A 46,085-nucleotide genomic window follows, 5' to 3' on the forward strand; every position below is an offset into this window, starting at 1 on the left:
TGCATCATCTTCATCGACGAGATCGACGCGGTCGGCCGCCATCGCGGCGCCGGCCTGGGCGGCGGCAACGATGAGCGCGAGCAGACCCTCAACCAGCTGCTGGTCGAGATGGACGGCTTCGAGGCCAACGAGGGCGTGATCCTGGTCGCCGCGACCAACCGGCCCGACGTGCTGGACCCGGCGCTGCTGCGCCCGGGCCGCTTCGACCGCCAGGTCGTGGTGCCGAACCCGGACGTGCTGGGCCGCGAGAAGATCCTGCGCGTGCACATGCGCAAGGTGCCGCTCGCCCCCGACGTCGACGCCAAGGTCATCGCCCGCGGCACCCCGGGCTTCTCCGGCGCCGACCTCGCCAACCTGGTCAACGAGGCGGCTCTGCTGGCGGCGCGCTCCGGCAAGCGCTACGTCACCCAGAACGACTTCGAGATGGCCAAGGACAAGGTCCTGATGGGCGCCGAGCGGCGCTCCATGGTGATGACCGAGGAAGAGAAGGAGCTGACCGCCTATCATGAGGCGGGGCACGCCCTGGTCGGCCTCTACATCGAGGGCAACGACCCGCTGCACAAGGTCACCATCATCCCGCGCGGCCGCGCCCTGGGCGTGACCATGAACCTGCCCGAGCGCGACCGCTACGGCTTCAAGAAGTCCGAGATCCACGCCAAGCTGGCAATGATGTTCGGCGGCCGCGTCGCCGAGGAGCTGATCTACGGCCGCGAGCACATCACCACCGGCGCCGGCAACGACATCCAGCAGGCGACCAACCTCGCCCGCCGCATGGTCACCGAGTGGGGCATGAGCGAGAAGCTCGGCCCGCTGCGCTACGACGAGAACCAGGACGAGATCTTCCTCGGCCATTCCGTGGCGCGGACCCAGAACCTCTCCGAGGCGACGGCGCAGATGATCGACGAGGAGATCCGCCGGATCATCGAGGAGGCCGAGGGCACCGCCAAGTCGGTGCTGAGCGAGCACCTGGACGAGCTGCACCGGCTGTGCAAGGGCCTGCTCGAGTACGAGACCCTCAACGCCGACGAGGTGCGGCTGCTGATCAAGGGCCAGACGCTCGACCGGCGCGAGAAGGAGATGGGCTCGACCTCGAGCGGCGGCGGTCGCCGCTCCTCGGTGCCGAGCTCCGGCACGCCCAAGGGCAAGGATAGCCCCGGCGGCATCGGGCCGGAGCCCGAGCCCGCGAGCTGAGCCGGCCCCTCCTCTACCGGCGATCCGACAGGCAAGCCGCTCCACCCCCGGGTGGGGCGGCTTTTCCTTTGCGCTCCGGCAGCGCCGTGGCGCGATCGCGGCCGCGCGAGGACTTGTCGGCGGCCGGGGAGAGCGCTACCCCTCTGCGGCCATGACCACGCCGCTCTACCTCGAACCCCTCGAGCCGACGCCGCGCCGCCTGCCCGGCGGCCGCGCCCTGGCCGGCCAGGGCCTGCACTTCGCCCGCGTCGAGGTCGGCCGCTGGGACGGCGGCTCGCCCGAGCGCCAGCCCTGCGCGCTCGAGGCGTTGCCGCAGGCCGCCGGCCCCCTGCTCGAAGTGCTGAGCGCGCCCCGCCCGCCCTTCGCCGGCCTCGCCCTGGACCGGCCCTCGGTGATGGGTATCGTCAACGTCACCCCCGACTCCTTCTCCGACGGCGGCGACCTCTTCGATCCCGAGCAGGCGATCGCGAGCGGCCTGGAGATGTGGCGCGCCGGCGCCGCCTTCGTCGACGTCGGCGGCGAATCGACGCGCCCGGGCGCCGCGCCGATCGGCCTCGAGGAGGAGATCCGGCGGGTGCGCCCGGTCGTGGCGGCGCTGGCGGCAGCCGGCGTGCGCGTCTCGATCGACACGCGCCATGCCGCGGTCATGGCCGCGGCCGCCGAGGCCGGTGCGGCTGCGATCAACGACGTGACCGCGCTGACCCACGACCCGGACGCCCTGGCGGTCGCCGCCGCCAGCGGCCTGCCGGTCGTCCTGATGCACATGCGCGGCACGCCGGAGACCATGCAGCAGGACCCGCGCTATGCGGACGTCGCCTTCGAGGTCTTCGACTACCTGGCGGAGCGCGTCGCGGCCTGCGAGGCGGCGGGAATCGCGCGCAGCCGTCTCTGCGTCGACCCCGGCATCGGCTTCGGCAAGACGGTGGCGCACAACTGCAGCCTGATCGCGCGGCTGGCGCTGTTCCACGGGCTCGGCTGCCCGCTGCTGCTCGGCGCCAGCCGCAAGGCCTTCATCGGCCGCCTGTCGGCGGGGGAGCCGGCCAAGCGGCGCCTGCCCGGCTCCCTGGCGGTCGCCCTGGCCGGGGCCGCGCGCGGCGCGCAGATCCTGCGCGTCCACGATGTGGCGGAGACGCTGCAGGCCCTGGCCGTGCAACGCGCGCTCGACGAGGCCTCGGCCCATTGAGCCGCGGCTTCTGCTATAGCTCTGGCGCAGCCCTCTTCGGAAACGGACCATGACACGCAAGCTCTTCGGCACCGACGGCATCCGCGGCAAGTCCAACGTCGCGCCGATCGACGCCCAGACCGCCCTTTCGGTCGCCATGGCCGCGGGCGCCCTGTTCCGCCGCGAGGTCGGCCACCGTCCGCTGGTGGTCATCGGCAAGGACACGCGGCTGTCCGGCTACCTGCTGGAGCCGGCGGTGACCGCCGGCTTCATCGCCGTCGGCCTCGACGTCGTGCTGCTCGGCCCGCTGCCGACGCCGGCCGTCGGCGTGCTGACCCGCAGCCTGCGCGCCGATCTCGGCGTCGTCATCTCGGCCTCCCACAACCCCTTCGACGACAACGGCATCAAGCTGTTCGGCCCGGACGGCTTCAAGCTCTCGGACGCGGTCGAGGCGGAGATCGAGGCACGCATCGACGGCGGCCACGACGGCGACCTGGTGACCGCGGCGAAGCTGGGTCGGGCGCGCCGCCTCGACGACGCCCCCGGCCGCTACATCGAATTCGTCAAGTCGAGCTTCCCGCGCCAGCTGCGCCTGGACGGGCTGAAGGTCGTGGTCGACTGCGCCCAGGGCGCCGCCTACCGGGTCGCGCCGGCGGTGCTGTTCGAGCTCGGCGCCGAGGTGGTGCCGATCAGCGTCGCCCCCGACGGCCTCAATATCAACCGCGACTGCGGCGCGACCGCGCCCGAGGCGATGTGCCGGGCGGTGCTCGAGCAGGGTGCCGACCTGGGGCTGGCCCTCGACGGCGACGCCGACCGCGTGATCCTGGCCGACGAGAAGGGCCTGCCGATCGACGGCGACCAGGTCATGGGCCTGATCGCCGCCTCCTGGCTGGCGCGCGGCGAGCTCAAGGGCGAGAGCGTGATCGGCACGGTGATGTGCAACCTCGGCCTGGAGCGCCACCTGAACGAGATGGGCATCGGCCTGTTCCGGACCCCGGTCGGCGACCGCTACGTCGTCGAGCGGATGCGCGCGACCGGCTGCAACCTGGGCGGCGAACCCTCGGGCCATGTCGTGATGAGCGACTACTCGACGACCGGCGACGGGCTGATCGCGGCGCTGCAGGTGCTGGCCGTGCTGGTCGCCTCCGGGCGGCCGGCCAGCGAGGTCTGCCGCGTCTTCGAGCCGCTGCCGCAGCTGCTGCGCAACGTCCGCTTCGGGCTCGGCAGACCCCTGGAACAGGACAGCGTCAAGGCCGCGATCGCCGCCGGCGAAAGCCGCCTGGCCGGGCGCGGCCGGCTGCTGATCCGCAAGTCCGGCACGGAGCCGGTGATCCGGGTCATGGCCGAGGGCGAGGACGAGACGCTGATCGTCGAGGTCGTCGAGGAGATCGCGCGCTCGATCGAGGAAGCCGCCCGATGAGCGCACCGCCGGACCGGTTCCGGGGACGCGTGCTGATCGTCGCCGGCTCCGATTCGGGCGGCGGCGCCGGCATCCAGGCCGACATCAAGACCGTCACCGCACTCGGCGGCTACGCGACGACCGCGATCACGGCGCTGACCGCGCAGAACACCCTGGGCGTCGAGGCCGTGTTCGGCGTCGACCCCGCCTTCATCCGACGGCAGATGGCCGTCGTGCTCGACGACCTGGGCGCCGACGCGATCAAGACCGGCATGCTGCATACGGCGCCGGTCATCGAGGCGGTCGCCGCCGAGCTGGCGGCGCGCGGCCGCGGCATCCCGCTGGTGGTCGATCCGGTGATGGTGGCCGAGAGCGGCGCGACGCTGCTCGATCCGGCCGCGGTCGGCGCGCTCAACCGGGACCTGCTGGTGCGCGCGACACTGCTGACGCCGAACCTGCCGGAGGCCGAGAAGCTGACCGGCATGGCCATCGCCGACCTGGAGGCGATGCGCGAGGCGGCGGCCATGTTGCGCACGCTGGGCCCGGAGGCGGTGCTGCTCAAAGGCGGGCACCTGGCCGGCGAGACGATCCACGACGTGCTGGCGACCGAGGCGGGGCTGGAGGTCTTCACCGGCAGCCGCCTGGCCGCGCTGGGCAGCCACGGCACCGGTTGCACCCTGGCTTCGGCCATCGCCTGCGGACTGGCCCAGGGCCTCGGCCTGCGCGACGCCGTCGCCCGCGCGCGCGCCTACCTGCGCGAGGCGATCCGTACCGCGCCGGGCTTCGGCCGCGGCCACGGGCCGGTCAACCACGGCCACACCGTAGGGGCGTTCCCGGTCCCCGAGGAATCGCGCTCCGGCTGAACAGCCCTCAGCCGGTGCCGAGCGGGGCGACGGCGGCTGGTTCGCCCGGGCGCGCGCCGCGCCAGCCGAAGAAGGACTGGTCGAGCAGCTCGGCCAGCAGCTCCGGCTTCTCCTGCGGGTCGGACCAGCCCGGGTCGTCGCTTGTCTCGGCGGTCGAGGAGATGATGAAGCGCGGCTCGCCCTCCTCCGCCCGCAGCGGCAGGCGCAGCACCTCGACGATCGCCTCGCGGCCCGAGGGATACTGGTCGCGGACCCGCGCGACATGGCCGCAGGGCTCGTCGAGGATGCGGTTCAGCGCCGCCCTCAGCGTCGCCCGCGAGCCGGAATGCAGCAGGTCGAGCACGTTGTTGCCGGTCGGGTTGACGCCGACCCGGCGGACCACGGCCGTGCCGGCCAGTCGGATGTGGAAGTCGTCCGGGGCGCGGCGCTCGTAGAGCACCAGGTCGGGCAGCAGGCGCGGCATCTCCGCCGGGTCGATCGCCGACTTCCAGGGCATGCACCCACCCTCGAGCTTGCCGAGCCAGTAGGCCAGGAACTGGCCGTTGGTCTCGAGCAGGTTCGCGGTCAGGGCTGTCGAGGGCTGCAGCATCTCTCTGGCTCCGGGGCCGGGGCGGACAGGATGGGCGGTCGAGCCCAGCATCGGCCTCGAAAGGCCGACTGCCGGATACTGGCGTGCAAGGGTTAACAAGCCAACACGCTATGAGGGCCGACCGCCCGGCCTGCTCAGGCGGCTTCGGCCAAGGCGGCGTGGGCGGAGAGGACCGACAGGCACGCGCCGGCGACCTCGCGGCCCTTGCCTTCCAGGTGCTCCAGGAAGAAGCGCCGCTGCACCTCGGTCTCCTGGAACTGGTGCGGCGTCAGCACCGCCGAGAGCACCGGCACCCCGCTGTCGAGCTGTACGCGCATCAGCCCTTCCAGCACCGTCGCCGCGACGAACTCGTGGCGGTAGACGCCGCCGTCGACGACGAAGGCGGCACCGACCACGGCGGCGAAGCGGCCGCTCGCCACCAGCCGGCGGGCCAGCAGCGGGATCTCGAAGGCACCGGGCACGGCGAAGGGCTCGACCGCGACAGGGTCGCCGCCGAGCCGGGCGATCTCGCGCAGGAAGCCCTCGTGGCAGGCGTCGACGAGGTCGGCGTGCCAGCGCGCCTTGACGAAGGCGATGCGCGGACCCTCGCCGACGGCGGCAAGGCCGGTAGTGGTGGTGGCGGTAGGGGAGACCTGATTCATCGCTTTCTCCTTCGAAAGGGGCGAATCAGGGCGTAACGAATCGACGCGGCCGCAACCGGTGCCTACCGGCGCGACCCGCCTTTCCGTTCTCTTCCATCCGGACTGTGACCGTCGGCTTCGGAGTCGCACCGAATCTGCTGACCTCCCACGGACCGGAGCCCGAGGAGCGCTCGCGGGCTTCGGCCGCCGGACCCCGAGGCCCCGCTGCCGTCACCGCCGGTGGGGACTTCCACCCCGCCCCGAGAACGCGTCCCGCCGCACGGCGGAACGGCATCCTTCTACAGCTCGGCGCAAGCGCCTGTCGATGCCTCTGTGGCGAAGGGCCGGGATCACGCGAGCCCGTCGAAGCTCGCGCGTGGTGCTTCCTCGACCAGCGCCGCCAGGCGGTCGAGCGCCTCGGTCAGCGCGGCGCGGCTGTCCGGGGGCCCGAGGCAGACGCGCACGGCCGGCACCTCGAAGCGGCGCTGCACGGCGAAGGGCTGGGAGGGCGTGACGGCGACGCCGCGGCGCTGGGCGGCCTGCACGAACTCCTCGGCGCGCCACCGCTCGGGCAGGGTCAGCCAGGCGAAGAGCGCGCCCGGCGGACAGGCGACCTGCAGTCCCCGGAAGCGCTCGAGGGCGAGCTGCCGCCGGGCTTCCGATTCCACGCGGATGGCGTCGCGGATCCGCACCGCCGCGCCGGAGCGGATCCAGCGCGCGGCGATCTCGGCCTGGAAGGGCGAGCCCTTGCTGCCGAGCGTGAAGACCGCGCCGCGCACCGCCTCGGTGCGCGCCGGCGGCGGCACCAGGAAGCCCAGGCGCAGACCCGGCGCCAAGGCCTTCGACAGGCTGGTGACGTGGTAGGTCAGCTCGGGCAGCAGCGCCGAGAAGGGCAGCGGCACGTCGTTGCCGAGCAGGCGGAAGAGGTCGTCCTCGATGACCGGCAGGCGGTGGCGCAGGGCGACCTCGGCCAGCGCCTCGCGGCGCGCCAGGCTCATCGTCCCCGTCGTCGGGTTCTGCATGGTCGGCACCAGGTAGAGCGCCGCCGCGCCGTGGGCTCGCACCGCGGCCTCGACGCCCTCGGGCAGCGGCCCGTCAGCGTCGACCGGCAGGGGCTCGAGCCGGAGGCCGAGCAGCCGCGCGATCGGCTGGATGCCGGGGTAGGTCAGCGGCTCGACCAGGACCCGCTCGCCGGGCCGGCAGAGCGAGAGCAGCGCCGCCATGACCCCGTGATGGGCGCCGTTGGTGATGATGATGCGCGCCGGATCGGCCTCCCAGCCGATCGCCGAGAGCCAAGTCGCGGCAGCCTCGCGGTGCGCGGGGTAGCCCTCGTTCGGCGGGTAGGCGAGGAAGCGCTCCAGGCTGGCGTCCCCGGCCATCGCCGAGCGCCTCGGCGAGCTCGGCGGCGGCCGGCACCGGCGGCGGCGCCGCGAAATGGAGGTCGTAGGCGTTCGGCGCCTGCTCGAGCGGAATGTGGGCGCCGACCCGGTAGCGGGCGGCGGCCCGGGGATCGCGCACGTAGGTGCCGCGGCCGACCTCGCCGACCACCAGTCCGCGCCGCTCCGCCTCCCGGTAGGCCCGCGTTACGGTGCCGACCGTAACCTTGAGGTCCCAGGCCAGGTCACGATGCGTCGGCAGCTTGGCTCCCGACGGCAGCCGGCCGCTCGAGATGTCGGTCGCCAGGGCTTCGGCGATCGCCAGGTAGCGGGGCCCGCGCTCCGGGAGATTGGGGGTCCAACTTGTCATGGGCACAATAATGACATTGACGCCATATTGTCTCAAGCAATATCCGGATAGAGGCGAGAGGGGCCGACCGGGACAATGGCGTGACCTGCCGTCCGGCCGCGCCCCGATCCCTTGCCAAAGGAACCGAGAGATGAGCACTCGCAGCCTGCCTTCGGACCTCGCCGGCCGCCGTGCCGGTGCCCGCGCCGGCCCGCGCTTGTCGGCCAGCCAGGCCGTTCCAGCCCTGGTCCAGCTGCTGCTTCTATGGCAGGAAAGGAGCAATCAGCGGCTGCGCCTGCGCGAGCTCGACGACCACATGCTCAAGGACCTGGGCATCAGCCGTGACCAGGCCTGGCGCGAGAGCGAGAAGCCCTTCTGGCGTCTCTAGGGCGCCCCCGACCCTGCCGAATTGTACGGGAGACAATCGATGCGCCTGCCCCTCTACCAGCTCGACGCCTTCGCCGACCGGCCCTTCACCGGGAATCCGGCGGCGGTGGTGCCGCTGAGCGGCTGGCTGCCGGACCCGACGCTGCAGGCGATCGCGCTGGAGAACAACCTGGCGGAGACCGCCTTCCTCGTGCGGCGCGAGCCGGCCGGGGCGGACTTGGTGGAGTACGACCTGCGCTGGTTCACCCCGGCGATCGAGGTCGACCTCTGCGGCCACGCGACGCTGGCGAGTGCCGCCGCCGTGCAGCGCTGGCTGGCGCCGGGCGCGCGCACGATCCGCTTTCACACCCACTCCGGGGCCTTGACCGTCTCCGGCGACAGCCTGAGCGGCGAGGGCCTGCTGACCATGGACTTCCCGGCGCAGCCGCCGCGCCCGGTCGGGACCGCCGAGGCCGCCGCCGTCGCTGCGGCGCTGGGACAGGAGCCGGAGGCGGTGCTGGCGGCCGGCAAGGCCCTGGCCGTGCTGGCCGACGAGGCGGCGGTGCTGGCCGCCGCGCCGGACCTGGCACGGGTCGCCGCGCTGCCCTTCGACGGCCTGATCGTCACGGCGCCCGGGCACGACCACGACTTCGTCTCGCGCTACTTCGCGCCGCATGCCGGCATCGACGAGGATCCCGTGACCGGTTCGGCGCACTGCGTGCTCACGCCCTACTGGGCCGAGCGGCTCGGCAGAAGCCGACTGTCGGCGCGGCAGGTCTCGGCGCGCGGCGGCGACCTGCGGCTCGAGCTGAAGGGCGAGCGGGTCGCGATCGGCGGCCGGGTCGCGCCCTACCTGGAAGGCACCATCGAGGTGCCCGAGGCCTGATCTGCCGGGTGCTGCCTTCGCGGCTGCACAAGCGCCGGGAAATGCACTAGAAAAGCGGCCATGACCGCGCCTGCCGCCGCTCTTGCGATCGAGCCCGCACGCTTTCCCGAGGACGGCGAGGCGCTGCGCCGTCCGCGCTCGCCCCGGCTGGACCAGGAGACTTCGTGACGCCAGAAGATACGCCGCTCGCCGCCCGCCCCGCGCCGGCCCCAGCGGCCGGCACCCGCCATCTCGACGACTTCGCGGTGGGCGAGCGCTTCGTCAGCCGCGGCGCCACCCTGACCGAGGCGCAGATCCTCGACTTCGCCTGGCAGTGGGATCCGCAGCCCTTCCACCTCGACGCCGAGGCGGCGGCCGACTGGGGCTTCGGCGGCCTGATCGCCAGCGGCTTCCAGACGCTGCTGGTCGGCTTCCGGCTGTTCTATCAGGAGAACGTCTGGAACGCGGCCTCCCTGGGCTCGCCCGGCCTCGACGAGATCCGCTTCCTCAGGCCGGTGCGCCCGGGCGACACGATCCACACCGAGGCCGAGGTCCTGGAGGTGCGGCCCTCGCGCAGCAAGGTCGACCGCGGCTCGCTGCGCATGCGTTACGAGGTGGTCAACCAGGCGGGCGAGCCGGTGCTCAGCTTCGTCGCCATCCAGATCCTGCGCCGACGCGTCGAGGGTGCCTGATGGCCGAGGCGATCTACCTGCTGCGCCACGGCGAGACGGTCTGGAACCGCGACCGCCGCATCCAGGGCCAGCTCGACGCGCCCCTGACGCGCCTGGGCACGGAGCAGGCCTGGGCCATGGGCGAGACGCTGCGCGAACTGCTCCAGGACAGGCCGCCGGCCGCCCTCCAGGTCTCCACGCTCGGCCGCTGCCGGCAATCGGCGGCGCTGGTCTGCGAGGCGGCCGGCCTGGACTTCGCCGCGGCGGACTTCCGGCCCGAGCTGATGGAGCTGCACTACGGCGCCTGGCAGGGCCAGCGCAAGCCCGACTTGCGGCGCGCGCAGCCGGAGCTCTGGGCCCGGCGTGAGAGCGAGCGCTGGACCTTCGCTCCCGAGGGCGGCGAGAGCTACGCCCAGGCTTCGCGGCGCATCGCCGACTGGCTCGAGCGGCTGAAGCGGCAGGAGGGCACGGTGGTCGCGGTGCTGCACGGCGGCACCTCGATCCTGGCGCGCGGCCTCTACGCGGGCCTGGCGCCGGCCGGACTGCTGGCCCAGGACTTTCCCCAGAACGCCTTCTACCGCCTGGCCGCGGGCACCGTGACGCGCTTCGACACCGGCCTCTGACCCGCCCCGGGCGCGCGCCTAGAGAGGCCAGAACAGCAGGATCATCGGCAGGCCGACCAGCAGGATCAGCAGGTCGAGCGGCAGACCCATGCGCCAGTAGTCGTAGAAGCGGTAACCGCCGGGGCCCATGACCAGCAGGTTCGACTGGTGGCCGATCGGCGTCAGGTAGGTCGAGGAGGCGCCGATCGCGACGGCCATCAGAAAGGGGTCGACGTTGGCGCCCAAGCCGTGCGCCACGGTGACGCCGATCGGCGCCATCAGCACGGCGGTCGCGGCGTTGTTCATGATGTCCGAGAGCAACATCGTGACGATCATCAGCATACCGAGCACGACCCAGGCCGGCGCCTGGTCGCCGAGATGCAGCAGCGGCAGCGCGATGATGCCGGAGCCGCCGGTGGTCTCCAGCGCCATGCCGACGGGGATCAGCGCGCCGAGCAGGATGATGACCGGCCACTCGACCGACTCGTAGAGCTCCCGCAGATGCACGTCGCCGACCGCCAGGGTGCAGAGGGCGGCGATCATGAAGGCGATCTGCGGCGGCAGCAGGCCGGCGACCACGGTGCCGATGGCGAGCAGGAAGATCAGCGGCGACCAGATCGAGCCGCCGCGCCGGCGCAGCTGCAGGTCGCGCCCGGCCAGCGGCAGGCAGCCGAGCGCCGCCAGCACGTCGGGCAGGGCCTCGCGCTCGCCCTGGAGCAGCAGCACGTCGCCGGCAGTGAAGCGGACTTGGCCAAGCCGCTCGTGCTGCTCCTCGCCCTGGCGCGCGACCGCCAGCAGGTTGAGCCCGAAGCGGGTGTGCAGGTGCATGGAGTGCGCCGTGCGCCCTTCCAGGCGCGAGCCGGGCACGATCACCGCCTCGACCAGTCCGACGCGCTCGGAGCGCAGGTCGGCGGCCGAGATGTCGGCGGCCCCGACCAGCTGCAGCTCGGCCTTCGCGAGCACCAGCTGCAGCGCGTCGGAATCGGCCTCGATGATCAGGATGTCGCCGGCCTGCAGGCGGATGAAGCCCGAGGGCGCCAGAATCCGGTCGTCGTTGCGCACCAGCGCGACCACCTGCACGTCGGCCTGGGCCAGGGTCTCGATGTCGATGAGGCGACGGCCGACATAGGCCGAATTGGAGGGCAGGCGGACCTCCGTGACGTAGTCCTCGATGGCGACCAGGGGCTTGACCGCGGTCGAGCCCTGCTCCTGGCGCTGGGGCAGCAGGCGCCAGCCGACCAGGGCCACGAAGACGACGCCGACCAGCGCGACGCTCAGCCCGACCGGCGCGAAGTCGAACATGCCGAAGGGCTCGCCGGTCTCCTGGGCGCGGAAGGAGGCGATGACGATGTTCGGCGGCGTGCCGATCAGCGTGGTCAGGCCGCCGAGCAGCGAGGCGAAGGAGATCGGCATCAGCACCTCGCTCGCCGGCCGTCGGGCCTCCCCGGCGACGGCGAGCGCGACCGGCAGCATCAGCGCCAGGGCGCCGACGTTGTTCATGAAGGCCGAGAAGATCGCGGTGACGCCGGCCAGTCCCAGCACCTGGACCGTCGGGCGGGCGCCGAGGCTGCCGAGCAGCCGCGCCGCCATGTCGACCAGGGCGCTGTTCCTGAGCGAGCGGGTCAGGATCAGGATCGCCGCCACCGTGATCACCGCCGGATGGCCGAAGCCCTCGAAGGCCCGCTCGCCCGGCACCACGCCGACCACGACCGCGGCCAGCAGCGCGATCATGGCCACCAGGTCGTAGCGCAGCCGGCCCCAGGCGAAGAGCAGCAGGGCTGCGCCCAGGATGGCGAAGAGCAGGATCTGCTCCGTGTTCATCGGCGGCTCTGGCGTCCCTGTCTGGCGGCCGTCGGCGCCCTGCGTTCGGGCGTCGTGCGGGGCGCGGGTTCTGCCCTGGCGGCGGGCACCCGCTTCGCGCGACACTCTACCCGGCCGGTACCCCCCGGCACCAGCGCCAGGGGCAGCGATTCACATTGGATCCCCGGGCTCGCGCCGGGGGGCCGTCCGTTGACGCACTGCAGCATGGTGCCTAGTATCCGCCGCACTTTAGCTCCGGAACGACTACTACAGGCGAAGGAACGACTCTGCCATGACGTCCGCCGCGAAGCCGGCCGCCCGCCCGGCCAACCCGAACTTCTCCTCGGGCCCCTGCGCCAAACGCCCCGGCTGGTCGCCGGCCGTTCTCGCCGAGGCTCCGGTCGGCCGCTCGCACCGCGCCGCCGTCGGCAAGGCCCGTCTCGCCGAGGTCATCGAGCGCTCGGCGCGCCTCCTCGGGCTGCCGCAGGGCTGGCGCCTGGGCATCGTCCCCGCCTCCGACACCGGCGCCCTGGAGATGGCGCTCTGGTCGCTGCTCGGCCCCCGCGGCGTCGAGGTCCTGGCCTGGGAGTCCTTCGGCGCCGGCTGGGCGACCGACGTGCTGAAGCAGCTCAAGATGACCGACGCGCGCCTGCTCGAGGCGCCCTACGGCGCGCTGCCCGACCTCTCGGCGGTCGACTGGGACTGCGACGTCGTCTTCACCTGGAACGGCACGACCTCGGGTGTCTGCCTGCCCGACGCCGACTGGATCTCGGCCGGGCGTACCGGCCTGGCGATCTGCGACGCGACCTCGGCGGCCTTCGCCATGCCGCTCGACTTCGACAAGCTCGATGTCGTGACCTGGTCCTGGCAGAAGGTGCTGGGCGGCGAGGCGGCCCACGGCATGCTGGCGCTCGGACCGCGCGCCGTCGAGCGGCTGGAGAGCCACACGCCCGCCTGGCCGCTGCCGAAGATCTTCCGCATGACCAAGGGCGGCAAGCTGAACGAGGGCATCTTCAAGGGCGAGACCATCAACACGCCCTCGATGCTCTGCGTCGAGGACGCCCTCGACGGCCTGCGCTGGGCCGAGTCGGCCGGCGGGCTCGAGGCCCTGATCGGCCGCTCGCGCGCCAACCTGGCGGCGGTCGAGCGCTGGGTCGAGGCCTCCGACTGGGCCGGCTTCCTGGCCCAGCGGCCCGACACCCGCTCCTCGACCTCGATCTGCCTGGCGGTCATCGACCCCTGGTTCGCCGGCCAGACCGAGGCGGCGCAACGCGGCCTGGTCAAGGCGCTGGTCGGGCGGCTCGAGGCCGAGGGCGTCGCCTACGACATCGGCGCCTACCGCGACGCCCCGCCCGGCCTGCGCATCTGGGGCGGCGCCACGGTCGAGACCGCCGACATCGAGGCCCTGCTGCCCTGGCTCGACTGGGCCTACGGCGCGATCAAGGCCGAGTCGCGCGCCGCCGCCTGAAGACGGCGGACCTTCCGAGCACCACCTCGACCCCAACGCCTCCCACGCACGCCTCCCACAGCGGGAAGAAAGAGTCCGATGCCGAAGGTCCTGATCGCCGACAACCTGAGTCCCCTCGCCGTCGAGGTCTTCGAGCAACGCGGCATCGAGGCCGTGGTCCGGACCGGCCTCAAGCCGGAGGACCTGGTTGCCGCCGCCGCCGGCTACGACGGCATCGCCGTGCGCTCCGCCTCCAAGATCACCGCCGAGGTGCTGGAGGCCGGCTCCAAGGGCGCCCTGCGCATCGTCGGGCGCGCCGGCATCGGCGTCGACAACATCGACGTGCCGGCGGCGACCCGCCTCGGCGTCGTCGTGATGAACACGCCGGGCGGCAACTCGGTGACCACGGCCGAGCACGCCATCTCCCTGATGCTGGCGCTCTGCCGCCAGATCCCCGCCGCCGATCTCTCGACCCAGGCCGGCAAGTGGGAGAAGTCCCGGTTCATGGGCGTCGAGCTGACCGGCAAGACCCTGGGCGTGGTCGGCTGCGGCAACATCGGCGCGATCGTCGCCGACCGGGCGCTCGGCCTGCGCATGAAGGTCGTCGTCTACGATCCCTTCCTGTCGCAGGACCGCGCCGACGACCTGGGCGTCGAGAAGCTCGAGCTCGACGAGCTGCTGGCGCGCGCCGACATCGTCACGCTGCACGTGCCGCTGACCGACCAGACCCGCGGCATCCTCGACAAGGCGGCCCTGGCCAAGTGCCGCAAGGGCGTGCGCATCGTCAACTGCGCGCGCGGCGGCCTGGTCGTCGAGGCCGACCTCAAGGAGGCCCTGGAGTCGGGGCAGGTCGCCGGCGCCGCGCTCGACGTCTTCGAGCAGGAGCCGGCCCGCGAGAACCCCCTGTTCGGCACGCCGAACCTGGTCTGCACGCCGCACCTCGGCGCCTCCACCGCCGAGGCCCAGGAGAAGGTCGCGGTCCAGGTCGCCGAGCAGATGGCCGACTACCTGGTCTCGGGCGCCGTCTCCAATGCGGTGAACATGCCCTCGATGACGGCCGAGGACGCCAAGCGCCTGGGCCCCTACATGACGCTGGCGGAGCAGCTCGGCTCCTTCGCCGGACAGCTGACGCGCAGCGGCCTGAAGGGCGTCCGCATCGAGTACGAGGGCCAGGTCGCCGAGCTCAACACCAGGCCGCTGACCCAGATCGCCCTGGTCGGGCTGCTGCGCCCGATGCTCGACCAGGTCAACATGGTCAACGCCCAGGAGCTGGCGCGCCAGCGCGACATCGACGTCGCCCAGACCAAGCACGAGCGCGACTGCGACTACCAGACGCTGATGCGGGTGACGGTGATCACCGAGCGCCAGGAGCGCAGCGTCGCCGGCACGCTGTTCGGCGGCACCAAGCCGCGCCTGGTCAACGTCAAGGGCATCGAGCTCGAGGCCCAGCTCGGCGCGCACATGCTCTACACGACCAACCACGACCGGCCGGGCGCGATCGCCGACCTGTCGCGCACCCTGGCCGACGCCGGCATCAACGTCGCCACCTTCAACCTGGGCCGCGACGACCGCGGCGGCGAGGCGATCGCGCTGATCGAGCTCGACGAGCCGCTGCCGCCCCCTGTGCTCGAGCGCGTGCGCGCCCTGCCGCAGATCAAGCAGGCCGAGCTGCTGAGCTTCTGAGGGGCGGCGCCGCGCTTCCACGCTTCGTGGTTCGACAGGCTCACCATGAAGCGACTCCGGGGCCGGCACAGGCTTCGGGTCGCGCTTCATGAGAGCAAGGCTACAGGTCGCGCTTCATGGTGAGCGCTTCACCCTGAGCTTGTCGAAGGGCGAACCACGAAGCGCGAGTTGCACAGGCCCCGCCACGCCCCCTGCCCTCCGGAAGCGTTCCCGGCCAAGAGCAGGCTTCTGGTCGCGCTTCATGGTGAGCTTGTCGAACCACGAAGCGCGAGTTGCGCGAGCGCAGCAGCGGGACTCCGCCGATCGGCGACACGCCAAGGTCGCGCCCGGTCGTTGACCGCGGCGGCCGGCGTGCTATTCGGGCCGGCGACGTTCCTTGCCGAAGGAGAGCCCGCCCGTGAGCAGTGTCCTCGACCTGGTGCCCGACCGCCTCGACCTCGCGGCGCTGCGCGCCTTCTGGCGGGCGCCGGGAGCGATCGCCCTGTCCGAGGCGGCACGCCGGCGCATCGGCGCCGCCCAGGGCGTGCTCGAAGGCGCGGTGCGGGCCTCGGAGGCGCCCGGGGCGGCATCGATCTACGGCATCACCACAGGCTTCGGCGAGAACGCCAAGTACGCCATTGCCCCTGACGCGCGGCGCGCCCTGCAGCGCAAGCTGGTGGTGTCCCACGCCACCGGCACCGGGCCCGACCTGCCCGACGCCGTGGTCCGCCTGGCCCTGCTGCTCAAGGCGCACGGCCTCAGCCGCGGGTTCTCGGGCGTGCGGCCGGAGGTCGTCGAGACCCTGATCGCACTCGCCGGCGGCGACGCCCTGCCGGTGGTGCCGGCCTGGGGCTCGATGGGCGCCTCGGGCGACCTGGCGCCGCTCGCCCACATCGGGCTGGTCGTGCTCGGCGAGCCGGGCGGCCGTTTCCGCCACGCCGGCGCGGTCCATCCCGCGGAGCGCCTGGAGGCCGTGACCGGCATCGCGCCGCTCGCCGACCTCGCGCCCAAGGAGGGCCTGGCGCTGATCAACGGCACGGAGGTCGCGACGGCGCTCGGCCTGGTCGCGCTGTTCGAGGCCGAGAACGCGCTCGCCGCGGCGCTCGTCGCCGGCGCGCTGACCCTCGACGCCGCCTTCGGCAATCCCGACGCCTTTTCGGCGCTGATCAACGAGCGGGCGCGACGCCAGCACGGCCAGGCCGAGGTCGCACGCCTGCTGCGCGGGCTGCTCGAGGGCAGCGGGCGCACCCCGGTCGCCCTGCGCGTCCAGGACCCCTACTCGCTGCGCTGCCAGCCGCAGGTCGTCGGCGCCGCGCTCGACACCCTGCGCTTCGCCGCCACCCTGCTCGAGCGCGAGGCCGGCAGCACGACCGACAATCCGGTGCTCGACCCCGAGGCCGACCCCGAGGATCCGGACAGCCGCCCGCTGATCAGCGGCGGCAACTTCCACGCCGAGCCGGTCGCCTTCGCCGCCGACGCCATGGCCCTCGCGGTCAGCGAGATCGCCTCGATGGCCGAGCGCCGCGTCGCCTTCCTGATCGACTCCAGCAAGTCCGGCTTCCCGCCCTTCCTGGCGGCCGGCATCCCCGGCCTCGATTCCGGGCTGATGAACGCCCAGGTCACCGCCGCCGCCCTGGTCTGCCAGCTGCGCGTGCGCGCCGCCCCGGCCAGCGTCCAGTCGCTGCCGACCTCGGCCGACCAGGAGGACCACGTCTCGATGGGCACCTTCGGCGCCTGGCGCCTGCTCGAGATGGTCGACTGCCTGCGCCGGGTCGTGGCGGTCGAGCTGCTCGCCGCCCTCCAGGCCAGCTACTTCGCGCCCCGCGGCCTGCCCGAGGGCCTCGACGGGCGCGCGCTCGTGCTGGCCGGTCCGCTCGCCGAGGCCAAGGCGGCCATACTCGCGCGCCTGCCGGCACCGGCCTCCGAGTCCGCCTTCATCGGCGAGGACCGGGTTCTCGCCGGCGTCATCGACACCCTGGCCGAGATGATCGCCGAGGGCGCCTTCCGCCGCTTCGCGCCGGTCGAGCTGGGGTAGGTCCCTACTCGGCGGCGGCCGGCGCCTTGCGCCGGGCCCTACGGCTGCGGGCTGGAGGCGGCGCTCGACGTGGTCGGCGGCAAGACGTGGTCGGCGGCAAGTAGAAGGTGCCGATCCTCTGGCACCTGGCCGAGGGGCCGCTGCGCTTCGGCGAGCTGCGCCGCCGGATCGCGGCGATCAGCGAGAAGATGCCGATCCAGAACCTGAAGGAGCTGCAGGCCGACGCCATCGTCACGCGCACCGACCACAAGGAGGTGCCGCCGCGCGTCGACTACGCCATGACCCCCTTCGGCCACTCCCTCTGCACCGCCCTCGCCCCCTTGAGCGCCTGGGGCCAGAAGCACGTCGAGCGCATCGCGGCGTGCAAGCGCGAGGGCGAGGCGGCAAGGGAGAAGGTGGAGGCGTAGGGGGGTGGCGTGCAACGGTGAGGTGCGGAAGCGCCGCGGGGCTGATTCCTTCGGAGCGCCCACATTGGACCCATGCGGGAAGTTCGGCGAGCGCGACTCGAACGTCCGTTTTGAGCCCAAAGTCGGTCGCTCCAGCCGGCTTGTCCACGGCCAGAAGCGGACATCGCCAGTGACACCCTTGAGAATTGTCAAGTGAGTCAGATTGCCGCCTTGGCTTGGAGCAGGACTTCCGGCAGAAAGTAGACTGGAGGCTACTCGATACTGACCAATGCGACATTGACGGTAGACTAGGGGGGGGGAGGAAGCCCAATGCTGACCAAGGCGAAGTTGGAATCGACAGACGCAGACATTCGCTCTGCGCTACACTCCAAACGATTACGACGCGCCAAATCTCATTCCGACACGCTCGTGATCGACGAGCTTGGTCTCGCGCACGCCCGAAGCCGCATTGATGTGGCCGTCATTAACGGCTGCATCCACGGCTATGAAATCAAGAGCACCAAGGACAACCTAGACCGATTCTCGACGCAGATAGACATTTTCCGCCAGACGTTGCAAAAGCTGACATTCGTCGCCGCGCCGAAGCATCTCGCAAGCATCATGAGTTGCGCTCCCGAATGGTGCGGCGTGATCGCGGCCGAGCAGGGACCAAGGGGCGGTGTCAACTTCCATGTGTTGCGAAACCCCCTCGCCAACCCCGAAATCGATCCGGTCATGATGGCGCATCTTCTCTGGCGCGACGAAGTACTAGAACTCCTAGGCCAAGCCGGATATGCGCCGAAGGACCTCCGACGGCCGAGGAGGCAACTTTACGAGATACTTTGCGAGATCATGACGCTTCGCGAGATCACCGCCTCCATCCGCGCCTTCATGGTGCAGCGCCGAACGTGGAGAGATCGTCCAGCACATGCGTGATGTGGTGGTTGATCGTAACGAACTTCCACCAAGGCTGATTGCTAGGCTTCGCCGTCCGCATCGCACATTTAGCGATGTAGTCATCGCCGCTTGAGAAACCCGCTCCGCTGAACTTGCCAGACGCTACAATCGAAGCACAGTGGTCGTACATCTGCCCTGGATTGTCTCGGAATGCCCCGCCTTTGCGCACCTCCCATGCCGTTGACGTTGTATAGACGAGCTTACCAGCTGGCTTGATCTTGCGCATGTCTATCGGCGCGAATTCCGGATGGACGATTGTGTAGTCGCCGAAATTCGGTTGCCGCATGCCAGGAGGCAACTTGCCGAGCAGCGTTTGATAGAAGAGCCAATCATGGCGCGGGAGCTGGTCGGCGCCCTTGGCAACATCCTTGAACGTCTCCGGAATCGCCGTACCGATGACGACAAAATTGCGGAAGGTATGCAGGTTACCAAGCTTTTGCATGGCAGCAATGAGAGCACCTGCGAATGCATTGTAGGGCTCAAAATTCGGTGCGCCGAGATCGATAACGAGGTCAACTTCGCCGAGCGATAGATCGAGCGCCTCGGTCAACGCCTTGATGCGCGTGCGCGCATCCGGCTTCATCAAATCCTCCAGCCGGACCCCGATGGCCGCTCCAAAACCATCGGTCGCAACGATTCCTGCAACAGATGTGAGCATTGGCGGGGAGACATCGAGCGGAACGGCCGGCATCGCATTCGCTTGGAATGCCCGCAGGGCTTCAAACACGTATGTGAAGATGTCGCGACCGTCCCCCATCGGCTTGCCGGGAATAGTTGGATGCACGCCGATCCATGCGGGCCGCTGCCCCCACTTGGCATTGAAGCGTGCGGCGAAGGGATGGACGTGCTCCTGAACGGTCTTCTTCGGCTGCCACAACTCGAAATCGAATTCGACTTCCGGAATTGTGACATAGGGAACAGTACGGTCCTTGGCGGCGGCGGCAAGGCGAGCAAGTGCCTGGTACTCGCCGAGGCGCCACCGCAGCGCCGGGACATACATATCGTTAGTCAAGATCATCGCTCGCCTCCTCTAGCTGCGAGCGCACCTGATCCCGACCAACCAAATCATTCAGGATGGTGTAATTGCCGCGCTCCTTCCTGATGCGTCCCGCGATGATGCTCGGATCGATGCCGATCGTATCCGCGTCGATCTTCACCGCCTCTTCCGACAGGGCGAAGCGGGACAGACACTGATCCCACAATGCTTCCGGTATCAGCGCGTCGAGCGCGAATTTGTCAGCCTTCGCCTCAATCGCGTCACTGTCATTGCCACCTTCCTCGTCGAAGAAGTCGAAGCGCAATCCGTCGAAAAGATGCAGGAAGACGTGACCGAGCTCGTGCATCAGTACAAACCAGAAATTGTCCAAACGGTCATAGCGTAGCGTAAGGCCTACAACCGGAGTCTCACCATTTGTGAGCATGGCCGCGCCGTCGAGATACGACCCTGGAAGGTGACGTTCGACGATGAGAACGATGCCTTTCTCCGCCAGCAGATCGCGGGCACGCATCGGGCCGTCCTTGCGTTTCGTGAGACGCACCAACTCTGGCAGCCACCGGTCATCGAGTTCGAAGGTTGCGATCTTTTGCGCTTCGATCTTGCTATGCGCCCGCTCCAGAATGCGCGCTTGCCATGCGAGTAGGGCGTATTCGTTCGGCACGTTCCCGCTGCGCATCTTCTTGCGATGAAACGCCGTCGCAAATTGCGGTCCTGCCGCGTGCAGAAAATATTCCTTTACGCGCTCAATCGGGTTTGCGCCCCGCGGCAGATCAAACCACTTTCGTTTGATCATCTCCTTGTAAGGAAGCTCACTCCAGACGATATCGTCGACATCGCCCCACGCGAACACCGACCCGCCAACCTGCTTCGGTCCCTCAAAACTTCCGGACGCCTTAACACCGAGCGCTTTCGAAATTTCTATCAGCCGACCAAGGCTTGCGCCCATGTAGTCGGTCGCCTCGTAGCGCTGCACCTGTTGCGGCTTCATCCCAAGTTTTTCGGCGAGGTTCGTCTGGCTCATGCCGGAGGCGATTCGCGCCTGAACCAGCACGCGCGGCAATTCTTCTAGAGCATAGGTTTTTGAGAACGAAATCTGGCCTGCTTTCAGTAGATCGTATTCGGCAAGCTCGGCCTCGATGTCGACGATCTGGCTCTTGAGCCCATCGATCTCTACCTGCTTTAGCCATGCCGGTACCGATGCGCGCTCCTTCGCGGCAGCAAGCGCATCTTGCAACTTCGCTAGTTGCGCACGCGACACGCCATACTGTTTGTCGCTGTAGATCATGGCTGCACCTTCCCGGAGAGAAGCGGATCGGCTAAAAGCGAAATGGAGATGATTCCTTTCTGTTTCCCTGTAAATCGATCTAGTTGGAAAAAATCGACGAATGCCCACCCGACATCTACGCACATCATAGAGGACGGAAAGAACTCGCCCTTGAACGCCGCTTTCTGCGCTGCCCGACCGTTTGCGAATTCTCGGAATACGGGATCAAGCTTAGCCGGATCGACCCCGGTAGGGTCCCAGCATGCATCGAAGTCGCCGGGCCTCGGCTTGCCAGTCACATAGCTGCCGTCGAGGTAGATCGCCTGACATCCAGCCAATCGAAGCTTGCCAGAGGCGACAACGAGACCGTCGAAAAGCTCACGCCGCCAGGCATTCGTCCCGAAGGCAGCCGCCACATCTTCCAAACTTGCCGCGTGCGCCCCAGGGGGCAGCACAGTCCACGGAGAGCCGGACAAGGAGACGAGCGCGGGTATCATGATTACAACGATAATGTTGTAATCACTAGAACGCAAGCGTAAAGCCTCCAATCGTCGCCGGATCGGCTTGGGAACCTCAGATGGCACGACAGAGGCAGAATTCCCTGTTGGACGGCGAGGAATGTCTCGCAATGACTGGATATGGGCCCTTGGGCGCAAGTCAGATGGTCGCTGTCGCTCTTCGCCGCCACTGCGCTTGCGGCCGGTCGCGGTCATTCAATCATCGCTCCCGGTTGTCCGCTCCTGGCGCAAAGCAGCCGCATCCCCCCCTACCCCACCCTAAACACCGCCTCGATCTCCCCCGCCAGCCGCTCCACGGCCGCCCCCGGCGCCTGCTCCGCCCGGTAGAGCTGCAGTTCGGCCGGCGGCAGGGTCGGGAAGCCCTCTTCCGGGGTCAGCACCCGCCAGTGGGGCGGGACGGTGCGGCGGGAGGTGATGGTGACGGCGCCGCGGGATTCGACGGCGATGCGGATGCCGGTCGGGCTCTGGCTGGTGTAGACGACGCGCCACTCGCGGCCGCTGCCGGCCAGCGCCGCGGCGCCGCGCGCCCGGTAGGGGCAGCTTTCGGGATAGAGCACCAGCGGCAGCGGGCGCCCCTCCAGCGCCGCCGGATCGAAGGCCGGGCCGGCGACCCAGACGATCTCCTCGTGGCACAGGGTCAGGCCGGTGCTGCGCCGGGCGTGGCGGATGCCCAGCACCAGGTCGAGCTCGGCCCGCTCCAGCCGGTCGAGCAGCTCCCAGGTCATGTCGCACTGGATGTCGCAGCGCACCCGCGGGAAGGCCGCCTCGAAGCGGCGCAGCAGCGCCGGCAGGAACAGCTCGGCGTAGTCGTTCGGCATGCCGACGCGCACCACGACCTCGCCGAGCGCCGGGTTGACCGCGGCCGCGGCCTCGGCCTGCAGCTGCAGGATGCGCCGGGCGTAGACCAGGAAGTCGCGGCCGGCGCGGGTCGGCGCGACGCTGCGCTTGCTGCGCTCGAACAGGCGACAGCCGAGCATCGCCTCGAGCCGGCCGATCTGCAGCGAGACGGCCGACTGGCTGCGCCCGACCCGGCCGGCGGCGGCGGTGAAGCTGCCGGTCTCGGCGACGGCGACGAGGCTGCGCAGCAGGGCGGTTTCCAGGTTCGGCTCCATGCCCACTAATAAGGAACGCTCATCGAGGCAATGCAACAAACTCGTTTCCGTCATGATCGCCCAGGGTCCAGTGTCGCGGCCTGGGATCACCCACCGCCGCCGTCCCGGGCCGCCGGGCTCGCAGCGCCGAAGCCACCCAGGCTTCCGGGCTCGCCCGCTGCCGGGACGGCGCGACGGAAACCGAAGGAGACACTGCCATGACCGCCATGCCGAAGCTGGCCGACGCCGCCGGGGAGGAGATCGGCGACCTGGTCGACCTCTCGCGCTATCCGATCGACGCGAGCGACCCGCCGGCGCTGTCCGGGCTGGTCGAGCGGGTGCGCGCCGAGCTGGCCGAGGACGGCTGCTGCGTGCTGCCCGGCTTCCTGACCGCCGAGGGGCTGGCGCAGGCGCGCGGCGAGGGCGCGGCGCTTGCGCCCAAGGCCTTCTTCCGGCGCCTGGAATGCAACCTCTACAACTCCGCCCCGGACCCGAGCCTGCCGGCCGACGACCCGCGCAGCCTGTTCTTCGAGCGCACCAGCGGCTTCGTCTCGCGCGACATGATCCCCGCCGACGCAGCGATCCACCGGCTCTACGTCGCGCCCGCGCTCAAGCGCTTCGTCGCCGCCTGCGTCGGGCGCCCGGAGGTCTACGAATACGCCGACCCCTTCGCCGGGCTGGTCGTCAACGTGCTGCCGCCGGGCACCCAGCAGCCCTGGCACTACGACGGCAACGAGTTCGTCACGACGATCCTGACCCAGGAGGCCGAGGCCGGCGGCGAGTTCCAGTACTGCCCCGACATCCGCCGGCCGGGCGACGAGAACCTGGAGGGCGTCGGCCGGCTGCTGCGCGGCGAGGATACGAGCCCGCTGCGGCGCCTGACCCTGCGTCCCGGCGACCTGCAGCTCTTCAAGGGCCGCTACGCCCTGCACCAGGTCTCGCGGGTCGAGGGCGGCCGAGCGCGGCATTCGGCGGTCTTCGGCTATGCGACGCGGCCCGGGCTGGTCGGCCCGCTGGAGCGCACGCGCCAGCTCTACGGCCGGGTCGCCGAGGCGCACATCCTGGCCGAGCGCGCGCGCCAGGACTTCGGCGACGGGCTGATCCGGTGAGCGGGGCGGGAAACGGTTTCCCGGTTCCGGACGAGCGCCAACTCGACCTGGAGCGCCTCGACCTGGAGCGCCTGGCCCGGCTGCGCGCCCAGCTCGTCGCCCACGACTGCGCGGCCGGCCTGTTCTACGACCCGACCAACATCCGCTACGCGACCGGCACCAGCAACATGCAGGTCTACGGCCTGCACAATCCTTGCCGCTACGTCTTCGTGCCCGCCGAGGGCCCCACGGTGCTGTTCGACTTCGCCGGCTGCGCGCACCTCTCGGCCGGCCGGTCGGCCGTCGGCGAGGTGCGCCCGGCCGTCAGCTGGTACCACTTCATCGTCGGCGAGCGGGTCGCCGAGAAGGCGGCGCTCTGGGCCGAGGAGATCGCCGAGCTGATGGCGCGCCACGGCGGCGGCGAGCGCCGCCTCGCCGTCGACCGGCTGGACCCCGCGGGCCTCCGGGCGCTCGAGGCCCGGGGCATCGCCGTGGCCGACGGCCAGGAGGTCGCCAACCAGGCGCGCAAGATCAAGACGCCGCAGGAAGTGCTGGCGGTGCGCGCCGCGGTCGACGGCTGCGAGACGGCGATCGGGCGGATGGCCGCGGCCCTGGCGCCCGGGATCACCGAGCAGGCGCTCTGGTCGCACCTGCACCAGGCCAATATCGAGCTCGGCGGCGAGTGGATCGAGACCCGCCTCCTGACCTCGGGGCCGCGGACCAACCCCTGGTACCAGGAGTGCTCCGGGCGGGTCATCGAGGCCGGGGACATCGTCGCCTTCGACACCGACCTGATCGGCCTCCACGGCTATTCGGCCGACCTGTCGCGGACCTGGGTCGCCGGCGAGCGCCCGGCCGGCGACGCGCAGCGCCGGCTCTACGCCGCCGCCTTCGAGCAGGTCACCCGCAACATCCCGCTGTTCCGGCCCGGCGTCAGCTTCGGCGAGATCGCCGCGCGGGCGCAGCGGCCGCCCGAACGCTACCGCGGGCTGCCCGGGGCCGCCCTCGCCCACGGCATCGGGCTGTGCAACGAATACCCCCTGATCGTCGATCCCTCGGCGTGGGAGGCGGGCGGCGTCGAGGGCCGGGTCGAGGCCGGCATGGTGTTCTGCGTCGAGGCCTTCGCCGGCGAGCCGGGCGGCCGGGAAGGCGTCAAGCTGGAGCAGCAGATCCTGGTCACCGAGACCGGGCCCGAGCTGCTCTCGGCCCGGCTGGACGAGACGCTGCTTTAGGAGGGCGGCGCGCTCCGCGCGCCCGGCCACCCATTCCAGGAATACTGCCTTTGGGTGGCCGGGCGGCTAGGGTGTGCACATATCTCCGCCGACGCTTCCACGCTTGCATGGTTCGACAAGCTCACCATGAAGCGAGGGATAGGATAGGGCAGGCTTCAGGTCGCGCTTCATGGTGAGCTTGTCGAACCACGCAAGCGCGAGTTGCGCTGTCGTTCTAGCCAAGTCTCTGGTCTTGCGTACAAAGATCTGTGCATGCCGTAGGGCCGGGCGGGGGCGCGGGCCGGCGCCGCGACTTCAAGAAACCCTACCCCTCCCGCTTGGGCAGCAGCTTGGTGACGTGGCCCATCTTGCGGCCCGGCCGGGCCTCGGCCTTGCCGTAGAGGTGCAGCTTGCTGTTGGGGTCGCCGACCGCCTCGGCCCAGCGCTCGACCTCCTCGCCGATCAGGTTCTTCATGACCGCGTCGGCGTGGCGCTCGGGCGAGCCGAGCGGCAGGCCGCAGATCGCCCGCACCAGCTGCTCGAACTGGGAGGTGACGCAGGCGTCGAGGGTCCAGTGCCCGGAGTTGTGCGGGCGCGGCGCCATCTCGTTGACCAGCAGGCGCTCGTCGGTCGTTACGAACATCTCGACCGCGACCAGGCCGACCAGCTCCAGCTTCTCCGCGATCAGGCGCGCCAGGCCCTCGGCCTTGTCGGCCAGCGCCGGCTTGAGCCGCGCCGGCACCAGGGTCTCGTCGAGGATGTGGTTGCGGTGCCGGTTCTCGACCGGCACGTAGGTCGTGATCTGGCCGTCCAGGCCGCGCGCCGCGATGACCGAGATCTCCATGCGGAAGTCGACCACCGCCTCCAGGATGCCGACCGCCTCGGGCGCATGGCCCGCCATCTCCTCCCAGGCCGCCTTCGGGTCGCTGTCGGCCTTGACCAGCACCTGCCCCTTGCCGTCGTAGCCCAGCTCCGCGCACTTCAGGATCGCCGGCGGCCCCAGGTCGCGCAGCTCGCGCGCCACCGCCTCCGGCCCGGCGACCTCGACGTAGCGGGTCGTGGGCGCCCCGATCGAGGCGCAGAAGTCCTTTTCGCGCAGGCGGTTCTGGCAGATCTGGAGGACCGCGGGCGAGGGCCGCACCTTGGTCCGGTCGGCCAGGAAGGCGGCGGTCGCGTAGGGCACGTTCTCGAACTCGTAGGTAACCACGTCCACGGCCGCGGCGAAGGCGGCCAGGGCCGCCTCATCGTCGTAGGCGGCCACGGTGGCGCGGTTGGAGACCTGCATCGCCGGATCGTCGGCGCCGGGACCGAAGACATGGCTGCGGTAGCCGAGCCGCGCCGCCTCGAGCGCGATCATGCGGCCGAGCTGCCCGCTGCCGAGGATGCCGATCGTGGCGCCCGGCGCGATCGTCGCCTTGCGGGCCCTAGCCATCGTCTCGCGGTGTCTCTGCGACCGACTCGCTCTGGTCCTGTCGCCAGCGGGCCAGGCGTTCGGAAAGCGCCGGATCGGACAGCGCCAGGATCGAGGCGGCGAGCAGGCCGGCGTTCTTGGCGCCGGCCTCGCCGATCGCCAGGGTGCCGACCGGCACGCCGCCGGGCATCTGCACGATCGAGAGCAGCGAATCGAGCCCGGAGAGGGCGCGCGACTGCACCGGCACGCCGAGCACCGGCAGGATGGTCATGGCGGCGATCATGCCGGGCAGGTGCGCGGCGCCGCCGGCGCCCGCGACGATCACCCGGACCCCTCGCTCCTGCGCGCCCTTGGCGTAGTCGACGAGCCGGTCCGGCGTCCGGTGGGCCGAGACGATCCGCGCCTCGTAGCCGACCTCGAGCGTCTCGAGCAGCTCGGCAGCGGCACGCAGCGTCGGCCAGTCTGACTGGCTGCCCATGACGATGCCGACCGGTTGTGCGCTTGCCTCCATGACCCCTTCGTCGTCCCCTGCGCGGTTGCCTGCCGGCCGCGCCTCCAAGCGGCGCCGGCCCCCGCACCATACGTCGAAGCGAGGCGCCGCATTATCGAAATCGCCGATCGGCCTGACAACCCCGAGACAGCGCGCGGCAGACGGCACGGAAGAGCGCGGACGGGCGCAGGAGGGTGAACGAAGCCTTTACCTTTTCGGCCCTACCCTTGGCGCGGCGGAAGCGGGGCCGGCCGAGCGGGGCGGCAGGCGCACGGGAGTCAGCCGAAGGCAGGCGCATGAAGGTCAGCAGAACCACCTCGACCGGGCCGATGGTCGGGACCGGAGGCATCTCGGGAATCGGCGCCGCGCGTGCGGCCGCGCCAGCCGCGCCGGCGGCCGTCGAGGGCGTCCGCGCGCCGGCCGACGTCGCCTCGGTCATGGGCGTCCCGGAGGCCGAACTGACGCCCAAGGTCCGCGCCGCCCTCGGCCAGCTGATGAGCGAAGTGCACCGGCTGCGCGAGGAACTTGAGCAGGCCAAGAAGCGCGTCGGCTTCCTGGAGGAGCTGTCCGACCAGGATCCCCTGGTGCCCGTGGTCAACCGTCGCGCCTTCGTGCGCGAGCTCAGCCGCTTCATGGCCTACTCCGAGCGCTACGGCGTGCCCGGCAGCGTGCTCTACTTCGACGTCGACGGCATGAAGCGGGTCAACGACCTGCACGGCCACGCGGTCGGCGACGCCGTGCTCAAGCACGTCGCCGAGGTCCTGCTGCGCAACCTGCGCAGCTCCGACGTGGTCGGGCGGCTCGGCGGCGACGAATTCGGCGTCATCCTGATGCAGGCGCCGATCGAGTACGGCGAGCAGAAGGGCGCCGAGCTGGCCCAGGCAATCATGGAGACGCCGCTCGACCACCGCGGCTCGATGATCGAGATCGGCATCTCGGTCGGGGTCCACGCCTTTTCCAGCGGCGAGCAGGTCGACGACGCGCTGCACGCCGCGGACAAGAAGATGTACGCCCGCAAGCAGGCCAGCAGCGGCCTCGCCCGCTGAGCCTCTGCCGGCCTCAGGCGATCCGGCCTCAGGCGATGATGTCGGGGGTGAGCTGGTCCTCGAGCCTGGAGATCTCGTCCTTGAGCAGCAGCTTGCGCTTCTTCAGGCGCTGCAACTGCAGCTGGTCGAAGGGCGCGTGCTCGAGCAGGCGGTCGATGACGTCGTCGAGATCCCGATGCTCGAGGCGCAGCCGCTGCAGCCGCGCCTGCTGGGATGTGCGCTCCTCGTCCCACGCCCCGTCGTCGTTCATGCGATTCCCGTCGCCATCCTCTGCCGCGCTGCGCCGCCCCGGGTTCGACCCCCCCGCCGGCGCCTGTAGTATAGTCCAGACGCGCCGCTGTTCGTAGGCCGAGCGCGCGAGACGCGCGCGGGGCCTGGCCGAACAGACGCCGGGCAGCTGCGTTAAGCCCTGGTGGTTGCGCATGGCTTGGTTGCGCATGGCTTGGTTGCGCATGGCCGGGCGGTGGTCGCGGCACCCACGACTCGAAACAGGAGGCGGCACTGTACAAGGGCAAGAAGCGCATCGGATTGTTGACCAGCGGCGGCGACTGCGCCGGCCTCAACGCGGCGATCCGCGCCGTGGTCAACCGCGCCGTCGACGGACTCGGCTGGCAGGTGGTCGGGCTGCACAAGGGAACGGCGGGCCTGCTGGCGCGCCCGCCCGAGGCCGAGAGCCTGTCCCCGAACCGGTTCGACGGCACCCTGCTGCGCATGGCCGGTACGATCCTGGGCACGACCAACAAGGGCAACCCCTTCGCCTTTCCCTACCCCGACGGGACCCTGCGCGACCGCTCGGAGGAGATCGTCGAGGGCTTTCGCCAGCTCGAGCTGGACGCCCTGATCGGCGTCGGCGGCGACGGCTCGCTGTCGATCCTGCGCCGTCTCGCCCAGCAGGGCGACATCCCCCTGATCGGCATTCCCAAGACGATCGACAACGACGTCGTCGGCACCGAGGTCGCGATCGGCCACGCCACGGCGCTGTGGGTCGCGACCGACGCCCTGGACCGGCTGCAGCCGACCGCCGCCAGCCATGACCGCGTGATGGTGCTCGAGGTCATGGGGCGCGACGCCGGCCACATCGCGCTGTCGGCCGGCATCTCCGGCGGCGCCGACGTGATCCTCCTGCCGGAGCTGCCCTACCGGATCGAGGGGATCGCCGCCAAGATCGACGCGCTGCGCGCCCAGGGCCGCAACTTCGCCCTGGTCGTGGTCGCGGAGGCGGCGCCCATGGAGACCGGCGAGCCGGTCGTCCAGGCCCACAACGACGCGGGGATGGCGCTATACGGGGGCATCGGCCACTACATCGGACGGCGCATCTCCGAAACCACCAAGGCCGAGGTCCGGGTCACGGTGCTCGGCCACGTCCAGCGCGGCGGCACCCCGACTCCGCGCGACCGCCTGATGGCCTCGATCTTCGGCGTCCACGCCGTCGACCTGCTGGCCGCCGGCAAGAGCGACCGCATGGTCGCCTGGAGCGGCCGGAACGTCGTCGACCTGCCGCTCGCAGACATCGTCGACCGGCCGCACCGGGTCGATCCGGCGGGCGCCCTGATCCGCACCGCGCGCGGCCTCGGCATCTACGTCGGCGAGGTGAGCGGCGGCGAGGAGAGCGGCGGCGAGGAGAGCGGCGGCGAGGAGAGCGGGGCCTGAGCGCGGACCCCGGCCCGCGCAACCCCTTCTGGGCATTCTCGCTGGCGACCTACGGCCGGCCGGGCGTGGCCGAGGCCTGCCTGGCGCTGCAGGACCGCCTGGGCCTCGACGTCAACCTGCTGCTGTTCTGCCTCTGGGCCGGACGCTGCGGCCACCGCCTGAGCGCGACCGAGCTGGCGGCGCTGGCCACCGCCGCCGGGCCCTGGCAGCAGGGCGTGGTGGTGCCGTTGCGCGGCGTCCGCCGCCGGCTGAAGGGGGCCGCCGACCCCGCACAGGAGGCGCTGCGCCAGCGCATCAAGCGCGACGAGCTCGAGGCCGAGCGCCTTGAGCAGGAGCTGCTGCACCGCGCCCTGCCCCTGGCGCCGGGCGTCGACGACCCGGCAGCGGCCCGGGCCAACCTGCTCGCCTTCGTCGGCGAGGAGGCGCCGGAGCTCGAGGCCATGCTGAACGCGCTCGACTGATACCTCTGCGGCCGCGGATCGGCACAGGTGCCTTCCGGATTCCGAGCTTCAGTCGCCTCGGCCCCGCCGCTTCGCCGCCCGCTCGACACGGCCGTCGGGGCCGGGCTCGCCCCAGCGGCGGACCAGCGGGCTGTCGAGCTCGAAAAGGTCGAGGACGCGGCCGACCGTCTGGTCGACCAGCTCGTCGATGCTGCTCGGATTGGCGTAGAAGGCCGGCACCGGCGGCGCGATCACCGCACCCATCTCCGATAGCGCCAGCAGGTTGCGCAGGTGGCCGCTGTGCAGCGGCGTCTCGCGCACCATCAGGACCAGGCGCCGGCGCTCCTTGAGCACCACGTCGGCGGCCCGCGTCAGCAGGCTCGCGGTGACGCCGCTGGCGATCTCCGAGAGGCTGCGGATCGAGCAGGGCGCGACGACCATGCCGAGGGTGCGAAAGGAGCCGCTGGCGATCGCCGCGCCGATGTCCTCGACCGGATGCACCACGTCGGCCAGCGCCTGCAGATCGCGCAGCTTGAGGTCGGTCTCGTAGGCCATCGTGACCTCGGCCGAGCGGCTGACGACCAGATGGCTCTCGACCGGCAGCGCGCGCAGCGCCTCCAGGAGGCGGATGCCGTAGATCGTGCCGCTGGCGCCGGTGATGCCGACGATCAGCCGCCGCTTCGCCGCTCCCCGCCCCTCTGCCGCCGCCTCCTGCGCCTCGACCATCGCCCTCTCATCGCCTTGCCTGCGCCCGCTTGACGCCGCCCGCGCCATGCACAGATTTCTTTTCATGCGCCTTGGCAGTCTCGACGAGCCGGCGTTACCATGAACGGCTGACAAACTGAAGGGAGACGGGTTCCATGTCCCTGCAGGACCACGTTATCGCACTTCGCGCCAAGCATGCGGATCTGGAACAGCAGATCGAGAAGGAAAGCCTCCGACCCCACCCCGACGAGAACGCCCTGCACAACCTCAAGCGCGAGAAGCTGCGGATCAAGGACGAGATCGCCCAACACGATCTCCACTGATCCACGCCCCAGGCGCCCTCGCGCGGCGCCGGGATAGCCCCCCGAGCCGGGCCGAACGAAGACCCTGATGTAAAGCGCCGGAGGCCGGCGGGTGCCGGTTTCCGGCCGTGGGTCGTCAGAACGAACGCCGCGGCGCGCGCGACCGCAGGCAATCCCTGGATACTGTTGGAACGCTACACCCGCTTGGTGCTAGGTGGGTCCTTGCACACCCCAAGGGCGGCGGCGGCGCCACCCGACTCAGCTCGCGGCAAGCTGGTCCGCCGACTCCTGGCCCGCTCCCTGAGGGTCGACGATCCGGGCCGCCGGCAGGTGCAGCACAGCCCGCGTGCCCTGCGGACAGCTCTCGACCTCCAGGACGCCGCCGTGCAGGCGGGCCAGGGCGAAGGCGATCGACAGGCCCAGCCCGCTGCCCTGGGTCCTGGCGGCGATCAGGGGGTCGAGTTGCTCGTCGTCGCCCTCGGCCGCGGCCAGCACGTCCGCCGGAATGCCGGGGCCGTCGTCCTCGACCGCCAGGCGCAGGTCGCCGGCCTCGGTGCGCTCGAGATCCAGGCACACGCAGCCTCCGGCGGGCAGGTAATCGACGGCATTGGTCAGCAGGTTGATCAGGATCTGCTTGATGCGGATCGGGTCGCAATAGACCCCCGGCGTCTCCGACGGCAGGCCGTTGACCAGGCGCACCGAGCGGTCCCGCGCCGCGCCCTCGATCAGGTGCAGGCAGTCGTCGACCAGCTTGCCGAGCGCCACCGCTTCCTCGTCATTCAGCGCCAGGCGGCCCGATTCGGCACGCGACAGGTCGAGCAGATCCTGGACCAGCGAATGCAGGTGCAGCGAGCTCGAGCGGATGTGCTCGGCGTACTGCCGGTAACGCTCGGGCAGCGGCCCCAGGATGCCCAGGGTCATCAGCTCCGAGAAGCCGGCGATGGCGTTGAGCGGGGTTCGCAGATCGTGACTCATGCGCGCCAGGAACTGCGACTTCGCGCGGTTGGCGCCGTGGGCCAGGCGGTAGGCGACGGCGAGCTCGCGATTGCGCCGGCTCATCGCCGAGACCGAGCGCAGCTGCAGCAGCGTAGCGCCGGCCAGGACGGCGAGCGCGAAGGCGAGCAGCGCGGCAAAGCCCAGGAGGTGCGACCAGAAGCCCTGCAGCACGTAGTCCTTGGTCAGCCCGACCGCCGCGACCAGGGGAAAGCCCTCGAGCTTGCGGTAGGCGACCAGGCGCGGCTGCTCGTCGAACAGGGCGGCCGACTCGAAGAGGCCGAGCCCGTGCCGGCGCAGCCGCTCGGCGAACAGCGGCGTCGTCGCCAGGCTGCTGCGCGGCCAGAAGCCGTTGCCGGGCAGCTGCATCAGCAGCGTGCCGTCGGCGCGCGCCAGCAGCGCGCTGCGGTTCTGGTCGATGGCCGCCGCCGGCACGCCCTCCGCGAGCCGGCTCGGCGAGATCGAGGCGACGACGACGGCGACCAGCCGGCCGTCCGGCCCGCGCACCGGCTTGGAGATCGGCAAAGCCCACAGGCCGTCGTGCAGCGACAGGACCGGCCGGCCGATGAAAACCGCGCCCGCCCGCCCCTGGGCCGGCAGTTGGAAATAGGAACGCCGCGACATGTCGTGGCCGACGCTCGGTTGCCCCGGGCGCGAGTCCGCCATCACGCGCCCGCCGGAATCGACCACCAGGACCGCCCTCAGGCTGTCCATGCGCCGTGACAGCAGGCGCAGGTAGAGCGACAGGGCGGGATCCCGCGGGCCGCTCGCCGCGACGCGCGTGGCAGCGACGTCGAGCACCGTCTCGACTCCGACCAGGGTCAGGCCGACCGCGTGGGTGAAGGACTGCAGCTGGCTGAGCGCGAGGTTGCCGGCGGTCTCCAGGGTCTCCCGGCGCTCGGTCCACAGCATGACGCCGACGAACAGCATGAGCAGCAGCGCGATCGCCACGCTGCCGAACAGCGTGACGAGTCTCAGCCGCTTCGGTGAGCCGTCGGGTGTCGCCGCCCGCACCTTGCCCCCGCCCCTTTTTCTACCCTCGATAAGCAGCACTTAGGCCCGCGAATGCCTAACAAGGCATGAATCGGGCGGGCCCGCGCGCCCGGCCGGCGAGGAAGCGCTCAGTCCCGGGTTGCGACGGCCCGCTGGCGCAGCTCGTACTTCTGGATCTTGCCGGTCGAGGTCTTCGGCAGCTCCTCGAACAGCACGCGCCGCGGGCACTTGTAGTGCGCCAGCACGCTCCGGCAGTGCTCGATCAGCTCTCGCTCCGTGGCGGCGGCGCCCGGCTTCAGCTCGACGAAGGCCCAGGGGGTCTCGCCCCACTTCTCGTCGGCCTTGGCGACCACCGCCGCGGCGGCGACCGCCGGGTGGCGGTAGAGCGCGTTCTCGACCTCGATCGAGGAGATGTTCTCGCCGCCCGAGATGATGATGTCCTTGGAGCGGTCCCTGAGCTGCAGGTAGCCGTCGCGGTGCAGGACGCCGAGGTCGCCGGTGCGGAACCAGCCGCCGGCGAAGGCCTCCCGGGTCGCCTCGGGGTTCTTCAGGTAGCCCTTCATGACGATGTTGCCGCGCATCGCCACCTCGCCCAGCGTCTCGCCGTCGTGGGGGACCGGCTCCAGCGTGTCGGGATCGAAGACGCCGAGCTCCTCGAGCACCGGGTAGGCGACGCCCTGGCGCGCCTTCATCTCCGCCTGCTGCTCGATCGCCAGCTCGTTCCACTCGTCGTGCCAGGCGCAGACTACCGCCGGCCCGTAGACCTCGGTCAGCCCGTAGACGTGGGTCACCTCGATGCCCTGGGCCTGCATGCCGGCGAGCACCGAGGCCGGCGGCGGCGCCGCCGCGGTCATCATCCGCACCGGCTGGTCGAAGCTCCGGCGCTCCTCCTCCGCGGCGCCCAGGATCATCTGCATGACGATCGGCGCGCCGCACAGGTGGGTCACGCCCTCCTCGGCGAAGGCGCGGTAGATCGCCCCGGCCTCGACCTTGCGCAGGCAGACGTGGGTGCCGGCCAGGGCGGTGACGGTCCAGGGAAAGCACCAGCCCGAGCAGTGGAACATCGGCAGCGTCCAGAGATAGACCGGGTGCTCGGGCATCTGCCAGGTCATGACGTTGCCGAGCGAGTTCAGGTAGGCGCCGCGGTGATGGTAGACGACGCCCTTGGGGTTGCCGGTCGTGCCGCTGGTGTAGTTGAGCGCGATCGCCTGCCACTCGTCCTCGGGCAGCGCCCAGGGGTGGTCGGGGTCGCCCTCGGCGAGCAGCGCCTCGTAGTCGGCCTCGCCGAGCCGCTCGCCCCCGGGCCCCTCCGGGTCGTCGACGTCGATCACCGGGATCGGCCGGCCGAGGATCTTGAGGGCCCGGGAGATGACCGGGTGGAACTCGGTGTCGGTCAGCAGCAGCTTGGCTTCGCCGTGCTCCAGGATGAAGGCCAGGGTCTCGGCGTCGAGGCGGGTGTTGAGCGCGTTCAGCACGGCGCCGGTGGCCGGCACGCCGTGGTGCGCCTCCCACATCTCCGGGATGTTCGGCAGCATCGCCGCGACGGTGTCGCCCGGACCGATGCCGCGCCGGCTCAGCGCCGAGGCGAGCCGCCGGCAGCGCGCGTAGGCTTCGGCCCAGGTGAAGCGGCGGCGGCCGTGGGCGAGCGCCAGGCGGTGCGGGTAGACCGCGGCGGCACGCGGCAGGAAGCCGAGCGGCGACAGCGCCCGGTGGTTGGCCGGGCCCGGCTCGAGGTCCCGCTCGAAGGCGCCGCTGCGGCGCCCGGGCGCTTGCTGGTCGGTCGGCTGGCTCATGCCCCATGTGATTAAGCCGCCGGCGGCCTCGCTGGCAAGGGCGGGCTGCGCCGCCTTCCGAGGGAGCGCGCCGGCCGCTACCCTGCGTGCGGACGGCAGGGAGGAGGTGGACATGGCCTGGCAGTCGCACGGGCAGGCACGCGGGACGTCGCGAGGGGCCGGGGCGGGCTCGCTCCTTCTGGTCCTGCTGCTGCTGGCCGCCGTGCCGGGCGTCGCGGCCGAGGCTCCGGACTGCACGGCCGCCGAGACGCTCTGGTCCGAGACCGACCCGCCGCTCGATCTGTCCCACCTGTTCTGCGGCGAGCGCGATCCGCGCGACGCCTCGCTCGGCGGCTATCATGCCCTGGCCGGCGCGCGCAGCCCCGGCGAACCGGCGATCCGCGAGCGCTATGCCGGGCCCAACGCCGACGGCGTCAGCCGCGCCATCGTCTGCCTGCCCGAGACGGCGGGCACGGCCCGTCGCTCCTGCAAGTGCTCCTCGCTGTTCCCCGACGACTGGTCGGTCGGGCAGGTCGTCGAGGCGGTGTTGACCGCGCTGCGCCGGGGCAGGACGGACGCCCGCGGCTTCTTCCGGGGCCCGGGCGGGTCCGGCTTCGCGGTCGAGGGCTGGCTGGTGCCGGCGGCCCAGGCCCGCGCGCTCTGCGGCGCCGAGCGCTGCATCGCCACGGCCTGGCCGGCCTACGAGGACGACCGCAGCGGCCGCGCCCTGCCCTGGCGCTGCCCGCTGCCGCGCTAATTGACCTGGCGCAGGGCGGGCGCCGCGCCGCTCGCGTTTACCTGGGCCGGGTGGGTTTGGGGCCAGCCGAGTTTACCCGGGGCGGCCGGCGCGGCAGACTGGCCGCAAGGGACCGCGCGGCAAAAGAACGGCGCGGCCGACAGGCGACAGCTTGAGGGAGGGCTACAGCGCACCATGGGCACCTTCGACGAGATTCACGCCCGCTCGATCGCCGATCCGGAGGGCTTCTGGGCCGAGGCGGCCGAGGCGATCCACTGGAGCGAGCGCTGGGACCGGGTCCTCGACGACAGCGACAAGCCGATCTGGCGCTGGTTCCGCGGCGGCCGCCTGAACACCTGCTACAACTGCCTCGACCGGCACGTGAAGGAGGGCAACGGCGACCACCTCGCCCTGATCTACGACTCGCCGGTCACCGACACGGTGCGCCGCTACAGCTACCGCCAGCTGCGCGACGAGGTGGCCCGCCTGGCCGGCGCCCTGGCCGCGCGCGGGGTCGGGCGCGGCGACCGCGTCGTCATCTACATGCCGATGATCCCCGAGACCGCCATGGCGATGCTCGCCTGCGCGCGGCTCGGCGCGGTGCATTCCGTCGTCTTCGGCGGCTTCGCCGCCAACGAGCTGGCGACCCGCATCGACGACTGCAGCCCGAAGCTGGTGCTCTCGGCCTCCTGCGGCATCGAGCCGGGCCGCATCGTCCAGTACAAGCCGCTGCTCGACGCCGCCATCATCATGGCGACCCACAAGCCCCGGCACTGCCTGGTCCTGCAGCGCCCCCAGGAGCGCTGCGAGCTGCAGGCCGGGCGCGACGAGGACTGGCAGGAGGCGGTCGCCGCGGCCGAGCCCCACGACTGCGTGGCGGTCGAGGCGACCGATCCGCTCTACATCCTCTACACCTCGGGCACGACCGGGCAGCCCAAGGGCGTGGTCCGCGACAACGGCGGCCACGCCGTGGCGCTGAAGTGGTCGATGGGCGCGATCTACGGGGTCGAGCCGGGCGAGGTCTACTGGGCGGCGAGCGACGTCGGCTGGGTCGTGGGCCACTCCTACATCGTCTACGGGCCGCTGCTGAACGGCAACACGACGGTGCTCTACGAGGGCAAGCCGGTCGGCACGCCCGACGCCGGTGCCTTCTGGCGGGTCATCGAGCAGCACGGCGTCACCACGCTCTTCACCGCGCCGACCGCCTTCCGGGCGATCCGCCAGCAGGACCCCGAGGGCCGGCTGATCGGCGACTACGACCTTTCGACGTTCCGCACGCTCTTCCTGGCTGGCGAGCGCTGCGATCCCGACACCCTGGGGTGGGCCGAAAGGCAACTGAAGGTGCCGGTGATCGACCACTGGTGGCAGACCGAGACCGGCTGGTCGATCGCCGCCAACTGCATCGGCATCGAGCCGCTGCCGGTCAAGGCAGGCTCGCCGACGAAGCCGGTGCCGGGCTGGCAGCTCGAGGTCCTGGATCCCGCCGGCCGGCCGCTGCCGCCCGGCCAGGTCGGCGCCATCGCCGGCCGCCTGCCGATGCCGCCCGGCACGACGCCCGGTATCTGGAACGGCCGCGAGCGCTTCGTGAAGACCTATCTGGCCAACTTCCCCGGCTACTACGAGACCGGCGACGCCGGCTACCTCGACGAGGAAGGCTACGTCTTCGTCATGGCGCGCACCGACGACATCATCAACGTCGCGGGACACCGCCTCTCGACCGGCGCCATGGAAGAGGTGCTGGCCGCCCATCCCGACGTCGCCGAATGCGCGGTGATCGGCGTCGCCGACCCGCTGAAGGGCCAGGCGCCGGTCGGCTTCCTGGTGCTCTCCTCCGGCGTGACCCGGCCGCACGAGGAGATCGCCCGGGAGTGCGTCGCCATGGTGCGCGACCGCATCGGCCCGGTCGCCGCCTTCAAGACGGCGATCGTGGTCGAGCGACTGCCGAAGACCCGCTCGGGCAAGATCCTGCGGCGCACCATGCGCTCGATCGCCGACGGCGAGGACTACCGGGCGCCCGCGACCATCGACGACCCGGCGATCCTCGAGGAGATCACGGCGAGCCTGGGCGGCGCCGGGCTGGGCCGCAAGGCGGGCTGACGGACGCCCGCTAGCGCTGGGAAGGTGTCGTCTTCAGCGGCGAGAAGAGCCGCCGCATGGCGGCGGCCGAGCCGTCCTCGCTCGACGTCGTGCGGTCGCCGCTGGACATGGAGGCGGCGGCGCTGCCGCGCGGCGCGGCCCCGCTGGTCTGGCAGGCCGCCAGCAGCAGGCCGCAGGCCAGCAAAAGTCCCGCTCGCAAGGCGAGCGGGCGGCCGCCAAGGGAAGAAGGATCGCTCATCGAGGTGCTCCCAACAGAGCGGGGGGCGGATTGCCCACCGCTCTCGTCGCCGACGAGATGGTGCCGCCGGCGCGACGCCGCAAGCGGCCGCAGGCGGCGTGTCACCGAGTGTTGATCGACCCCTTCACCGGGGGCGCGCCGCGGCCGCCGTAGGCGCCGGGCACGGGCAGCGAGAGCTCGGCGTCGGCCTCGGCGATCTCGGCGACGGCCCGCGCGAAGGCCGGCCGCTCTAGCAGCCGCTCGAACCAGCCCTCGAGCGCGCCGTGCGGCGCCAGCGGCGGCCCGCCGAGGCGCTGGCCGTAGAGCACCGGCATGAAGACGGCGAGGTCGGCGGCGCTGAAGGCGCCGCAGAGGAACGGCCGGTCGCGCAGCCGCCCGTCGAGCTCGCCGAGCTGCTCGGCGATCAGGGCCTCGGCCTTGCGCGCCTCGGCCTCGAGCGCCTCCCAGCGCGCCGGGTCGGCGGGCCGCGGCCCCGGCCGGTGCATCAGGGCGCGCACCGGCGCCAGCAGGATCTCGTCGGCGGCCAGCTCGAGGAGCCGGCAGCGCGCCCGCTCGGCTGGCGCCGCGGGGTAGAGCGGCGGCGCCGGGTAGGCGTCCTCCAGGTACTCCAGGATCACGGTCGAATCGAAGAGTGTCAGGTCGCCGTCGAGGAGCACGGGGACCTGCCCCTTGGGGTTGGCCGCCAGCACGTCGGGGTGCTTCGGGCTGTAGCCCTCGGACTGGCTGAAGGTCACCATGACCCGCTCGAAGGCGAGGTCCTTTTCGCGCAGCGCGATCTCGACCTTGCGCGCGAACAGGCTGAGCGGTCCCGAGTAGAGCTTCATCGTCTTTCGTCCTTCTCCGGGTGCGGCCACCGGTCAGCCGCGCAGCTTCAGCTTCAGGCCGATGACCTCGTGCTGGGTCAGGCCGGTGATGTCGGCGATCTCGCGCAGGCTGAAGCCGGTCTGCAGGATCAGGGTGCGGGCGAAGTCGCGCGGCGCCAGGCGGCGCGGGTTGCGCAGGCCCGGCCGCCGCAGCGCCTGGGCGCGGCGACGCTCCTCCTCCTCGCGGCGCTGCGTCGCCTCGACCTTGTCGCGGTGGCGCTGTCGGGCCCGGCTCGCCGCCGCCGAGGCCTCGTAGGCGTAGCCGGCGGCGGTGGCGTGCATCCAGGCCGGGTCGCGCTGCCAGCCGCGCGGCCCGCCCCAGTCCTCGGGCTCCGGGGCGCCGCGGCCGCGCCGGCGCACCTGCGGCTCCGGCTCCGGCTCGACCGAGGCGCGTGCCGCCTCCTCGAGCGTCATCGACAACCGGCCGGCCAGCCGCTCGGCCGCCGCCAGCGCCGCCGCGCGCTCGCCCTCGAAGGGGCTCTCGGCGGCGAGCAGCAGCAGCTTGCGGAAGCGATCCTTGTCGCTTGTGGTGAAGCTCTCGGTCATGGCAACCGACCAGCATAGGGCCTTTCGCGCGTCGCTCCACCCTGCCGCGACGACGGCCGGCCGTGCGGCTTCGGCGATCGAGGCGACGGGCCTTGAGGCGTCGGGCCTTGAGGCGGGGGCGCCGGCGTGGCAGCTTCGCCGCCCTGCAAGGACGCGGCGGCAAGGAGAAGAGCGATGCGGCTGAAGGACAAGGTAGCCCTGGTCACCGGCGGGGCCGCGGGCATCGGCCTCGCCTGCGCCAAGGCCTTCGCCGCCGAGGGCGCCAAGGTCGCCATAGCCGACCTGGCGCAGGAGCGCGGCGAGGCCGCCGTCGAGGCGCTGCAGGAGGCGGGCGCGGACGCGATCTTCCTGCGCTGCGACGTCGGCGACAAGGCCGAGGTCGAGGGCATGGTCGCCTCGACCGTCGCCGCCTTCGGCCGCCTCGACATCGCGGTCGCCAACGCCGGCATCGTGCGGGCCGGCGACTTCCTGGAGTTCAGCGAAGAGGACTTCGACGCGGTCCTGCGCGTCAACCTCAAGGGCGTCTTCCTGACCGGCCAGGCAGCGGCGCGCCAGATGGCGGAGCAGGGCGGCGGCGGCGCCATCATCAACATGTCGTCGGTCAATGCGGTGCTCGCGATTCCGTCGATCACGCCTTACGTCGTCGCCAAGGGCGGCGTCAACCAGCTGACCAAGGTCATGGCCCTGGCGCTGGCCGACAAGGGCATCCGCGTGAACGGCATCGGTCCGGGATCGATCCGCACCGAGGTTCTGGCCTCGGTCGTCAACGACCCCGAGAAGATGAAGGGCGTGCTGATGCGCACGCCCATGGGCCGGGTCGGCGAGCCGGAGGAGATCGCCTCGGTGGCGGTCTTCCTGGCCAGCGAGGACGCGAGCTACATGACCGGCCAGACGCTCTACCCCGACGGCGGCCGGCTGGCCCTCAACTACACCGTGCCGGTGAAGGAGTAGGGGCCGTCGGCGCCGGGGCTGCCACGTCCCTCGACGGGCTCGGGACGAAGCACTCCTTGCGCCGGCTTCCGCTTCGTCCCGAGCCCGTCGAGGTGGAAGGAGAAAGCGCCGCTACGCCGGGTCGGCCGCGCCCTCGACCGAGGCGTGCAGGTGGGCGACCAGCTTGGGGTCGAGCGCCAGGCGGCCGGCCAGGAACGACAGGTAGCCGCGCTCGGCGGGCCCGTCGGGGTCGATCGCCATCAGCGAGGCGCAGTAGATCTCGGCCGCGCGTTCCGGCGAGGTCGCGCCGGCGACCACGGCGTCCATGTCGAGCGGCTTGGAGAGCTCGTCCATGACCAGCGCCTTCTGGGCCTGGGTCAGCTCCAGCTTGCCGAGCTCGGCGAAGAGACGGCGCTGCTCCTCGGCGTCGACGTGGCCGTCGGCCTTGGCGGCGGCGATCATGGCGCACACCAGGACCAGACTCAGGTCCTCGGCCTCGACGTCTGCGGCCTGCTCGCGCGGCAAGAAGCGGCCGTCGACCGGCGGCACCGGGATCGGCTCGACCGCCGTGCTGGCGGCGGTGCTGGCCGGCGACTTGCCGGCCTGCCAGTCGGTGTAGGCCTTGTAGGCGAGGCCCCCGAGCAGCGCCAGGCCGCCATAGGTCGCGGCCTTGCCGGCGAACTTGCGGCCGGTCTTGGAGCCGACCAGCAGTCCCGCCAGGCCGCCGACGCCGGCGGCGCCCGCCAGCTGGCCGAGCTGGCCCTCGAAGGGCGTGCCGGCGAGGGGGCCGGAGCCGGACGGCGGCGCCGCGCGCTCCTGCGGCTGCGCGCCGCCCTGGAGCGTGCCCAGAAAGCCGTTGAGCAGGGACTGCAGATCCTTCAAGGCGACGCTCCGTCAGCCGAGCTTGAACATCGACAGGTCGGGACGGCCGGACTGCGAGGGCTCCGGCTCGGGCTCCGGCATCGGTTCGGGCTGCGGGATCGGCTCCCCGGCACGCTCGGCGGCCTTGCGCGCGCGCAGCACGGCCGCGTTCAGCTCGGTCTGGCTGCACAGGCCGAGCAGCACCGGATCGCGCGGCCGGATGTTCGTCGAGTTCCAGTGGGTGCGGTCGCGCACCGCCAGGATCGTGGTCTTGGTCGTGCCGATCAGCTTCGAGATCTGGCTGTCCTTCAGCTCCGGATGGTTGCGCAGCACCCAGGCGATGCCGTCAGGCTTGTCCTGGCGCTTGGCGACCGGCGTGTAGCGCGGCCCCTTGGTGCGCTTGGCCGGTTCCGGCAGGTCGCGCTTGGCCATCTTGAGACGCGCCGTCGGGTCCTTCTCGCAGCGCTCGATCTCGTCCTTGGCCAGCGTGTTCGTGCCGATCGGATCGATGCCCTGTATGCCGCCGGCGACCTCGCCGTCGGCAATGCCCTGCACCTCGAGCGGATGCAGGCCGCAGAACTCGGCGATCTGCTCGAAGGTGAGAGCCGTGTTGTCGACCAGCCAGACGGCGGTCGCCTTGGGCATGAGCGGCAGATTGGACATAAATTCTCCTCCTCCGGCGCCGGGCCCTTCGCCCGTCGCCGCATCTCCCCGCCGGGGCGATGCTCCGAAATTGTCGGAATGAGCCCTATATAGCGGCTGCGGACGCCTGAAAAAAGTGCAATTGAGGGCCTTGGGCCAATCGGCGCCTGCCCCCGAGGCTCACCCCGAGGCTCACCGGGCCGCCGCCGCCTCGTCGCAGAAGCGGGCGAGCCGCAGGTCTCGCTCGCTCAGGCCCTCGACGTCGTGGCTCGTCAGGGTGACCTCGACCCTGTTGTAGACGTTGAACCATTCCGGGTGGTGATCCATCTTCTCGGCCATCAGCGCGACGCGGCTCATGAAGCCGAAGGCCGCGTTGAAGTCGGCGAAGCGGAAGCTCTTGGCGATCGCGTCGCGGCCCTCCACCGCCTGCCAGCCCTCGAGGTCGGCGAGCGCTTGCCTGCGTCTGTCCGGAGACAATTTCTCTTCCATGCCCTCTGCCCTCGCGCGGTCGACGTCGTGGCCCTGACGTGGCGGCCCTGGACCTGCCGGTCAAGGGAGGGTAAGGCAAGGGCATGAGAGGCTTGGCCATGGCACGTTCCGACCTGCTCCACCGCTACGGCGCGCCGCCGACCCTGGAGGACATGGAGGGCATGGCCCGCGAGGCGCTGAGCGCCATCCCCGGGGAGCTGCGGCGCTTCGTCGAGAACGTCTCGATCCACGTCGAGGACTTCCCCGACGAGGAGACGATGGAGGAGATGGACCTGGAGTCGCACTTCGACATCCTGGGCCTCTACCGCGGCGTCGAGCTGACCCGCCAGAGCGTCCTCGGCCAGCCCGAGGACCTCGACCGCATCTACCTCTACCGCCGGCCGATCCTCGACTACTGGTGCGAAAGCGAGGAGGACCTGACCCGGGTCGTCCGACACGTCCTGATCCACGAGATCGGCCACCACTTCGGCCTCTCCGACGACGACATGGACCGCCTCGAGCAGCAGGGCTGAGGGGCCGGTATTCCTGCACCCCTCGCGACTCCTGGCCCCGCCCATGCGTCCCTCGACTGCGCCCTGGCGGGCGCGCTCGGGATGAAGCGGGTTATGTGCCGGCGGAGAATGCGAGACGGGAAGGCAGGCCGACCCCGCCGTTCGCTCCGCCTTCGCTTCGTCCCGAGCTTGCCGAGGGGCGTGGGAGAAGACGGGTGCCGACCCTACTCCGCCTCGACGAAGCCGATCGCCTGGTGCGCCAGGCGCAGGCCGTGGCGACGCTTCGGCGGGTTGTCCAGGAAGCGCCGCGCCGCCGCCAGCAGGGTCGGCCGCCAGGGTGCATCCGGATGGGCGCGCCACTCCTGCTCGACCGCGGTCAGCACCTTGACCAGGTGTGCCGCGACGATCGGCTCGGGCACGCCGTGGTCGAACAGCCTCCGGAAGTGCTCGGCGAAGAAGGCCTCGGGGTCGGCGACCGCCCAGTCGGCCTCGGCGACCGCCTCGTCCCGGTAGGTCGCGTTGCGGCCCAGGAAGCAGGCGAGCTGCAGCAGGGCCGCCGGACGCAGGGCCGGGTGGCGCGCCGAGAGCCGGCGGGCGGCGTTGGCGAAGGTCACGGGGTGGGTGAAGTCGAGCCAGCCGACGTTCTGCGAGACCGGGTTGTCGGTCCGGCGCTCGACCGCCAGGTCGAAGCACAGCCACTGCTCGGCCGCGGCGCCGAGCAAGGCCGACTGGAGCTGGTCGGGCCGGGCGCTCGACTCCAGGCAGCGGGCCAGCGCCTGGCGGACGCCGAGGCCGCGGAAGTCGGCGGCCTCGACCGGCCGGTCGCCGCGCCCGTCCCAGGCCGCCAGCGCCGGGGCGTAGGCTCGGAACTCGGGGATCCGGTCCTCGCGCTGCGCCATGACCAGCGAGCGCACCAGGGCCAGCAGGATCGGCCCGGCGACCTCCGGCCCGAGCCGCTCGATCGCTTGGCGGGACTTCAGCGTGTAGATCGCCGAATGGCCGAAGTCCTGGTAATGCGCCAGGGCCGCAGCGGCGAGCGCCGCCTCCAGGGCCTCCAGCTCGAGGCCTTCGGCCAAGCCGCCGCGCAGGACCGCGACCGCCGCCGCCTCGTCCTCGGCCTCGACGGCCTCGACCAGGGCCGGCGCCGACCAGGGCGCGCGCGCCTCGGGGAAGGGCCGGGCGGGCTCGCGCAGGCTGTCCCAGTTGAGGTGGTCGAGCACCTCGATCAGCGGCACCAGGCGCTCGGCGGGGCCGTCCGCCCGCTCGTCGCGCAGCCGCAGCCAGTCCGGCAGGGCCGCCAGGGCATGGGTCGTGCCGAACTCGAAGCGCTCGTGGGTCCATTCGACGGCGCGGCGCAGGGCGTCCAGCGGATCGCCGCCGGCGTGCTCCAGGCGCGCCACCTCGCGCGCCATGCGGTCGCGCTCGTTGCGCCTGAAGGCGCCGGCCAGCCCCTCGAGCGCGGCCTGGCGCCGGACCTCCGCCGGCGGCTCGCTCAAGTCGAGCTGGATCCGGCCCTCGATCACCCGGGCCGGGTAGCGGCGCAGGCGGTCGCCGCCGACAAGGGTCTCGCCGCCGACCAGGTCGAACTTCCAGTTGTGCCAGTTGCAGGTCAACACGCAGCTGCCCGGGTCGCGCCCTTCGGCCAGGCTGCCCTCGATCAGCGGATAACCCTCGTGGGGACAGCGGTTGTTGCAGGCGAAAACACTGTCGCCGCTGCGGAACAGGGCGATCTGGCGGCCCTCGACCTTGACCAGGCGCCGCCCCCTCGGCCCCAGCTCCTCCAGGCTCGCGACCTCGCGCCATCCTTCGGTCATGGCGAGTCTCCCTTTTGAAAGGCCGTTCTTTATAAAAACCAAGCCTGCGACCGTTCCTTGCGTTTCTCAAGACATTTCTTTACCAAAACGCCATGACCCAGCGGAATGTCGACCACTCTCGGACCGAACGCCCCCGGAAGACCGAGCCGCGCAGCCGCGCGGCGATCCTGCGGCTGCTCAAGCTGCGGGGCCCGTGCGACGCCGCCGCGCTGTCCGCCGAGCTCGGCGTCACCGCCATGGCCGTGCGCCAGCACCTCTACGCGCTCCAGGAGGAGGGCTTCGTCGCCTACGAGGAGGAGGCGCGGCCGGTCGGGCGGCCGGCCAAGCTCTGGGCTCTGACGCCGGCCGCCGAGCGCTACTTTCCCGACGCCCACGCCGAGCTGGCGGCGGGCCTGCTCTCGGCCATGGGCGAGGCCTTCGGCGACCAGGGCCTGGCCCGGCTGCTGAAGGCGCGCGGCGAGCAGCTCGTCGCCGCCTACAGGCGGCGGCTGGACGGCGCGGCGCCGCTCGGCGCGCGGGTCGCCGCCCTCGCCGGGATCCGCGAGGCCGAGGGCTACATGGCCGCGGTCGAGGAGACCCCGGAAGGCTGGCTCCTGGTCGAGAACCACTGCCCGATCTGCGTCGCCGCCACGGCCTGCAGCGGCCTCTGCCAGGTCGAGCTCGAGGTCTTCCGCGAGGTCCTGGGCGAGGACGCCGCGGTCGAGCGGACCGACCACATCCTGGCCGGCGCGCGGCGCTGCGCCTACCGGGTGACGGCGAAGCCGTGAGCCCCTCGTGCTTCATGGTTCGCGACCAAGGGGGCCTAGCGGGCGCGCCCGCGCTCCGCTAGGTAGAGGCCCCGCCCCTCCCGCCCGCAGCCATCGACCGCATGACCGAAGGACCCCTCGACGCCTACCGCGCGCTGCGCCGCGCCGGCGAGCTGCGCGCCGACCCGGCGCAGGAGCTGGCGGCCGAGAAGCTGCAGTCGCTGCACAACGCGCTGCGCAGCTACCGCCCCGCGCCCGGCTCGGGCGGCTGGAAGGCCCGCCTGGGCCTTGCCCGCCGACCCGAGGAGCCGCCCCAGGGCCTCTACCTCTACGGCCCGGTCGGGCGCGGCAAGTCGATGCTGATGGACCTCTTCTTCCGCGCCGCCCCGGTCGAGCGCAAGCGTCGCGTCCACTTCCACGCCTTCATGGCCGAGACCCACGACCGGCTGCACGCCTGGCGCCGGAAGACCAAGGGCAGCAAGGCCGACCCCCTGCCTGAGCTGGCCGAGGAGCTCGCCGAGCAGGCCTGGCTGCTCTGCTTCGACGAGTTCGTGGTGGTCAACATCGCCGACGCCATGATCCTGGCGCGGCTCTTCGAATCGCTGTTCGAGCGCGGCGTCGTCGTCGTCGCGACCTCGAACTTCGAGCCGGGCCGGCTCTACGAGGGCGGCCTGCAGCGCGAGCGCTTCCTGCCCTTCATCGCGCTGCTCGGGCAGCGTCTCGACATCCTCGACCTGGGCGCCGGCACCGACTACCGGCTGGCGCGCCTTCACGACCGCGCCGTCTATCACTGGCCACTCGGGGCCGAGGCCGAGGCGGCGCTCGAGGCGGCCTTCGCCGACCTAACCGAGGGCGCCGAGATCGGGGCCGGCAGCCTGACCGTCAAGGGCCGGCGCATCGAGATTCCGGCCCGCGCGCGCGGTGTCGCACGCTTCGGCTTCGCCGAGCTCTGCGAGCGGCCGCTCGGCGCCGAGGACTACCTGGCCATCGCCACCCACTTCCACTCGGTGGTGCTGTCGGGCGTGCCCGAGCTGTCGCCCGAGCGGCGCAACGAGGCGCGCCGCTTCATGACGCTGGTCGACGCGCTCTACGAGCACCGGGTCAACCTGGTGGTCTCGGCCGCGGCGCCGCCCGAAGGGCTCTATCCCGAGGGCGACGGCGCCTTCGAGTTCCGGCGCACCGTCAGCCGCCTCGCCGAGATGCAGTCCGCCGCCTACATCGACCAGCCGCACCTGACGTAGGGGCGCGCCCACCAGGTCCGTCATCCCCGCGAAGGCGCACTGCTGTCCGGGATTTTTTCTGAGGGGAGTAGTGCACGGCA

At 71.4% G+C, this 46,085-nt stretch carries 45 protein-coding genes, 2 pseudogenes and 1 riboswitch; of the genes and pseudogenes, 25 read left to right on the forward strand and 22 right to left on the reverse strand.

Annotated elements, in window-relative coordinates; translation table 11 throughout:
* The 4 genes from WD341_RS05790 to thiD form a co-directional block, all read left to right on the forward strand.
* Positions 1-1,191: ATP-dependent metallopeptidase FtsH/Yme1/Tma family protein (locus WD341_RS05790; RefSeq protein WP_368424485.1), on the forward strand; the 1,191-nt coding region annotated here is incomplete at its 5' end.
* A 151-nt stretch (positions 1,192-1,342) separates the two neighbouring features.
* Positions 1,343-2,374: a dihydropteroate synthase gene (gene folP / locus WD341_RS05795; RefSeq protein ID WP_368424486.1), complete on the forward strand. Its 1,032-nt coding sequence runs from the start codon at positions 1,343-1,345 to the stop codon at positions 2,372-2,374.
* 49 nt (positions 2,375-2,423) lie between these two features.
* Positions 2,424-3,773 carry a phosphoglucosamine mutase gene (gene glmM / locus WD341_RS05800; RefSeq protein WP_368424487.1) on the forward strand — a complete coding sequence of 450 codons (1,350 nt, stop codon included), beginning with the start codon at positions 2,424-2,426 and terminating at the stop codon, positions 3,771-3,773.
* Complete coding sequence (thiD, locus tag WD341_RS05805; RefSeq protein ID WP_368424488.1) at positions 3,770-4,615, forward strand: bifunctional hydroxymethylpyrimidine kinase/phosphomethylpyrimidine kinase; 846 nt, start codon at positions 3,770-3,772, stop codon at positions 4,613-4,615. Before glmM ends, thiD begins: the two co-directional genes overlap by 4 nt.
* A 7-nt stretch (positions 4,616-4,622) precedes the next feature.
* On the opposite strand, the gene WD341_RS05810 is transcribed toward thiD, so the two are convergent.
* The 4 genes and pseudogenes from WD341_RS05810 to WD341_RS05825 all read right to left on the reverse strand — a co-directional run.
* Entirely contained in the window at positions 4,623-5,204 is a 582-nt protein-coding gene (locus WD341_RS05810) for a PAS domain-containing protein (RefSeq protein ID WP_368424489.1), read from the reverse strand.
* A gap of 134 nt (positions 5,205-5,338) precedes the next feature.
* A complete protein-coding gene (locus WD341_RS05815) occupies positions 5,339-5,845 on the reverse strand; it encodes a 6,7-dimethyl-8-ribityllumazine synthase (RefSeq protein WP_368424490.1) in 507 nt (168 codons plus the stop codon).
* 81 nt (positions 5,846-5,926) lie between these two features.
* A riboswitch (FMN riboswitch) is annotated at positions 5,927-6,096 on the reverse strand.
* A 78-nt stretch (positions 6,097-6,174) separates the two neighbouring features.
* Entirely contained in the window at positions 6,175-7,203 is a 1,029-nt protein-coding gene (locus WD341_RS05820) for a PLP-dependent aminotransferase family protein (RefSeq protein WP_368424491.1), read from the reverse strand.
* 148 nt (positions 7,204-7,351) lie between these two features.
* Positions 7,352-7,570: pseudogene (locus WD341_RS05825) on the reverse strand (GntR family transcriptional regulator); the annotation flags it as partial.
* Between the two features lie 130 nt (positions 7,571-7,700).
* Here WD341_RS05825 and WD341_RS05830 point away from each other — a divergent pair.
* The 4 genes from WD341_RS05830 (at position 7,701) to WD341_RS05845 (ending at position 10,074) form a co-directional block, all read left to right on the forward strand.
* Entirely contained in the window at positions 7,701-7,937 is a 237-nt protein-coding gene (locus WD341_RS05830; RefSeq protein WP_368424492.1) for a DUF1127 domain-containing protein, read from the forward strand.
* 39 nt (positions 7,938-7,976) lie between these two features.
* Complete coding sequence (locus WD341_RS05835) at positions 7,977-8,801, forward strand: PhzF family phenazine biosynthesis protein (protein WP_368424493.1); 825 nt, start codon at positions 7,977-7,979, stop codon at positions 8,799-8,801.
* A 164-nt stretch (positions 8,802-8,965) separates the two neighbouring features.
* On the forward strand, positions 8,966-9,472 hold the full coding sequence (locus WD341_RS05840) for a MaoC family dehydratase (protein WP_368424494.1): 507 nt from the start codon (positions 8,966-8,968) through the stop codon (positions 9,470-9,472).
* A complete protein-coding gene (locus tag WD341_RS05845) occupies positions 9,472-10,074 on the forward strand; it encodes a histidine phosphatase family protein (RefSeq protein WP_368424495.1) in 603 nt (200 codons plus the stop codon). Before WD341_RS05840 ends, WD341_RS05845 begins: the two co-directional genes overlap by 1 nt.
* Before the next feature lie 18 nt (positions 10,075-10,092).
* Here WD341_RS05845 and WD341_RS05850 read toward each other — a convergent pair whose 3' ends face one another.
* Positions 10,093-11,874 carry an SLC13 family permease gene (locus WD341_RS05850; protein ID WP_368424496.1) on the reverse strand — a complete coding sequence of 594 codons (1,782 nt, stop codon included), beginning with the start codon at positions 11,872-11,874 and terminating at the stop codon, positions 10,093-10,095.
* A gap of 271 nt (positions 11,875-12,145) precedes the next feature.
* Between WD341_RS05850 and WD341_RS05855 the strand changes: the two genes are divergently transcribed.
* The 5 genes from WD341_RS05855 to WD341_RS05875 all read left to right on the forward strand — a co-directional run bounded on the left by WD341_RS05855 (position 12,146) and on the right by WD341_RS05875 (position 18,319).
* On the forward strand, positions 12,146-13,321 hold the full coding sequence (locus WD341_RS05855; protein WP_368424497.1) for a phosphoserine transaminase: 1,176 nt from the start codon (positions 12,146-12,148) through the stop codon (positions 13,319-13,321).
* Positions 13,322-13,399: 78 nt separating this feature from the next.
* On the forward strand, positions 13,400-14,983 hold the full coding sequence (serA, locus tag WD341_RS05860; RefSeq protein ID WP_368424498.1) for a phosphoglycerate dehydrogenase: 1,584 nt from the start codon (positions 13,400-13,402) through the stop codon (positions 14,981-14,983).
* Positions 14,984-15,380: 397 nt separating this feature from the next.
* Positions 15,381-16,997, forward strand: a complete 1,617-nt coding sequence (gene hutH, locus WD341_RS05865; RefSeq protein WP_368424499.1) for a histidine ammonia-lyase — start codon at positions 15,381-15,383, stop codon at positions 16,995-16,997.
* Positions 16,998-17,104: 107 nt separating this feature from the next.
* Positions 17,105-17,404, forward strand: coding sequence for a winged helix-turn-helix transcriptional regulator (locus WD341_RS05870; RefSeq protein WP_368424500.1), 300 nt, complete (start codon positions 17,105-17,107; stop codon positions 17,402-17,404).
* Positions 17,405-17,713: 309 nt separating this feature from the next.
* The gene (locus tag WD341_RS05875; RefSeq protein ID WP_368424501.1) at positions 17,714-18,319 is read left to right on the forward strand and encodes a sce7726 family protein; all 606 of its coding nucleotides are present in this window, start codon (positions 17,714-17,716) and stop codon (positions 18,317-18,319) included.
* Here WD341_RS05875 and WD341_RS05880 read toward each other — a convergent pair.
* Genes WD341_RS05880 through WD341_RS05895 form a run of 4 tightly spaced genes read right to left on the reverse strand, consistent with a single transcriptional unit; the run spans position 18,273 to position 22,231 of the window.
* Positions 18,273-19,358 carry a beta family protein gene (locus WD341_RS05880; RefSeq protein ID WP_368424502.1) on the reverse strand — a complete coding sequence of 362 codons (1,086 nt, stop codon included), beginning with the start codon at positions 19,356-19,358 and terminating at the stop codon, positions 18,273-18,275. The two genes, WD341_RS05875 and WD341_RS05880, sit on opposite strands and share 47 nt — an antisense overlap.
* Complete coding sequence (locus WD341_RS05885) at positions 19,345-20,622, reverse strand: helix-turn-helix domain-containing protein (RefSeq protein WP_368424503.1); 1,278 nt, start codon at positions 20,620-20,622, stop codon at positions 19,345-19,347. Before WD341_RS05885 ends, WD341_RS05880 begins: the two co-directional genes overlap by 14 nt.
* On the reverse strand, positions 20,619-21,314 hold the full coding sequence (locus WD341_RS05890) for a hypothetical protein (protein ID WP_368424504.1): 696 nt from the start codon (positions 21,312-21,314) through the stop codon (positions 20,619-20,621). The genes WD341_RS05885 and WD341_RS05890 overlap by 4 nt, the downstream gene beginning before the upstream one ends.
* Positions 21,315-21,367: 53 nt before the next feature.
* Positions 21,368-22,231, reverse strand: a complete 864-nt coding sequence (locus WD341_RS05895; RefSeq protein WP_368424505.1) for a LysR substrate-binding domain-containing protein — start codon at positions 22,229-22,231, stop codon at positions 21,368-21,370.
* Positions 22,232-22,428: 197 nt separating this feature from the next.
* On the opposite strand from WD341_RS05895, the gene WD341_RS05900 reads away from it, so the two are divergent.
* Positions 22,429-23,319: a hypothetical protein gene (locus WD341_RS05900; RefSeq protein ID WP_368424506.1), complete on the forward strand. Its 891-nt coding sequence runs from the start codon at positions 22,429-22,431 to the stop codon at positions 23,317-23,319.
* The gene (locus tag WD341_RS05905) at positions 23,316-24,530 is read left to right on the forward strand and encodes a M24 family metallopeptidase (protein WP_368424507.1); all 1,215 of its coding nucleotides are present in this window, start codon (positions 23,316-23,318) and stop codon (positions 24,528-24,530) included. The genes WD341_RS05900 and WD341_RS05905 overlap by 4 nt, the downstream gene beginning before the upstream one ends.
* A gap of 304 nt (positions 24,531-24,834) precedes the next feature.
* Here WD341_RS05905 and WD341_RS05910 read toward each other — a convergent pair whose 3' ends face one another.
* Together WD341_RS05910 and purE are read right to left on the reverse strand one after the other, a co-directional pair.
* Positions 24,835-25,941, reverse strand: coding sequence for a 5-(carboxyamino)imidazole ribonucleotide synthase (locus tag WD341_RS05910; RefSeq protein ID WP_368424508.1), 1,107 nt, complete (start codon positions 25,939-25,941; stop codon positions 24,835-24,837).
* A complete protein-coding gene (gene purE, locus WD341_RS05915; RefSeq protein ID WP_368424509.1) occupies positions 25,934-26,431 on the reverse strand; it encodes a 5-(carboxyamino)imidazole ribonucleotide mutase in 498 nt (165 codons plus the stop codon). Before purE ends, WD341_RS05910 begins: the two co-directional genes overlap by 8 nt.
* 275 nt (positions 26,432-26,706) lie before the next feature.
* Here purE and WD341_RS05920 point away from each other — a divergent pair, with 275 nt between their 5' ends.
* A complete protein-coding gene (locus WD341_RS05920) occupies positions 26,707-27,456 on the forward strand; it encodes a GGDEF domain-containing protein (protein WP_368424510.1) in 750 nt (249 codons plus the stop codon).
* A 28-nt stretch (positions 27,457-27,484) separates the two neighbouring features.
* Here the strand turns inward: WD341_RS05920 and WD341_RS05925 are convergent, their stop codons facing one another.
* Positions 27,485-27,706 (reverse strand): YdcH family protein, encoded by a 222-nt coding sequence (locus tag WD341_RS05925; RefSeq protein ID WP_368424511.1) that lies wholly within the window; start codon positions 27,704-27,706, stop codon positions 27,485-27,487.
* Positions 27,707-27,957: 251 nt separating this feature from the next.
* On the opposite strand from WD341_RS05925, the gene WD341_RS05930 reads away from it, so the two are divergent.
* Both WD341_RS05930 and WD341_RS05935 read left to right on the forward strand, forming a co-directional pair.
* Positions 27,958-29,106, forward strand: coding sequence for an ATP-dependent 6-phosphofructokinase (locus WD341_RS05930; protein ID WP_368424528.1), 1,149 nt, complete (start codon positions 27,958-27,960; stop codon positions 29,104-29,106).
* Complete coding sequence (locus WD341_RS05935) at positions 29,103-29,567, forward strand: TIGR02444 family protein (RefSeq protein ID WP_368424529.1); 465 nt, start codon at positions 29,103-29,105, stop codon at positions 29,565-29,567. The genes WD341_RS05930 and WD341_RS05935 overlap by 4 nt, the downstream gene beginning before the upstream one ends.
* 48 nt (positions 29,568-29,615) lie before the next feature.
* Here the strand turns inward: WD341_RS05935 and WD341_RS05940 are convergent, their stop codons facing one another.
* Positions 29,616-30,272: a UbiX family flavin prenyltransferase gene (locus tag WD341_RS05940; protein ID WP_368424512.1), complete on the reverse strand. Its 657-nt coding sequence runs from the start codon at positions 30,270-30,272 to the stop codon at positions 29,616-29,618.
* 134 nt (positions 30,273-30,406) lie between these two features.
* On the opposite strand from WD341_RS05940, the gene WD341_RS05945 reads away from it, so the two are divergent.
* Positions 30,407-30,574: a YdcH family protein gene (locus WD341_RS05945; RefSeq protein WP_368424513.1), complete on the forward strand. Its 168-nt coding sequence runs from the start codon at positions 30,407-30,409 to the stop codon at positions 30,572-30,574.
* A gap of 237 nt (positions 30,575-30,811) precedes the next feature.
* Here the strand turns inward: WD341_RS05945 and WD341_RS05950 are convergent, their stop codons facing one another.
* Both WD341_RS05950 and WD341_RS05955 read right to left on the reverse strand, forming a co-directional pair.
* Positions 30,812-32,560 (reverse strand): ATP-binding protein, encoded by a 1,749-nt coding sequence (locus WD341_RS05950; RefSeq protein WP_368424514.1) that lies wholly within the window; start codon positions 32,558-32,560, stop codon positions 30,812-30,814.
* Between the two features lie 107 nt (positions 32,561-32,667).
* Positions 32,668-34,332: an acyl-CoA synthetase gene (locus WD341_RS05955; protein ID WP_368424515.1), complete on the reverse strand. Its 1,665-nt coding sequence runs from the start codon at positions 34,330-34,332 to the stop codon at positions 32,668-32,670.
* A 112-nt stretch (positions 34,333-34,444) separates the two neighbouring features.
* Between WD341_RS05955 and WD341_RS05960 the strand changes: the two genes are divergently transcribed.
* Both WD341_RS05960 and WD341_RS05965 read left to right on the forward strand, forming a co-directional pair.
* Complete coding sequence (locus tag WD341_RS05960) at positions 34,445-35,068, forward strand: EndoU domain-containing protein (RefSeq protein WP_368424516.1); 624 nt, start codon at positions 34,445-34,447, stop codon at positions 35,066-35,068.
* Positions 35,069-35,242: 174 nt separating this feature from the next.
* Positions 35,243-37,144: a propionyl-CoA synthetase gene (locus tag WD341_RS05965; protein WP_368424517.1), complete on the forward strand. Its 1,902-nt coding sequence runs from the start codon at positions 35,243-35,245 to the stop codon at positions 37,142-37,144.
* A gap of 10 nt (positions 37,145-37,154) precedes the next feature.
* Here the strand turns inward: WD341_RS05965 and WD341_RS05970 are convergent, their stop codons facing one another.
* From WD341_RS05970 to WD341_RS05980, 3 genes are all read right to left on the reverse strand, one after another.
* Positions 37,155-37,382 carry a hypothetical protein gene (locus WD341_RS05970; RefSeq protein WP_368424518.1) on the reverse strand — a complete coding sequence of 76 codons (228 nt, stop codon included), beginning with the start codon at positions 37,380-37,382 and terminating at the stop codon, positions 37,155-37,157.
* A 101-nt stretch (positions 37,383-37,483) separates the two neighbouring features.
* Entirely contained in the window at positions 37,484-38,206 is a 723-nt protein-coding gene (locus WD341_RS05975) for a glutathione S-transferase family protein (protein WP_368424519.1), read from the reverse strand.
* Between the two features lie 33 nt (positions 38,207-38,239).
* Positions 38,240-38,791, reverse strand: a complete 552-nt coding sequence (locus tag WD341_RS05980; RefSeq protein ID WP_368424520.1) for a DUF2786 domain-containing protein — start codon at positions 38,789-38,791, stop codon at positions 38,240-38,242.
* Between the two features lie 174 nt (positions 38,792-38,965).
* On the opposite strand from WD341_RS05980, the gene WD341_RS05985 reads away from it, so the two are divergent.
* Complete coding sequence (locus WD341_RS05985) at positions 38,966-39,742, forward strand: SDR family NAD(P)-dependent oxidoreductase (RefSeq protein WP_368424521.1); 777 nt, start codon at positions 38,966-38,968, stop codon at positions 39,740-39,742.
* A gap of 111 nt (positions 39,743-39,853) precedes the next feature.
* Here WD341_RS05985 and WD341_RS05990 read toward each other — a convergent pair whose 3' ends face one another.
* The 3 genes and pseudogenes from WD341_RS05990 to WD341_RS06000 all read right to left on the reverse strand — a co-directional run.
* Complete coding sequence (locus WD341_RS05990) at positions 39,854-40,603, reverse strand: tellurite resistance TerB family protein (protein ID WP_368424522.1); 750 nt, start codon at positions 40,601-40,603, stop codon at positions 39,854-39,856.
* Between the two features lie 12 nt (positions 40,604-40,615).
* Positions 40,616-41,245 carry a DUF1013 domain-containing protein gene (locus WD341_RS05995; RefSeq protein WP_368424523.1) on the reverse strand — a complete coding sequence of 210 codons (630 nt, stop codon included), beginning with the start codon at positions 41,243-41,245 and terminating at the stop codon, positions 40,616-40,618.
* A gap of 171 nt (positions 41,246-41,416) precedes the next feature.
* Positions 41,417-41,716, reverse strand: a pseudogene (locus tag WD341_RS06000) (4a-hydroxytetrahydrobiopterin dehydratase); the annotation flags it as partial.
* A gap of 95 nt (positions 41,717-41,811) precedes the next feature.
* Between WD341_RS06000 and WD341_RS06005 the strand changes: the two are divergent.
* A complete protein-coding gene (locus tag WD341_RS06005; RefSeq protein ID WP_368424524.1) occupies positions 41,812-42,225 on the forward strand; it encodes a metallopeptidase family protein in 414 nt (137 codons plus the stop codon).
* 203 nt (positions 42,226-42,428) lie between these two features.
* Here the strand turns inward: WD341_RS06005 and WD341_RS06010 are convergent, their stop codons facing one another.
* Complete coding sequence (locus WD341_RS06010) at positions 42,429-44,018, reverse strand: Rieske (2Fe-2S) protein (RefSeq protein ID WP_368424525.1); 1,590 nt, start codon at positions 44,016-44,018, stop codon at positions 42,429-42,431.
* A 92-nt stretch (positions 44,019-44,110) separates the two neighbouring features.
* Here WD341_RS06010 and WD341_RS06015 point away from each other — a divergent pair, with 92 nt between their 5' ends.
* Positions 44,111-44,785 carry a helix-turn-helix transcriptional regulator gene (locus tag WD341_RS06015; protein ID WP_368424526.1) on the forward strand — a complete coding sequence of 225 codons (675 nt, stop codon included), beginning with the start codon at positions 44,111-44,113 and terminating at the stop codon, positions 44,783-44,785.
* A gap of 101 nt (positions 44,786-44,886) precedes the next feature.
* Complete coding sequence (gene zapE, locus WD341_RS06020; RefSeq protein WP_368424527.1) at positions 44,887-46,005, forward strand: cell division protein ZapE; 1,119 nt, start codon at positions 44,887-44,889, stop codon at positions 46,003-46,005.
* Positions 46,006-46,085: the final 80 nt, after the last annotated feature.

Origin of the sequence: Tistlia sp. (assembly GCF_040905785.1) — a bacterium.
Lineage (GTDB): Bacteria > Pseudomonadota > Alphaproteobacteria > Kiloniellales > DSM-21159 > Tistlia.

Bases quoted from the DNA above. Each gene is read 5' to 3' on its own strand.
- folP (WP_368424486.1), top strand. From the start codon at position 1,343: ATGACCACGCCGCTCTACCTCGAACCCCTCGAGCCGACGCCGCGCCGC.
- glmM (WP_368424487.1), top strand. From the start codon at position 2,424: ATGACACGCAAGCTCTTCGGCACCGACGGCATCCGCGGCAAGTCCAAC.
- thiD (WP_368424488.1), top strand. From the start codon at position 3,770: ATGAGCGCACCGCCGGACCGGTTCCGGGGACGCGTGCTGATCGTCGCC.
- WD341_RS05810 (WP_368424489.1), bottom strand. From the start codon at position 5,204: ATGCTGCAGCCCTCGACAGCCCTGACCGCGAACCTGCTCGAGACCAAC.
- WD341_RS05815 (WP_368424490.1), bottom strand. From the start codon at position 5,845: ATGAATCAGGTCTCCCCTACCGCCACCACCACTACCGGCCTTGCCGCC.
- WD341_RS05820 (WP_368424491.1), bottom strand. From the start codon at position 7,203: ATGGCCGGGGACGCCAGCCTGGAGCGCTTCCTCGCCTACCCGCCGAAC.
- WD341_RS05830 (WP_368424492.1), top strand. From the start codon at position 7,701: ATGAGCACTCGCAGCCTGCCTTCGGACCTCGCCGGCCGCCGTGCCGGT.
- WD341_RS05835 (WP_368424493.1), top strand. From the start codon at position 7,977: ATGCGCCTGCCCCTCTACCAGCTCGACGCCTTCGCCGACCGGCCCTTC.
- WD341_RS05845 (WP_368424495.1), top strand. From the start codon at position 9,472: ATGGCCGAGGCGATCTACCTGCTGCGCCACGGCGAGACGGTCTGGAAC.
- WD341_RS05850 (WP_368424496.1), bottom strand. From the start codon at position 11,874: ATGAACACGGAGCAGATCCTGCTCTTCGCCATCCTGGGCGCAGCCCTG.
- WD341_RS05855 (WP_368424497.1), top strand. From the start codon at position 12,146: ATGACGTCCGCCGCGAAGCCGGCCGCCCGCCCGGCCAACCCGAACTTC.
- serA (WP_368424498.1), top strand. From the start codon at position 13,400: ATGCCGAAGGTCCTGATCGCCGACAACCTGAGTCCCCTCGCCGTCGAG.
- WD341_RS05875 (WP_368424501.1), top strand. From the start codon at position 17,714: ATGCTGACCAAGGCGAAGTTGGAATCGACAGACGCAGACATTCGCTCT.
- WD341_RS05880 (WP_368424502.1), bottom strand. From the start codon at position 19,358: ATGATCTTGACTAACGATATGTATGTCCCGGCGCTGCGGTGGCGCCTC.
- WD341_RS05885 (WP_368424503.1), bottom strand. From the start codon at position 20,622: ATGATCTACAGCGACAAACAGTATGGCGTGTCGCGTGCGCAACTAGCG.
- WD341_RS05890 (WP_368424504.1), bottom strand. From the start codon at position 21,314: ATGACCGCGACCGGCCGCAAGCGCAGTGGCGGCGAAGAGCGACAGCGA.
- WD341_RS05895 (WP_368424505.1), bottom strand. From the start codon at position 22,231: ATGGAGCCGAACCTGGAAACCGCCCTGCTGCGCAGCCTCGTCGCCGTC.
- WD341_RS05900 (WP_368424506.1), top strand. From the start codon at position 22,429: ATGACCGCCATGCCGAAGCTGGCCGACGCCGCCGGGGAGGAGATCGGC.
- WD341_RS05910 (WP_368424508.1), bottom strand. From the start codon at position 25,941: ATGGCTAGGGCCCGCAAGGCGACGATCGCGCCGGGCGCCACGATCGGC.
- purE (WP_368424509.1), bottom strand. From the start codon at position 26,431: ATGGAGGCAAGCGCACAACCGGTCGGCATCGTCATGGGCAGCCAGTCA.
- WD341_RS05920 (WP_368424510.1), top strand. From the start codon at position 26,707: ATGAAGGTCAGCAGAACCACCTCGACCGGGCCGATGGTCGGGACCGGA.
- WD341_RS05925 (WP_368424511.1), bottom strand. From the start codon at position 27,706: ATGAACGACGACGGGGCGTGGGACGAGGAGCGCACATCCCAGCAGGCG.
- WD341_RS05940 (WP_368424512.1), bottom strand. From the start codon at position 30,272: ATGGTCGAGGCGCAGGAGGCGGCGGCAGAGGGGCGGGGAGCGGCGAAG.
- WD341_RS05945 (WP_368424513.1), top strand. From the start codon at position 30,407: ATGTCCCTGCAGGACCACGTTATCGCACTTCGCGCCAAGCATGCGGAT.
- WD341_RS05955 (WP_368424515.1), bottom strand. From the start codon at position 34,332: ATGAGCCAGCCGACCGACCAGCAAGCGCCCGGGCGCCGCAGCGGCGCC.
- WD341_RS05960 (WP_368424516.1), top strand. From the start codon at position 34,445: ATGGCCTGGCAGTCGCACGGGCAGGCACGCGGGACGTCGCGAGGGGCC.
- WD341_RS05965 (WP_368424517.1), top strand. From the start codon at position 35,243: ATGGGCACCTTCGACGAGATTCACGCCCGCTCGATCGCCGATCCGGAG.
- WD341_RS05970 (WP_368424518.1), bottom strand. From the start codon at position 37,382: ATGAGCGATCCTTCTTCCCTTGGCGGCCGCCCGCTCGCCTTGCGAGCG.
- WD341_RS05975 (WP_368424519.1), bottom strand. From the start codon at position 38,206: ATGAAGCTCTACTCGGGACCGCTCAGCCTGTTCGCGCGCAAGGTCGAG.
- WD341_RS05980 (WP_368424520.1), bottom strand. From the start codon at position 38,791: ATGACCGAGAGCTTCACCACAAGCGACAAGGATCGCTTCCGCAAGCTG.
- WD341_RS05985 (WP_368424521.1), top strand. From the start codon at position 38,966: ATGCGGCTGAAGGACAAGGTAGCCCTGGTCACCGGCGGGGCCGCGGGC.
- WD341_RS05995 (WP_368424523.1), bottom strand. From the start codon at position 41,245: ATGTCCAATCTGCCGCTCATGCCCAAGGCGACCGCCGTCTGGCTGGTC.
- WD341_RS06005 (WP_368424524.1), top strand. From the start codon at position 41,812: ATGGCACGTTCCGACCTGCTCCACCGCTACGGCGCGCCGCCGACCCTG.
- WD341_RS06010 (WP_368424525.1), bottom strand. From the start codon at position 44,018: ATGACCGAAGGATGGCGCGAGGTCGCGAGCCTGGAGGAGCTGGGGCCG.
- WD341_RS06015 (WP_368424526.1), top strand. From the start codon at position 44,111: ATGACCCAGCGGAATGTCGACCACTCTCGGACCGAACGCCCCCGGAAG.
- zapE (WP_368424527.1), top strand. From the start codon at position 44,887: ATGACCGAAGGACCCCTCGACGCCTACCGCGCGCTGCGCCGCGCCGGC.